The 51,784-nt window shown below is 39.7% G+C and carries 78 protein-coding genes; 5 read left to right on the forward strand and 73 right to left on the reverse strand.

Translation table 11 applies throughout. The features are described 5' to 3' along the window. Positions 1-15 precede the first annotated feature (15 nt). The 16 genes from KFE26_RS17765 to KFE26_RS17840 form a co-directional block, all read right to left on the reverse strand. Complete coding sequence (locus KFE26_RS17765; RefSeq protein ID WP_212601194.1) at positions 16-300, reverse strand: hypothetical protein; 285 nt, start codon at positions 298-300, stop codon at positions 16-18. Positions 301-302: 2 nt separating this feature from the next. After that, positions 303-641 (reverse strand): RAQPRD family integrative conjugative element protein, encoded by a 339-nt coding sequence (locus tag KFE26_RS17770; RefSeq protein ID WP_212601195.1) that lies wholly within the window; start codon positions 639-641, stop codon positions 303-305. A gap of 84 nt (positions 642-725) precedes the next feature. Then, entirely contained in the window at positions 726-1,424 is a 699-nt protein-coding gene (locus KFE26_RS17775; protein WP_212601196.1) for a DUF4400 domain-containing protein, read from the reverse strand. Beyond that, positions 1,424-3,541, reverse strand: coding sequence for a conjugative transfer system coupling protein TraD (gene traD, locus KFE26_RS17780; RefSeq protein ID WP_212601197.1), 2,118 nt, complete (start codon positions 3,539-3,541; stop codon positions 1,424-1,426). Before traD ends, KFE26_RS17775 begins: the two co-directional genes overlap by 1 nt. A gap of 35 nt (positions 3,542-3,576) precedes the next feature. Further along, entirely contained in the window at positions 3,577-4,134 is a 558-nt protein-coding gene (locus KFE26_RS17785; protein WP_212601198.1) for a PFL_4695 family integrating conjugative element protein, read from the reverse strand. After that, a complete protein-coding gene (locus KFE26_RS17790; protein ID WP_212601199.1) occupies positions 4,098-4,640 on the reverse strand; it encodes a hypothetical protein in 543 nt (180 codons plus the stop codon). The genes KFE26_RS17785 and KFE26_RS17790 overlap by 37 nt, the downstream gene beginning before the upstream one ends. Continuing rightward, positions 4,640-5,389 carry a hypothetical protein gene (locus KFE26_RS17795; protein WP_212601200.1) on the reverse strand — a complete coding sequence of 250 codons (750 nt, stop codon included), beginning with the start codon at positions 5,387-5,389 and terminating at the stop codon, positions 4,640-4,642. The genes KFE26_RS17790 and KFE26_RS17795 overlap by 1 nt, the downstream gene beginning before the upstream one ends. Then, complete coding sequence (locus KFE26_RS17800) at positions 5,368-5,694, reverse strand: hypothetical protein (protein WP_212601201.1); 327 nt, start codon at positions 5,692-5,694, stop codon at positions 5,368-5,370. The genes KFE26_RS17795 and KFE26_RS17800 overlap by 22 nt, the downstream gene beginning before the upstream one ends. Continuing rightward, on the reverse strand, positions 5,675-6,574 hold the full coding sequence (locus KFE26_RS17805; RefSeq protein ID WP_212601202.1) for a hypothetical protein: 900 nt from the start codon (positions 6,572-6,574) through the stop codon (positions 5,675-5,677). Before KFE26_RS17805 ends, KFE26_RS17800 begins: the two co-directional genes overlap by 20 nt. 18 nt (positions 6,575-6,592) lie before the next feature. Beyond that, complete coding sequence (locus KFE26_RS17810; protein ID WP_212601203.1) at positions 6,593-7,006, reverse strand: hypothetical protein; 414 nt, start codon at positions 7,004-7,006, stop codon at positions 6,593-6,595. Next, on the reverse strand, positions 7,003-8,817 hold the full coding sequence (locus KFE26_RS17815) for a DNA topoisomerase (protein WP_212601204.1): 1,815 nt from the start codon (positions 8,815-8,817) through the stop codon (positions 7,003-7,005). The genes KFE26_RS17810 and KFE26_RS17815 overlap by 4 nt, the downstream gene beginning before the upstream one ends. 404 nt (positions 8,818-9,221) lie before the next feature. After that, positions 9,222-10,556 carry a hypothetical protein gene (locus KFE26_RS17820; RefSeq protein ID WP_212601205.1) on the reverse strand — a complete coding sequence of 445 codons (1,335 nt, stop codon included), beginning with the start codon at positions 10,554-10,556 and terminating at the stop codon, positions 9,222-9,224. Between the two features lie 97 nt (positions 10,557-10,653). Further along, on the reverse strand, positions 10,654-12,123 hold the full coding sequence (locus KFE26_RS17825; RefSeq protein WP_212601206.1) for a hypothetical protein: 1,470 nt from the start codon (positions 12,121-12,123) through the stop codon (positions 10,654-10,656). Then, positions 12,101-12,535 (reverse strand): hypothetical protein, encoded by a 435-nt coding sequence (locus tag KFE26_RS17830; protein WP_212601207.1) that lies wholly within the window; start codon positions 12,533-12,535, stop codon positions 12,101-12,103. Before KFE26_RS17830 ends, KFE26_RS17825 begins: the two co-directional genes overlap by 23 nt. Next, positions 12,535-13,794, reverse strand: a complete 1,260-nt coding sequence (locus KFE26_RS17835; protein WP_212601208.1) for a ParB/RepB/Spo0J family partition protein — start codon at positions 13,792-13,794, stop codon at positions 12,535-12,537. Before KFE26_RS17835 ends, KFE26_RS17830 begins: the two co-directional genes overlap by 1 nt. Positions 13,795-13,812: 18 nt before the next feature. Continuing rightward, the gene (locus KFE26_RS17840) at positions 13,813-14,727 is read right to left on the reverse strand and encodes a ParA family protein (protein ID WP_212601209.1); all 915 of its coding nucleotides are present in this window, start codon (positions 14,725-14,727) and stop codon (positions 13,813-13,815) included. A gap of 167 nt (positions 14,728-14,894) precedes the next feature. Here KFE26_RS17840 and KFE26_RS17845 point away from each other — a divergent pair, with 167 nt between their 5' ends. After that, complete coding sequence (locus tag KFE26_RS17845; protein WP_212601210.1) at positions 14,895-16,112, forward strand: hypothetical protein; 1,218 nt, start codon at positions 14,895-14,897, stop codon at positions 16,110-16,112. Positions 16,113-16,178: 66 nt separating this feature from the next. Here KFE26_RS17845 and KFE26_RS17850 read toward each other — a convergent pair whose 3' ends face one another. Then, positions 16,179-17,459: an EAL domain-containing protein gene (locus tag KFE26_RS17850; protein WP_212601211.1), complete on the reverse strand. Its 1,281-nt coding sequence runs from the start codon at positions 17,457-17,459 to the stop codon at positions 16,179-16,181. Between the two features lie 151 nt (positions 17,460-17,610). Here KFE26_RS17850 and KFE26_RS17855 point away from each other — a divergent pair, with 151 nt between their 5' ends. Continuing rightward, entirely contained in the window at positions 17,611-18,072 is a 462-nt protein-coding gene (locus KFE26_RS17855) for a hypothetical protein (protein WP_212601212.1), read from the forward strand. 16 nt (positions 18,073-18,088) lie between these two features. Next, entirely contained in the window at positions 18,089-18,829 is a 741-nt protein-coding gene (locus KFE26_RS17860) for a hypothetical protein (protein ID WP_212601213.1), read from the forward strand. Positions 18,830-18,997: 168 nt separating this feature from the next. Here the strand turns inward: KFE26_RS17860 and KFE26_RS17865 are convergent, their stop codons facing one another. From KFE26_RS17865 to KFE26_RS18110, 50 genes are all read right to left on the reverse strand, one after another. Beyond that, on the reverse strand, positions 18,998-20,314 hold the full coding sequence (locus tag KFE26_RS17865; RefSeq protein WP_212601214.1) for a hypothetical protein: 1,317 nt from the start codon (positions 20,312-20,314) through the stop codon (positions 18,998-19,000). Positions 20,315-20,718: 404 nt separating this feature from the next. After that, a complete protein-coding gene (locus tag KFE26_RS17870; RefSeq protein WP_212601215.1) occupies positions 20,719-21,627 on the reverse strand; it encodes a ParB/RepB/Spo0J family partition protein in 909 nt (302 codons plus the stop codon). Beyond that, a complete protein-coding gene (locus tag KFE26_RS17875) occupies positions 21,627-22,820 on the reverse strand; it encodes an AAA family ATPase (protein ID WP_311981285.1) in 1,194 nt (397 codons plus the stop codon). The genes KFE26_RS17870 and KFE26_RS17875 overlap by 1 nt, the downstream gene beginning before the upstream one ends. Before the next feature lie 298 nt (positions 22,821-23,118). Beyond that, a complete protein-coding gene (locus tag KFE26_RS17880; protein ID WP_212601216.1) occupies positions 23,119-24,537 on the reverse strand; it encodes a DNA cytosine methyltransferase in 1,419 nt (472 codons plus the stop codon). Between the two features lie 156 nt (positions 24,538-24,693). Next, complete coding sequence (locus KFE26_RS17885) at positions 24,694-25,659, reverse strand: GIY-YIG nuclease family protein (protein WP_212601217.1); 966 nt, start codon at positions 25,657-25,659, stop codon at positions 24,694-24,696. 324 nt (positions 25,660-25,983) lie between these two features. Further along, complete coding sequence (locus tag KFE26_RS17890; RefSeq protein ID WP_212601218.1) at positions 25,984-26,271, reverse strand: hypothetical protein; 288 nt, start codon at positions 26,269-26,271, stop codon at positions 25,984-25,986. An 825-nt stretch (positions 26,272-27,096) separates the two neighbouring features. Beyond that, positions 27,097-27,369: a hypothetical protein gene (locus tag KFE26_RS17895; protein WP_212601219.1), complete on the reverse strand. Its 273-nt coding sequence runs from the start codon at positions 27,367-27,369 to the stop codon at positions 27,097-27,099. Continuing rightward, on the reverse strand, positions 27,366-27,548 hold the full coding sequence (locus KFE26_RS17900) for a hypothetical protein (RefSeq protein WP_212601220.1): 183 nt from the start codon (positions 27,546-27,548) through the stop codon (positions 27,366-27,368). Before KFE26_RS17900 ends, KFE26_RS17895 begins: the two co-directional genes overlap by 4 nt. A gap of 31 nt (positions 27,549-27,579) precedes the next feature. Next, complete coding sequence (locus KFE26_RS17905; protein WP_212601221.1) at positions 27,580-28,800, reverse strand: hypothetical protein; 1,221 nt, start codon at positions 28,798-28,800, stop codon at positions 27,580-27,582. A gap of 26 nt (positions 28,801-28,826) precedes the next feature. Beyond that, a complete protein-coding gene (locus KFE26_RS17910; RefSeq protein ID WP_212601222.1) occupies positions 28,827-29,249 on the reverse strand; it encodes a hypothetical protein in 423 nt (140 codons plus the stop codon). A gap of 11 nt (positions 29,250-29,260) precedes the next feature. Then, positions 29,261-29,911, reverse strand: a complete 651-nt coding sequence (locus KFE26_RS17915; protein ID WP_212601223.1) for a hypothetical protein — start codon at positions 29,909-29,911, stop codon at positions 29,261-29,263. Between the two features lie 37 nt (positions 29,912-29,948). Further along, complete coding sequence (locus tag KFE26_RS17920; RefSeq protein ID WP_212601224.1) at positions 29,949-30,143, reverse strand: hypothetical protein; 195 nt, start codon at positions 30,141-30,143, stop codon at positions 29,949-29,951. A 52-nt stretch (positions 30,144-30,195) separates the two neighbouring features. Continuing rightward, positions 30,196-31,317 (reverse strand): DNA sulfur modification protein DndB, encoded by a 1,122-nt coding sequence (locus tag KFE26_RS17925; RefSeq protein ID WP_212601225.1) that lies wholly within the window; start codon positions 31,315-31,317, stop codon positions 30,196-30,198. 565 nt (positions 31,318-31,882) lie between these two features. Further along, positions 31,883-32,212 carry a hypothetical protein gene (locus tag KFE26_RS17930; protein ID WP_212601226.1) on the reverse strand — a complete coding sequence of 110 codons (330 nt, stop codon included), beginning with the start codon at positions 32,210-32,212 and terminating at the stop codon, positions 31,883-31,885. A gap of 105 nt (positions 32,213-32,317) precedes the next feature. Further along, positions 32,318-32,620, reverse strand: a complete 303-nt coding sequence (locus KFE26_RS17935) for a hypothetical protein (protein ID WP_212601227.1) — start codon at positions 32,618-32,620, stop codon at positions 32,318-32,320. 42 nt (positions 32,621-32,662) lie between these two features. Then, positions 32,663-34,525, reverse strand: coding sequence for a hypothetical protein (locus KFE26_RS17940; RefSeq protein ID WP_212601228.1), 1,863 nt, complete (start codon positions 34,523-34,525; stop codon positions 32,663-32,665). 185 nt (positions 34,526-34,710) lie between these two features. Continuing rightward, positions 34,711-35,571 (reverse strand): ATP-binding protein, encoded by an 861-nt coding sequence (locus KFE26_RS17945; RefSeq protein ID WP_212601229.1) that lies wholly within the window; start codon positions 35,569-35,571, stop codon positions 34,711-34,713. Positions 35,572-35,794: 223 nt separating this feature from the next. Further along, complete coding sequence (locus tag KFE26_RS17950; RefSeq protein WP_212601230.1) at positions 35,795-36,259, reverse strand: hypothetical protein; 465 nt, start codon at positions 36,257-36,259, stop codon at positions 35,795-35,797. 71 nt (positions 36,260-36,330) lie between these two features. Further along, entirely contained in the window at positions 36,331-36,570 is a 240-nt protein-coding gene (locus tag KFE26_RS17955; RefSeq protein WP_212601231.1) for a hypothetical protein, read from the reverse strand. A gap of 12 nt (positions 36,571-36,582) precedes the next feature. Next, positions 36,583-36,939: a hypothetical protein gene (locus KFE26_RS17960; protein WP_212601232.1), complete on the reverse strand. Its 357-nt coding sequence runs from the start codon at positions 36,937-36,939 to the stop codon at positions 36,583-36,585. A 94-nt stretch (positions 36,940-37,033) separates the two neighbouring features. After that, the gene (locus KFE26_RS17965) at positions 37,034-37,444 is read right to left on the reverse strand and encodes a hypothetical protein (protein WP_212601233.1); all 411 of its coding nucleotides are present in this window, start codon (positions 37,442-37,444) and stop codon (positions 37,034-37,036) included. Continuing rightward, positions 37,434-37,829: a hypothetical protein gene (locus KFE26_RS17970; RefSeq protein WP_212601234.1), complete on the reverse strand. Its 396-nt coding sequence runs from the start codon at positions 37,827-37,829 to the stop codon at positions 37,434-37,436. Before KFE26_RS17970 ends, KFE26_RS17965 begins: the two co-directional genes overlap by 11 nt. Positions 37,830-38,331: 502 nt before the next feature. Next, positions 38,332-38,727 carry a hypothetical protein gene (locus KFE26_RS17975; RefSeq protein ID WP_212601235.1) on the reverse strand — a complete coding sequence of 132 codons (396 nt, stop codon included), beginning with the start codon at positions 38,725-38,727 and terminating at the stop codon, positions 38,332-38,334. An 81-nt stretch (positions 38,728-38,808) separates the two neighbouring features. Then, entirely contained in the window at positions 38,809-39,096 is a 288-nt protein-coding gene (locus KFE26_RS17980) for a hypothetical protein (RefSeq protein WP_212601236.1), read from the reverse strand. A gap of 23 nt (positions 39,097-39,119) precedes the next feature. Then, on the reverse strand, positions 39,120-39,365 hold the full coding sequence (locus tag KFE26_RS17985) for a hypothetical protein (protein ID WP_212601237.1): 246 nt from the start codon (positions 39,363-39,365) through the stop codon (positions 39,120-39,122). 15 nt (positions 39,366-39,380) lie between these two features. Beyond that, the gene (locus KFE26_RS17990) at positions 39,381-39,728 is read right to left on the reverse strand and encodes a hypothetical protein (protein ID WP_212601238.1); all 348 of its coding nucleotides are present in this window, start codon (positions 39,726-39,728) and stop codon (positions 39,381-39,383) included. A 2-nt stretch (positions 39,729-39,730) separates the two neighbouring features. Beyond that, positions 39,731-39,991 carry an antirestriction protein ArdR gene (locus tag KFE26_RS17995; protein ID WP_212601239.1) on the reverse strand — a complete coding sequence of 87 codons (261 nt, stop codon included), beginning with the start codon at positions 39,989-39,991 and terminating at the stop codon, positions 39,731-39,733. A gap of 27 nt (positions 39,992-40,018) precedes the next feature. Next, on the reverse strand, positions 40,019-40,234 hold the full coding sequence (locus KFE26_RS18000; RefSeq protein WP_212601240.1) for a hypothetical protein: 216 nt from the start codon (positions 40,232-40,234) through the stop codon (positions 40,019-40,021). A gap of 21 nt (positions 40,235-40,255) precedes the next feature. After that, entirely contained in the window at positions 40,256-40,477 is a 222-nt protein-coding gene (locus KFE26_RS18005) for a hypothetical protein (RefSeq protein WP_212601241.1), read from the reverse strand. 24 nt (positions 40,478-40,501) lie between these two features. Next, positions 40,502-41,041, reverse strand: coding sequence for a hypothetical protein (locus KFE26_RS18010; RefSeq protein ID WP_212601242.1), 540 nt, complete (start codon positions 41,039-41,041; stop codon positions 40,502-40,504). 28 nt (positions 41,042-41,069) lie between these two features. Beyond that, the gene (locus KFE26_RS18015; protein ID WP_212601243.1) at positions 41,070-41,492 is read right to left on the reverse strand and encodes a hypothetical protein; all 423 of its coding nucleotides are present in this window, start codon (positions 41,490-41,492) and stop codon (positions 41,070-41,072) included. Between the two features lie 12 nt (positions 41,493-41,504). Next, entirely contained in the window at positions 41,505-41,873 is a 369-nt protein-coding gene (locus KFE26_RS18020; RefSeq protein ID WP_212601244.1) for a hypothetical protein, read from the reverse strand. A gap of 19 nt (positions 41,874-41,892) precedes the next feature. Then, entirely contained in the window at positions 41,893-42,114 is a 222-nt protein-coding gene (locus KFE26_RS18025) for a hypothetical protein (RefSeq protein ID WP_212601245.1), read from the reverse strand. A 17-nt stretch (positions 42,115-42,131) separates the two neighbouring features. Then, entirely contained in the window at positions 42,132-42,344 is a 213-nt protein-coding gene (locus tag KFE26_RS18030) for a hypothetical protein (protein ID WP_212601246.1), read from the reverse strand. Between the two features lie 104 nt (positions 42,345-42,448). Continuing rightward, positions 42,449-42,811 carry a hypothetical protein gene (locus KFE26_RS18035; protein ID WP_212601247.1) on the reverse strand — a complete coding sequence of 121 codons (363 nt, stop codon included), beginning with the start codon at positions 42,809-42,811 and terminating at the stop codon, positions 42,449-42,451. 11 nt (positions 42,812-42,822) lie between these two features. After that, positions 42,823-43,068 carry an antirestriction protein ArdR gene (locus KFE26_RS18040; RefSeq protein ID WP_212601248.1) on the reverse strand — a complete coding sequence of 82 codons (246 nt, stop codon included), beginning with the start codon at positions 43,066-43,068 and terminating at the stop codon, positions 42,823-42,825. Positions 43,069-43,097: 29 nt separating this feature from the next. Beyond that, complete coding sequence (locus KFE26_RS18045) at positions 43,098-43,295, reverse strand: hypothetical protein (RefSeq protein ID WP_212601249.1); 198 nt, start codon at positions 43,293-43,295, stop codon at positions 43,098-43,100. Beyond that, positions 43,282-43,818: a hypothetical protein gene (locus KFE26_RS18050; protein ID WP_212601250.1), complete on the reverse strand. Its 537-nt coding sequence runs from the start codon at positions 43,816-43,818 to the stop codon at positions 43,282-43,284. Before KFE26_RS18050 ends, KFE26_RS18045 begins: the two co-directional genes overlap by 14 nt. A gap of 15 nt (positions 43,819-43,833) precedes the next feature. Then, on the reverse strand, positions 43,834-44,061 hold the full coding sequence (locus tag KFE26_RS18055; RefSeq protein ID WP_212601251.1) for a hypothetical protein: 228 nt from the start codon (positions 44,059-44,061) through the stop codon (positions 43,834-43,836). Between the two features lie 30 nt (positions 44,062-44,091). Further along, positions 44,092-44,355, reverse strand: a complete 264-nt coding sequence (locus KFE26_RS18060) for a hypothetical protein (RefSeq protein ID WP_212601252.1) — start codon at positions 44,353-44,355, stop codon at positions 44,092-44,094. Positions 44,356-44,374: 19 nt separating this feature from the next. Next, the gene (locus KFE26_RS18065; protein ID WP_212601253.1) at positions 44,375-44,851 is read right to left on the reverse strand and encodes a hypothetical protein; all 477 of its coding nucleotides are present in this window, start codon (positions 44,849-44,851) and stop codon (positions 44,375-44,377) included. A gap of 20 nt (positions 44,852-44,871) precedes the next feature. Next, the gene (locus KFE26_RS18070; RefSeq protein ID WP_249195814.1) at positions 44,872-45,153 is read right to left on the reverse strand and encodes a DUF6283 family protein; all 282 of its coding nucleotides are present in this window, start codon (positions 45,151-45,153) and stop codon (positions 44,872-44,874) included. A gap of 9 nt (positions 45,154-45,162) precedes the next feature. Then, positions 45,163-45,453: a hypothetical protein gene (locus KFE26_RS18075; protein ID WP_212601255.1), complete on the reverse strand. Its 291-nt coding sequence runs from the start codon at positions 45,451-45,453 to the stop codon at positions 45,163-45,165. Between the two features lie 11 nt (positions 45,454-45,464). Further along, a complete protein-coding gene (locus tag KFE26_RS18080) occupies positions 45,465-45,728 on the reverse strand; it encodes a hypothetical protein (RefSeq protein ID WP_212601256.1) in 264 nt (87 codons plus the stop codon). Further along, positions 45,715-46,020, reverse strand: coding sequence for a hypothetical protein (locus tag KFE26_RS18085; RefSeq protein WP_212601257.1), 306 nt, complete (start codon positions 46,018-46,020; stop codon positions 45,715-45,717). The genes KFE26_RS18080 and KFE26_RS18085 overlap by 14 nt, the downstream gene beginning before the upstream one ends. Positions 46,021-46,149: 129 nt before the next feature. After that, positions 46,150-46,341: a hypothetical protein gene (locus KFE26_RS18090; RefSeq protein WP_212601258.1), complete on the reverse strand. Its 192-nt coding sequence runs from the start codon at positions 46,339-46,341 to the stop codon at positions 46,150-46,152. A 37-nt stretch (positions 46,342-46,378) separates the two neighbouring features. After that, entirely contained in the window at positions 46,379-46,867 is a 489-nt protein-coding gene (locus KFE26_RS18095; protein ID WP_212601259.1) for a hypothetical protein, read from the reverse strand. Between the two features lie 43 nt (positions 46,868-46,910). Beyond that, positions 46,911-47,093, reverse strand: coding sequence for a hypothetical protein (locus tag KFE26_RS18100; RefSeq protein ID WP_212601260.1), 183 nt, complete (start codon positions 47,091-47,093; stop codon positions 46,911-46,913). A gap of 67 nt (positions 47,094-47,160) precedes the next feature. Beyond that, entirely contained in the window at positions 47,161-47,301 is a 141-nt protein-coding gene (locus tag KFE26_RS18105) for a hypothetical protein (protein WP_212601261.1), read from the reverse strand. 84 nt (positions 47,302-47,385) lie between these two features. Further along, positions 47,386-47,574 carry a hypothetical protein gene (locus KFE26_RS18110; protein WP_212601262.1) on the reverse strand — a complete coding sequence of 63 codons (189 nt, stop codon included), beginning with the start codon at positions 47,572-47,574 and terminating at the stop codon, positions 47,386-47,388. 250 nt (positions 47,575-47,824) lie between these two features. Between KFE26_RS18110 and KFE26_RS18115 the strand changes: the two genes are divergently transcribed. Then, positions 47,825-48,031, forward strand: a complete 207-nt coding sequence (locus tag KFE26_RS18115; protein ID WP_212601263.1) for a hypothetical protein — start codon at positions 47,825-47,827, stop codon at positions 48,029-48,031. Between the two features lie 212 nt (positions 48,032-48,243). On the opposite strand, the gene KFE26_RS18120 is transcribed toward KFE26_RS18115, so the two are convergent. From KFE26_RS18120 to KFE26_RS18140, 5 genes are all read right to left on the reverse strand, one after another. Next, on the reverse strand, positions 48,244-48,567 hold the full coding sequence (locus KFE26_RS18120; RefSeq protein ID WP_212601264.1) for a hypothetical protein: 324 nt from the start codon (positions 48,565-48,567) through the stop codon (positions 48,244-48,246). 135 nt (positions 48,568-48,702) lie between these two features. After that, positions 48,703-48,903 (reverse strand): hypothetical protein, encoded by a 201-nt coding sequence (locus KFE26_RS18125; RefSeq protein WP_212601265.1) that lies wholly within the window; start codon positions 48,901-48,903, stop codon positions 48,703-48,705. 1 nt (position 48,904) lies between these two features. Continuing rightward, on the reverse strand, positions 48,905-49,201 hold the full coding sequence (locus KFE26_RS18130; protein WP_037428032.1) for a hypothetical protein: 297 nt from the start codon (positions 49,199-49,201) through the stop codon (positions 48,905-48,907). A 12-nt stretch (positions 49,202-49,213) separates the two neighbouring features. Next, a complete protein-coding gene (locus KFE26_RS18135; protein WP_212601266.1) occupies positions 49,214-49,786 on the reverse strand; it encodes a hypothetical protein in 573 nt (190 codons plus the stop codon). A gap of 33 nt (positions 49,787-49,819) precedes the next feature. Continuing rightward, complete coding sequence (locus KFE26_RS18140) at positions 49,820-50,077, reverse strand: hypothetical protein (protein ID WP_212601267.1); 258 nt, start codon at positions 50,075-50,077, stop codon at positions 49,820-49,822. 302 nt (positions 50,078-50,379) lie between these two features. Between KFE26_RS18140 and KFE26_RS18145 the strand changes: the two genes are divergently transcribed. After that, complete coding sequence (locus tag KFE26_RS18145) at positions 50,380-50,991, forward strand: helix-turn-helix domain-containing protein (protein WP_212601268.1); 612 nt, start codon at positions 50,380-50,382, stop codon at positions 50,989-50,991. A gap of 459 nt (positions 50,992-51,450) precedes the next feature. Here KFE26_RS18145 and KFE26_RS18150 read toward each other — a convergent pair. Then, positions 51,451-51,784: hypothetical protein (locus KFE26_RS18150; RefSeq protein WP_212601269.1), on the reverse strand; the 334-nt coding region annotated here is incomplete at its 5' end.

Genomic DNA, 51,784 nt, shown 5'->3' on the forward strand with positions numbered 1-51,784 from the left:
GAACTGAATTGGACGTTATGGTCTAGCAAATACTAAAAACGCAACAACGAATGCAAATAACATCGGTGGATAGATAATAATGTTATAAAAATCAGACGGTTCAATATTTTTCTTTTGAAAGTCTTTATGCGTTCTGTGTATCCAACTGAGATAAAGCAGCAACATCGTTACAACGATGAGACCCGCGAAGAAATCGTAGAAAAAGCTTGGTCCCCGCCCCATCACACACTCAAAAGCATCGTTTGGGGAAAGCCCCCCTGGTTCAGTAATTCCGCATCCTAATTCCTCCTTCACTTTCATTACTAATACCCCACGGCTTCTGCCTTTAGGACTTCGAATTGATATGCCGGATTATCACGCCGATTAAGCTTTGATTCGATTCCATTTAAAATGGTATTCAAGTCCAGTATCAAATCGTTATATCGAAATTTAACGGCTGGAGCCCCTTGCTCTTGCCTTGACTCAAACTCTCTCGCCGCCTTTTCTAACACTCTCAGTTCCGAAACGAGCCAAGCCAACTGTTCATCATCGGAAGGGGAAGACGGTAAAACAGCAACTCCCCTTCCATCTGACTCATTACTATGGGCCAGTGGTGCGCTAATAAGAAAAACAGCGGTTAGCAAAAATGCTATCGGTTTCATTAGTTATACCTCCTTCCAATCACAATCACGTAGATAGGGCATAGAATATCGCGATTTTCAAAGCCCTTTTCTTTCAGAACAACACTAGAAATATTTTTTATATTGAGCGGTTGTCACAAACACCAACGCCGTCATCAGGAGATAACCTGGCAGGATGAAAGGAATTGGATGTGCCGTAAATGGCCAACTGAGATAGAGCATCATTAACCAGATTAAAGGAACGTGCAGATTATTAAATAACATATGGAATTTTGTAGACGACTCTCGCGCTAAGTTAAAGCGCCTTAAGTCTCTTTCTACTAACCCGACCAAAAACGCTCCCATGATGTTCATTACAGCAAGTGGAAATGAACTCGCTAAAATCAACACTCTTACCATGAACACTCTTCCGGCATAAACTGCGGTATCAGCGTACACATAGGCTTTCTCTGTAAAGAGTGCTGCCATTGCACCAATCGCTTCAGCAACGTAGTCAGGAGCTTTCCATACCCAAGAATCACCCGTTTCAATAATCGTTTTTATAATGTAACTATCGCTTCGCAACTGATTTGCCAAGAATTGTGACTCGTAGATCAATGTTAATCTGTCACGTTCTGAGCCTAGTTCTGGCCATATGAACGTTAGGCAAAAAAGTGAGATTAGAATTGATGTCAGACAAGAAATGCACAGCCATTTTACTGTCGCAAAGCAAAAAATGACGGTATAAGCAACAATTCCTTTTTCTTCTTCTTGCTTCTGAGGCTTAGGAGCCCCGCCTTTAGCGTTATTATCTCGAATAGCCATTAACGGACATACTCCCTTAATTTGCTAGTGCTATATCCCCGCACCGATGCAATTACACGCTCCATTTCTGCCAAATCCTTTGGCATATCTTCATCTTTTAGGAAAATAGGCATTCTGACTTTATACCAACGAGATTGGGCATAGACATACGCTTGGCCTTTAGGCAGATCTCTAAATGCATACTCGGGTATGAGTCTTTCTTCTGCAAATGATGCTGAATCGCTGTTTGAAGACTTAAATTGCCCGTCTGCAGCACTGCCCATGCCATCGGCTGCTTTAGTATCTGGCGTATCAGTCATCACTCGGACCATTTGAGTTAATTCTGATAAATACGTGGATGTATCCTGTCCCCTCACTTTAAACGAAATGATTGTTCCAAAATTACCTAATGCTTGAGCAGCAAGGGCCGGAGATTCCAACTTTACTTCAGCATCTGAAATAGTTTGTGTATAAGCGACCACGGATACACCAGAGCCCCCCGCTTTGTTTAAGATAGGGTTGAACTCCTTGCCAAATATTTCATTCGCCTCATCAATATGTAGCCTTACCATAGGTTTACGGCGCTTTTTATCCTTTTCAATAGGCATACCGTTATCGATACCATAGTTATAAATTTCACCTGATATCGAGAGTATTTCAGTTAAGAAGCCGTTACCCACAGCCGCGCCAGTAACAGGATCTGATTGAAAGTCTAAACCCGCATATAAAATCCCACCTGACGAAATAATTTGTTTTAAATCAATGATCGGCCTTTGATCTTTTACATCGTCATAATTGGGTGATATCAAGTCAGCAACGGCACCTGACGTCAACTTATCTAAATGCGGTTTTGCCGATGCAGTGATCTTATCGTAGTAGCTACGGTCATGTTTCAGACCATCGGCAATCGATCTCAAAACATCATCGTTACGTATCAAATCGACATAATCTTCCGGAGGGTCAGATATCAATTTTGTCAGTGCAATTGATCTTGGATTTTTTGAACGTTCTTGAGGCGATAAGTCTTTCTTATTGTTTTCTATTTTATCTGCAATAGCATGGATGATCCCATCCAACTCATCATCCCTTATCACCCGACTAATGTAATCTTCTGCAAGTAATTCAGGGTCCTTTAAATACTTAGATATGATTTTATATGTCGGAGTTTTCCCCATACGCTTTAAAGCCATTGCAGATATGTTAATAAACTGCCAAGCAAAGTCTTTGAAAACCTTTGAGTTACCTGAATCAGACAATGGATTTGTAGTACGAGTGGCAACTTCCGTTTCACGGGAATATTCTGCAATTGAGTTGTAACGTACTGAAAGATGAGGATAAGCAAGATGGAAAAAATAGAACTTATCGGCTTTACCTGCACGATATGCGGCAATAAACATACGCACCGCCAGTTCTAAATCACCTTTTGGATCAATCATGATGACTGCGCAATCATCTCCAGACTTTGACTTAGAAAAACGCATGATATCTTGTGTTACAACAATCCCTGCATTAATTGTTTTTCCTTGCCGTGTAGTGCCTAAAACCAACGTGTGCGAGTTACTATCAGCAAAAGGAGCAAACAAATCTTGCTCTTCATCCCCGCCGACACCATGTAAATATGGATTACCATAGGTATTGTTAGGGTCAAGCAAATCGATAGGGAAATATGGAAATGGGTTATACCAGCGAGGTTCACGCAACGCCGCTGCAGCCATCGCAAACGGTATACCAATTAAGAAAAATTTAGACAGACTACCAAAAAATGCTTCAGCCTTTCGAAACCAAAAATACATAGCAGGAGGATTCATGTATTTTCGTGTTGTTTCATTATTCAGTTCATAGAGCCTCTGTGTATGAATAGGGGTGATTAGAAACCCTCTGCCTAGATAAATCGTATCATCCGTACCAGGCAAATCATTAGGATGCATATGGAACGGCTTAATACGCCAAAGACCGTTGATGAAGCTAAAGTGACTTCTAGCCTCCTTGAAGTACTTATTACCTAACAAAAACCAAATCACTGCCATCATGTAAGCTATAACTGGAGGTACACCTATCACAGTCGGTGAAACTAGGCATGAAAACATCAGCAAATAACAGACAATAGTCGCATTCCATTCAACCGTAGGACGGATCATGCGCTTATAATTCCAAGAATCCCTTACACCTAACATTATTGATATACACCGTCTTGTGTGATTAAAACTGGATAATGGTCAATTTGATATGACGTCAATAAGTCATCTGATGAAGACATCGGCATAATTTTCCCTTCATACTCTGAAGATAATTGACGAATATCGTGTTCACTACTTGCCTCTATGACTATCAAGGTCGCTGAAATTTCTCTTAGCTTTAGCTTATTTTTTTTCAACCATCGTTTGGATATGTCATCACTACCAATGAGTACTATGGGCGGTGCATACTGCAATGGATGCTCAAAATCCTTAGAAACATGTAGACCTGGTGATGCTTTGGAGGGCTTAAACGGAAATTGCAGAAACTTCCCTATTGCACTGACATTATCGATATCTTTTACGGGTTCAGTACCACTCGGTTCTTCACCCGTCCCGAAAATATCTTTCATTACTTTTTCAATGGGTTGCCCCCCTTTATCTGCAATTTCAATAATGTCTGCCGCTACTGAAAAATTTTGCATTGCAAAAAATATTGATGCTATCGCTAACAAACGACTTAACGTAGTGCATAACGCTGTTGTATTTCTACCCATCTTTTCTTCACCTTAGCTTTGTATGTACTTGCCAACGCTGGATTTCTATTGTGGTAATACCCCACAGCACACCATTCATCTCCCTGACAGATTTTTAGCATCTCTTGATAGTAATCAGCAGCTTTAGCAAGATTGGTTTCGGTATCCAAAGCATTCCATAGGTGTTCAAATTTCTCTCGATGAAAGCGCCATTCAATTTGCCCTGGTCCAATCCCGATAGTTTTTTCACCTGACATGATTGCTGTTATCAAGTATCGATATGCATCCTCCCGATTTTTGGGATAAATACCTTTCCCGCCGATATTCAAAGCCCAAGGATTAATTTTCCAGTTCTCATCAGGATCACCGGATTCATGAGTAATCACTGCAAGAAAAACGGTAGGGTCCACGCCCATATCAATAGCTTTTTTAATGACAAGATTATCTAAATTTGGATCGCTATGAGCTGTATTCGAAATAAAAAAGCTTGATATAAAAAGTATTGCAACAAAAAATTTAGCATTCATTATTCGCCCCTCTCTTGATAAGGGATTGTTTCAGCCATCGATTTGTCACCAAAATTCAACGTAATCAACTTATTTCTGACTTTACTTGGATCAATATTATGCTTGCTTGCCCAATGGCGTATTTTAGTACTGTCATCTTCAGTTTTTTTGTCTGTATCTACGAAGAAAATATCAATCCCTGAGATCAGACCTGCCATCAGCTGATTATTTAACTTTTTAAAATCAATATCACACTGACTACAATCGGCAGCTCTTATATAAAACAAAACACGACTTGTGTTCAATGATGGTGAATTTCCGCTTGTTATTAGATCTTGGGTATGGGAAAGATCCCATACTTTGGGATTTTCACCAAAGCGTTCTAATCTTGCAATTTCATAAGCTTTGATCGCTTTACCAAGTTTCTCGTAATCTTTTTCTTCACCTTGTACCCAAAGTCTTGCAAAGCGCATACGTTCTTTTTCTGTAGTAGCTTCAGCAGCAAGAACATAATAGGGATTCGCTTCTCCCCGTTTATAATAAAAACCTTGTGGTGAATTAATAATCTCATAGTAACGCTTCAAATCCTCCGGTTTAAGTCCTAATGCTTCAGAGTCAACCTTGAGTTTATCTGCGGCAATTTTATCAACGTCTATTGATTCCTTTTGGATTAAAACATCGTGCTTAACAGGATCTGCCGCAATTGCAGTGCCTATGATAGCTAAAGGAAATAGCAAGCAACTTACAATCACTTTTGAGGAATTACGCATTTCACATCTCCAATTCGATAAACACGTTTATTTCTTGTTTGACTTAAATCAGCCTCTATTAATCCTTTTGACGACATTTTCCTTACTAACTGTAGATCACATACATCATATGGATGTTCAACATATGCTGGCACAACGGGTGAAATATCTGACAATACTAACGTCCGGTCTTTTTTATAGCGGCCATCATCGATATGCTGTTGATATGGTATGCTTTTTACGGTTCCAGATTGAAATGCACAACCCGTTATCGTCGAAACCAATACCAACAAAATCGAAGCATATTTAAGGGATTGTAATTTCATTTGTCTTCCCATTGTCATTCAGCCAATATGATTTTTTAGCGTTAAGATCCACTTTCATTAAAGTCCACGCTGCCACTTTCTGACCTACAGTTACTTGTTGCTGAAAATTCTGATCTGTCGAAACGGTTAAATAAACAACCTCCCCCCAAATACTTTTACCTCTTACCGAAAAATTTGGGGAAGATGCCCGTATTAACTTTTCCTGATTTTCTGCCTCTACTGTTTTCACTACGCTTTCGACTTTTACACTTTGTGTTTTTACATGTGATGCAATCGTGTCAACACCTATCAGCAAACCATTTAATTCATTTTTTATATCGTCTAAACTTTTGCGATTTTCTAATTGCGCTTCGAATAATTTAGTATCAATTCTATTTGATAAATTATTAATTTCTGATACAACTTGACTTAAGTTGTTTGTCAGAGTGTTTATTTTATCGTTGAGTTCTTGAATCTCATTGTTTTTTTGATAACCACTTTCCCCCTTATATTCAGCAATAGGGTATGAGTCGACTCTTGTTGGTTCTGGTATAGGAGGCACTATTGGCAGCTCAGGTTGACCAGCTGTTGAATCATCTTCTACTGACTGCAGCCCTTGTACGCCGACACCAATAGGGATCACCTCATCTTTTTCTGTACTAAGAAAATGAATTGCGCCGAATCCTACTAATCCCAAAACAAATATCACTGATAAAAAAATACCCACCAAGAATAAAATAGGGACTTTTTTGGGTGAATCATTACTAGACTCATCAATACTACCCCTTGAATTTAAAGTATCTTCAGGGTCCATATTAAACGTAGGAATTGTTGCTTCTAACTCCGGTGATGGCATACCACCAGAACTATTATCCTGTTCATTTTCATGATTGTTATTCACAGTATTACCCTTAATTACTTAATAAATGGCATCCAATGAGATAGTCCTCTCCAATGGATCTCTCACTACTACATAGTTACTTCCAGCAAGAACTTGTAATATTTCAGAAACGGTTCCCTTAATGCGCCGCTGTGAAATCGGTAAAGCCTTATTCATTAGCCTGACAAAGTTGAGATCTAAATTCTGCTCGCTTGCTAAACTGTAACCCGTAGGCATAAGGAGAAATTCATAAGCATTAGCTAATGAATTTACAGTTTCTGGAAACTCGATAACAACTAACTGTTGCAAAGGGTCCATTTGGGCTGTTGTCATCGATATTTTGACATCATAGTAACGCCCCATTCGTTCATATTCTGCTGCACATAATGGCGCAGATATGGCCAACGTCATGATGAGTAACGTGGCATTTTTTTGCATTGCAAAAATATTCAAACGCGATACCTCTCTACCGAATTGACAATTAGCCTCCTTACATCACCCATCACTTCTTCCTGAGTAATTTCACCCTTCTCAATGCCTTTGAGCATAATTTCGAAAAGCGCCGTCATGTCAGGCAATGCAAGCTCTTCAGGTAAATTACCAATGTAATTTTCCACTTCTTGAGGTACATGTATTTTACCCGACTTAATCAGCAACATTTCTTTCTGAATAGCATTCGAAACGATATCGATCTGAGTCGCTTCAGTACCTAACCCCGCCTCATCACGGATAATCGATTTGTACTCAGGATTTTTTACGTATTTAGCAGCAATTTTCATTTCATCTATAAGGGAAGAAAACGTAAAACGTCGTGGTTTAGATGTTTGTTTTTCTTCTGGAGATGCATCGTTAATAATTACAACTTGCCCTTGTTCAAGCTTTGGTAAAAAGTTACCTTGATCAAGATCCTTAACATCATCCTCATCACCTTCTTCATTATCTACGTTAATAGCTTTCCAACCAGGCTCAACTTCTACTCTACTTGTCGCAGTTAATTGCAATGTGAAATCTTGTGAGCATTCCACTGTGATCTCAACATTCCTTACATCAATCAAACAGGGTCCCATAAATTGCTGTAAAAAGCGTTTTGAGATCAGATGATAAATACTGTGTTCTTTACCCGTGAGTTGTCCTGCAGGCTTTTCAGTCGGTACAATAGCGTGATGTGGGGATACACTGGGGTCGACATCTTTCCAACATTTACCCCTGATTGATTGGTCACAAAGGGGCATTATTGCAGCAAGATCTTCGCGTGTAGCAAGATGACTAAAAATTGCGGGTACTTTATCAAGCATAGATAACGGTATATGCCTGTTATCTGTTCTTGGGTATGTGACTAATTTTGACTCATATAGCTTTTGCAGAATATCCTTAGTCTCTGTCGGTGAAATACCTATTTTTTCAGCATCACTCGATAATATTGATAATACATAGGGTAAGGGCGCATACTTTTTTTCACGGGTCTCAGAAAATGCATCTACTACCCCTTGCATCCCTTTTAGATGATCTGCAATGGCACAGGCTTCTTCATGCGAACTTAAGCCACCATGATCATTGACGAACTCATTGGGCAATTTCACTTTTGCGGTAAACTTGCCAGATGTTGAGTTAATTTGAGTTTTTATATGATAGAAATAAGCAGGTTTATATTCACGGATCGCACGTTCTCTGAGACAAGCTATGCGCAACGTGGGTGTAAGCACTCTCCCGTAAGCAATTTTATTCTTATTAAATCTGAGCCCAAAAAGACGGCTAAAATTCATGCCAAGCAACCAATCTAACCAAGACCTAGCTTGCTGCGCTTTGAACCTAAGAACGCCTTCATTGTCTGGCAATAAATTTCTTAATGCATCGTTAATATCGGAAGCTTCATAAGAAGAACACTTTACACGTTGTATCTCCCCGCGATATCCAGCATATGACAATATGTTACGAGCTATCGCTTCCCCTTCACGATCATAATCTGTAGCAATCAATACACGCCGACAACGCTTTAGCTGGGTTTTAATAACCGCTATCTGTGCCTTTTTACTTGCAGTAGGCTTCATTTTCATTTGGGTAGGTAGGATAGGTAAATCTGCCATCACCCATTTTTTGAACTTGGGATCATATGCTGCTGGCTCATCAAGTTCGTAAACATGGCCAATCCCCCAAGTAATGATGTAGCCAGCGCCTTCGGCATAACCCGTTTTTTTGGTTTTTATGCCAAGGGCATCAATATAAGCAGCACCTTGACTGGGCTTTTCGCATAAAATTAAATCCATCAATTTAGTATCACTCAGTAAAAAAATTTACTAAATGATATCGACTTTTTGGATGTAGTTATCTTTTAGACTTAGCGAAAATTTAAGCGTCGAGGTATAGATAGGAATGAGTCATTCTAAGAACTGAAACAACAGCAAGTCTTGCTTCTACAGATTTAGCAATATTAGGTCCGAGCAAATCACTTAACTCGGAAAAAGGAATGTGGTGTTCTCCTGAACGGAGATAGAATTTCCGTCTGTTTAACACAATACGGACAAGTTCGAATTCTGTACCCGAGAAGTACTTTTTTAGCAATAGCGTTTCATTTGACAGGTATGACTCAAGGGCCGTCTCAAATTCTTGAGTCCGGCCCGTAAGCACTATATTGAGCAAAGCATTAAAGTGGATTATCGCTTCGTTCATTTTAAGATTGTTGAGCTACGATAAAACTCGCCAAAGGCATGATCTCACCGAATTTATTTTGAGTTAATTGCCATGCTTTTATCATAGCATTCTCATCATCACAATCATCACTTTGTTTTACTTGGTCCAGCACTTGACAATAGTAGCCATAAATCCCGTATTCGACCTTGGCACTCAGAGTGTGACCGCTATCAAGCTTTACGCCTGAAAACGCCCTCAATTCTCTAAATCGTAAAATCTCAGCATCCGGCCACCATTTAAAAAATAGGTCATGGCCAATCCCTGCATTTACAGCATTATATTGCTTGGTCAAAGTGAAACTTTGGTCCTGCAGCTGATCAACCTTTCTATTTAAACGCTCACACTCGACAGTGTTTAATGAGAAGTGCAGCGAATAGCGAGTAGAGAGTGATTCAGCATAATGCCTTACGTGAAAGAGGGGTTCATAGTTATGTAAGTGACTAGCGATAGTATGCCAAAACACAAATGATAGACCTTTGTCAGTCGCTGACATGGAGTGTTCATCATCATGTTCTTTCACTGATAGACAAGACATTAAGGGGTCAATCAACTCAGTAAAATAATTAGGACATATGGAGACCAATTTTTCCGCTAACAAAGAAGGTATGATTGTTACATTAGCAAGATCCGAAGGATTCATAATCGACAGCATTTGCAAAATAGACTTAGTAGCCTCTTCCATCGCTACTTGCTCTACAGAAGAGTCACACCCTATTGTTTTGGCTATTTTCCTATAATGGCTAGGACTATATCTAGGCCATCTCTTTACAAATTCTCCAACAGAAGTACCTTTTGAAATAGCGTCCAATTGCGTAGCAACTTCTACTGTTTGACGTTCTGCGTCAGCAAATGACAAGTTCAAATGCAACGAAAACGCCTTATTTAAGTTAAATTTTAAGACATAACCATCTTCCAATAACGAATCAACATCATCAAAAGTCGACGCCAATGGTTCATAGGTATGTTTCATTTTAGAAAGCGTCAAAAAATAGCACCGAACTAACTCTAAATCTTCTTCACCAAGTTCAACTGAATCGTCAATCTGAGTGACTTCAATACATTTAGCTAACGTTCGTAAATATAAATAATGCAGTGAAGGAGCTGTTTTTGTAATAGCTCTGACTACATTATGGGGCAAAATCTGAATGTTGCGCAAACAATGATCAGGCAAAATTGCTATAAGTCGGATCATCTCACTCACAGCTGCACACTGGGCTGCGAGCATATCAGCACAAATCTCAGCATCATTCGATACTAAGTCTCGTCCATGCATACGTACCTCAACTGTTATCTTACTCAGGGCGTCACCATTCACCTTGAGTCACCAATTTCTAACGAAGGTATTATATTGTCGAGCGAATATTAAACAAGCAAAAATTATTCAAAACGTCATTAATACGTCACTATTACTACTATTTGACAACTACATCATCAAACTCAACATTTACAGAATTAGCAATGTTAAATGTATCTTTAGTCAAATATGTTTCCACCTCTTTCACTCTAAATACCATAACAATATCTTTACCATTGTTTAACTCGACATTGTTTCTTTCATTCAGGAAAGTCAATTTTTGTTGTCGTATATAGTTAAGAATTTCATGACGCGAACTTTCTAGACCAAGCTTCCGCAATCTGACTTTATAAGTATTTAGCGTGATCATTATTCCATTTTCAGATGATATTTCCCCAGTCGCTCTTGACACAGGTTTGATGACCTTAAAGAGATCACTATTTTCAGCCACATCACGAATGATGTTAGTAATTGCTTCGCTAAGATTAATTGGCTCTGACTTATTTGATTGAACACTGCTTTGTTCTTCTGTCGGTACTTTCAATTTTAATTTTTGCATTACAGGAGACATAGCAAATAATGAATCTGATTCACCTATTGGGGCGGGAGAATCTTCAGATTTTTTGCATTGCAAATTTTCCTCAACAGAAACCGCAGCTGGCTCAACGGCAGCCTTTTGGCGTGAACCACTGATTTTGCTGAATAAATTGCTAACTTCAGGAGTTACCTTTAATGGTGTTCGATCGGTGGATGCTACAGTATTTGGCTTTTTCGTTTCACTTACGGAAGAGGACTGTGAGGCCACCGCACTTTTATTCAGTGTGGGAATTTTTAATGTTACGGTACTTTCTGAACTCTGTTTTTCGGTCTCACGAACACTCGTTACTGAGCTGTTTTCGTTTGAAAAGTATTCAGTTACAAAGCGATCAACGGTACTACCATAAATACCTTGCACTGCCTCATCTTTATCCTCTAAATGCCGATAGACCAGTTTAAGCATATCCGGAAACATACCGTACCACTGCATCGTCATTGGTGAATTGTAAAATAGATCATTTAAAATATTAAACCTCAAGCCTATTGTTACATCTGACGTTAATACGTATGCCTGATGGTTAACCTTTCCAACAATTTCAAAAGATTTGAATAAATAATCCTGGTATGGTGAAAATGTGTATAGTTCTCCTTGATGTTGAACCTGGACCCCAACCCCAATGCAAGCAGTTGCTACAATGCGTGTCAGATACATGATCATCAATGAACAAGTTGATATTTCTCGATACCGCTGTAATGAATTAGCATCAATTTCTGTTGGTATCGTTAATCCCCTACGATAATTAAACATCATCAACAGATGGTCGAGCATTCGTTCGATATCATCTTCACCCTTTCCCGCATTGACCAAAATATCAACACTACGATTAATTAAATACCCATATATTTTTTTATACAGGTCTTCTGATAATCTGCTGTGATGACGGTTTTTAGCCAGAAAGATTTCAACATTACTCCGTTTAACCTTTAGATTTAACTCCTTAATACCCCCGCTTCCTTTGCCCCCCTTCTCAGTTTTTTTCCGGAAAAACATTTTCGACTCCTTCAAGCATAAATACTTTGATTAATTCCTGTTTTTTAGTATCCCAGTTAGACGGAATGATCCCAATTGCATCATGTAAATTCTTTATAGAAGACCGAGTGAGATACATAGAGGCCACTAACCTCATTTTATTCTCATTTTCTGGTTCATAACCGCTGATCACAAGTGCATCGAGGCAAACTTGAGCTAGGTATGCAGGACACATATGCTTTCTTTGTAGGATCTTATCTATACGTTCAGAATTAAACGGGAATCGCTCAGAAGAGGGAACATGATAACTCATCCCCCCCTTCTCAGTTACCATTGCCCACGCTCGTTCAATGCCGAGGCTCATCGCCACATCAATCACAAACGAAATTCGCTCGTGCAAAGCAAATTGTGCCATCTCAGCATTGATTTTCATTACTCATACCCGACAATTAAAATTTCTTTTTCTGCGAGTGAAACCATAATTATTCCATCATCAAATTCCACGGGAACTAACCCATCGTCATTAGGCTTAATACCTAAATTAATACGCCCGAATTGAGATTTTGATGTCTTTTTATCCTTGACTGAAATATTAACAATAGCTTGAGTTACTGGACGTTTTACAAACCCTTCAATACCAGCACCTTGCGATGAACCAACCCAATCAGTTTGAAGTTCTATGCCGTCAGTATCAGTGCCATCGGTGTCAGTGCCGTCAGTATCAGTGCCATCGGTGTCAGTGCCGTCAGTATCAATGCCGTCAGTATCAATGCCGTCAGTATCAGTGCCGTCAGTATCAGTGCCGACAGTATCAGTGCCGTCAGTATCAGTGCCGTCAGTATCAATGCCGTCAGTATTAATGCCGTCAGTATCAATGCCGTCAGAATTAATGCCGTCAGTATCAATGCCGTCAGTATCAGTGAAATCGGCATCAGGACCTGAATTTGAACTCGGGAACTGATCAAAATGAGTACTGGAATCCAGTTTTTCAACTGCTTTCCCATTACCCTCAAGGGTATCTTTCAATTTTGAAACGAAATCCAACGTTACCATTTCAGCCGTTATGGACTTTAATTTTTCGTCAATAAATACTGGATGTTTTTTGGCTAATCGCGCCAAATCAGATACAGCACGTAAAGACACATCAGCATCTAAATACTGGCCAAATAATTCAACGTGTTTGCTTTCACCGATCACCATATAATATGAAACGATGGCTTGTCCCAACCCCGTCGATTTTGCGATTTGAGTACCACTTAGCTTAAAGTCCGACTTGGCTTTCATGATGGCATTCATTAACTCACGATTTTTAAAACTTTTTCTCGCAGTATTTTCAGCCACTTGGTTTAACCATAGCTCACTCGGTTCAAACTCTTTTACAACCACATCAAGATATTCAATTTGAGCCAACTCAGCTCCGCGCCATCGGCGTTCACCGAACGCAATAATATATTTAACTCCATCAGGCAGTAGTAACGCCTCTTCAATAGTTGGTACTCGTACAGTGATATTTTCCAATATGCCCTGTGAACGAAGTGATTCCGCAAATTCTTCTAGATCATCGAATTCTTTCCGTGGCTGATTTGGATCAGGTGCGCATTCTGTGCGAGCAACCCGCTTTACCACGGTCCCCGTAGCTCCGGCTTTTTCAATTAAACTTTTTAACCCACCAGTTTTTCTCGTCATTTGCATAATCAACCTCTGTATCTGTTATTTCGCATCAATGCCAAATTTAGCCAATGCTTCACTTAATGTTTTACGCACTTTTGAAGCCACAGCAGCATCATTCCCCCCTGGCGGCTTTCGCCAAACTGGGCGGCTTGCATCAATCGCATTAGTGATCGAGCCGGAGTTTGGAATACAATTTTTAGTCATAAAATCACCTAGCTGTTCCCTAAGAGATTCCAGTTTTGACTGAGTAGCTTTGGTTTTAAAATCAATACGATTAGGCACAACAACTAATTCACATTGGGGATTTGAAGATCGAATTGAGTCGTAAGTATCTAGAAACTCAGCTAAACCGATTTCTGAATAAAGCTCTGCGTTTATAGGCGTGATAATGTAATCGGCAGCAAACATGGCCACTAATTGCCGAATGCCCAACTGGGGTGAACAATCTAAGACCACATAATCAGAATCACATTCTAGAGCATATTGCCTGATCCTTTCCGCCACCTTCAGTGATAACTCCAAATCCAAGCTATCAGTTTCGGCTAAAGCATCTTTATGAGCGGGGATGCACTTAATACGCCCGTCATAATAAGTACCGAACACCGGTGGTACATCGATAGCTTTTGGAAACGGGAGAGACATATCCCAGTCAATGTGGCTACCATGTTGGTCTTGGACCATTGTCCAACCAAAAAAGGCCGCACTTGTTTGAGCGGGTTCCCAAGAAAACTCACCAGAGTAATAAGCGTCTTTATTTCTTACCAAAAGAGATAACGTCCCGTTACATTGCGGGTCAAAATCAATGAACGTTACGCTGTGGGATGGACGCTTTACCGTCTGCGATTGGTATGGATAATTGTCTTCAGCAAGAAGATAAGCAACATGCGTTGCAATGAATGTTTTTCCAACACCGCCCTTTTGAATAGCGGTCGCAATAATTTTAGTGTGTTTCATATCTTACCTCGGTATAAACCTAATCAATTAGCATAGAGCTGTGTGCATATTGCACACAAGGATAATACCACTTTCCAAGTGTACGTCAACATTTTGCATTCGTTCTTTTCGGAATGATGTTTGAAAGATAAAAAGGGCCATAAACAAGGTAAATTAGGTGTATTCGCATGAATGCTATGTGCCATGAGGTCAACAATATGCCAATATTTAAACGCTGGTTTTTAGAAAAGTTTAAAACCCCTGAATCGGTTTGCGCTCACTATTTGCGCTCATTGGAAGAAGTTGCAGCTTCAATTGGCGCATCGCTTCCCAGTGATTTCTTAGATAAAATGCAATTAACTACATCAAAAAATGGCAAACACATTTACTTGCCGGATCAAAAAGGACAGAGGATAAAAAAACATTACTACACTGCATTTTTAGGGGAGACAGGGTTACAAGAAAAGGTTGAAATTCCAATTTTAAGCTTCAAATCCTATCGTCTTCCAGGCTATACAACCTGGAGTCCTGCTAAGTTGCTTTGGCAAGACTTCAAGAATGAAAAACGAGTTAATGGCAACAAGACCTCTCAGGCTGAAGTCGACAATCGCTATGAGGAATCTCTAAAGCAAATAAAAGAAAGAAGCAAAATACTTGAAGAACAATATGCAATACTCACTACAGAAGCACAAAAAGCGGCTGCTAAGTTAGCATTGACTCAACTAGGAAAGAATTTTTCAAAGCGTGTAACAGACCCTTCATACTGGTTTGGCATTAATGGTTTAGAACCTAGGCCAGAAGCGGAATATGAATGTTATCGTTCAGCCAGCGGTAGGGTTTACATCAAAGACACTGAATCTTGGGAGACTCGATTTGGGGCTCAGTGTCGAGATATGCTCATTCCGGTATACAACAGCAAAGGAGCGCTCAGTACAATCCAAAAAATCACTCCTTCTCAATTTGGAAGCGCCAAAAAAACATTCATCCCTTTTTCGGAGACTCAAGGATGCTTTACCATTGTGAGTAAAGACATCAATCCTAATCTATTTGTGATTGGAGAAGGGTATAAAACAGTACGAGTTTATGATCACGCTAATACTTTTAGAGATATAAAATTTACGGCTATTTGCGCTTTTTCAGCCAATAATTTACCGTCAGTTGCACAACTGCTTTGTAGCCAATACCCAGATGCCACCATTTTGTTTGCAGAAGACAATGATGAAACTGGCCATTACTACGCTAAAAAAGGCCAGGAAACAATTGACAGTAAATACCCTCCTATCCCCGCGCCAAATCTCTTTAAGGGCTCTGATTGGGCTGATTTATGCAGACACAACTCAATCAACGAAGTAGCGATGAAATTTAACGAGGCATTAGACAGTATTCTATCGTTAGGAAGCAAATAACACATTCAATAATAAAAAGCCCATTTTATGATGGGCTTTTTATTGTTTTACCATTTTATTATTTTTCTAGTGATGCTTTGAAGGTTCGAATAATGAAGCATTAGGGTGTTCATCAAGTCTCTTCAAAAATTGACTATCTTCGATAAACGTATCAATAGGAGCTGGTCTGCCAATCCAAAAACCCTGAACGGCTGTGACGCCTTGATCGATTAAAATGTCATGCTCCATTTTCGATTCGATACCCTCAGCAATCACATCCAAATCGCTTGACGCTAATTTCAAAATTGCTGACAGTACTTCGGTTCCAATGTCTGCAGACACCAGAGCCCCCATTGCTTTACTTTTCACGATACGCTTTGTCAATGAACGATCGAGCTTTAAGGCTGTCACGCCTAAATCCAATAAATTTAACCAGCTATAGCGTCCTCCGAAGCCATCTAGAGAAAAATGGTAGCCTTTCTCACTAAGCTTTCGGAATACAGCTTCAATAGCGCCAAAATCAGCGTCATTGCCATCCGCAAGTTCTATCTCGATTCTAGAGACATCATTAATTTCAGCAAAATTTTCGAAAACTTTTACAATATCTGGACGAATAAACGTCGCGGAATCAATGTTAAAAGTAACAATAATGTTGTCACCAAACTCCCGACTCAACTTTGAGCGAGTTGCAAAAGCTTCGCTCAACAAATATTCAACGAATACTTTTCCTGCCCCTTGTAAATTTAAAGAGTCGATGAACTCTGAGGGCCCCAAGAGCCCATGAGGCGAATGCCATCTCGCTAACAATTCTACACCTCGTAAAATATGCCGCGATTTTAAAGACTTATCGCATTTATATACACCCTGCACATAAGTCACTATCTTTTTATTTTGAATTTCTTCAACAAAATCAATTTGATCATGCTCACCGCCGGAGTGTACTCGCTTTGCGGAAGGCATTAAGTCATCAAGTCGCTTTAAAAGCTCTTCAGAACCTTTAGAGTCATCTGGATATAAAACACAACTCAAGCGAATATTACGGTCGCTGCGAGTAGTAATTGAAGTACGCAAATGCTTGATAATGTTTTCACGTTCCTCTTTTTCTTTAACGGATACCAGCATCTCAAGTGTTGAGACACCCGTTCTAAGAATTATCTTACTGCTTGCAAACCCTCGATCCAGAGCGCCCCTATAAATATTGAAAGCGGCCTCTGCCGCTGTAAAACCCTGCTTATTAAGCAGTTGTGAATATGAATCAAACTCAATTTTGACAATTGCAAATCGTTTACACTGTTCTTTGAAATTATCGACCCATTGCAACGTTGCTGCGGGTTCGTAAATTGGCATAGTTGGATAATCGCCTGTCATTCAAGTTTTTCCTTTGCTTCGCAAGTGATAACGAACAAAGGATACACGGCCCATAAAGTAATGACGCATTCAGACAAACTGTTTTCTGAAAGATCTACTGTCTCGCACAATCGCTACTATAGCAGCATAAAAAAACATGAGGCATTCACTTATGGAAAATTCAAATCATAACAACTGCAAGAAAAAAGCCAAGCACTTGTTAACCCCTGCCGATGCAATCCTTGCGCTGAGGCGGCTACTACTTGAACTGCCTGGCTTGAACCAAGCACATCTTGCATACGCGCTAGGGGTAAGCCCAGGGCAACTCAGTAAAGAACTATATCACTTATCTCAATGCGCTCTCGGAAATGAGGAAGCCTGTAAAAAATACAATTCGAGATCGAAATTTATGCGATTGCTTTACGTGTTGGATATGTGGACACCAACACTGCGCAAGGAGTATATGCGAGATGCATACATTAATGCAGCATCCAACTCACAAAGCAGTTGGACCGTTGGCGTCAGCAAAGAAGACTTATCTAGGTTTTCATCAGAAGTCAGTTTTTTGCTTGATGAAGGAATAGTCTTCCGTGGCCAAGCTTTCAAGCTAAAAACAAACACAGAAGAAGTCTAACAGGAAAGAGGTATTTATGTATCGTTCTGATATTTACAAAATTGCAGCGGGTGCGATATTTAGTGTCGCTATTATACTGGCTCAACAAATACAAATCGAAAAACAGACAACAGTATTATCCGAACAAATGGCAAAAAAAATTGATAATGCTAACAAGACATCTCAGAGTTCAAGTAATGATGGACTGATCGAACTCGCCACTAATTCACGTATGTCTTCCATAGTGGCCTATCAACTAACACAACAGGATAGCTCCATCAATCAACTTCAAAAATCAGGTTATTTAAACGCATTAGCACAAGAACTTCGTCAGGATTATATCGATGACAATATATATGCCCGATTAAATAAACTTAGTGCAAATACAAGCTTTGAGTACAAAGACTTAGGCAGTGGGATTAAACTGATAAGGGACAAATGGTCATCATCAATTGCTATTGGCTCTCACTTTGATAAATCCCCATCCGCATCTTTATTGATAGCAGGGGAAGCTATCCCTGAGCCGAGATGTACTGAAGGGACTCGGCCATACGTTGCTTATGCCTTGGCAGTAAACAGCCGAACTAAACAACTAGAAGGAGCTGACGTTAAAATTGTGACTGAGACAGTCCCATCGACTCAATATCGATTCGAAATACATTCTCAGGATGGGAATATCACCACTGCTATCGACAGTCTACAGTATCGCATTCTAGTCGACATAGGTTGCACAAAAGATAAAAAAGAAGACTTCAGTGACATTACAAACCAACAATAGAATGTTTTGCAATGCAAAACATTGGTCAAATTATAACCCGCCCACTCGCGTAGACGGGGACAGTGCGTTGTTCACCGGACCCACTTCCTAAAGTACATTACCTTACATCGAGATATAAAAAAACCCTCGCCTCATTAGCGGGGGTTTTTATTGATTACGTAACCTTCATCATGCAACTAGCAAATTATTTTGCTGTTTTATTGCGGCGATAAAGCTATCAACCGTTTCACCTGATGGCAAAATATCGATGGTCGGATAGGCATTTTCTAAAGCAATGACTAAACCAGATGAATCATTCGAATGGAAACCAAAACTCAATTCATGGTTCTCACCGCGATAAAAAATCCAATCGCAAGAGCCTGAATCAGTAATCCATTCGAAAGCAACAGCTAATGGATTTTCAATCATCTTTTCTGCGAACCCCACAGCAGCATCATATGCATAATCATCGGTATGCCGATAATTACGTTTTAGTCGATAAAACTGCCCATTAATCAGCAGTCTTATTAACAAATGCCGACTTATTTTACGGGTCCCCATAAAAGCACTTAAATCGGTAATCGGCTTATATCGTTCGATCCGATAGGGCGAGATACAATCAATTGCCTTCTTTTCACTACGATATATAACAAGCTGAGTACCATTTACATTAGCTTTCCAAGTACTACCCAACTGGTTATCATTATAACGTTGGCGTTGAGAAGTAAACTCAATACCAAATATCTTCACAGTAGCAAATAAATCGTTCATGCGGCTATGTTGATTATACTCAGCGCGAGCTCCTTCTATTGCAGCTTGTAGCTGTTTATAAGTTTGAGCCCAACACCATGTACTCTTATCAACACCAGGACACGTTTGGAGTAAAGAGGATAAATGACGAGAATGCTCTTCCCAATCACGCCCCCAACTTTCTACTCTTAATGTGTATTCTACAACTGACTTCCCGCGAGTTCCGGCATCGGTGATGTCACTCACTCGAACATCACTGTCACCCGTATACCAACTTACGACATAATCACTATTATCGAGTTGGAAATATGCAGCGTTGCATTTTTTAGCACGACAACGAGCATTCTTGGAGTACTCACAAGACGGGTCAATACCAGGCAGATCTTCTCCTTCACGCATTGAGAAAAATTCAGCTAGTAACCTAGAACGAGTGGAAAAAGATGGCATTTTTGCTTTGAATAGAGGATGCCCTTCATTCAATTCATATAACCAATCTTTTACTCTTTCTTTAGCCTGATTGGTTGTTTCAGAATGAGCTTCAACAACGCTCTCAAACTGATCCAATCCAAACTTTTCAATCACATTAAAATGTGAGTTGACCAGCTTCATAGTCTCATTATCGCCACCTTTATCAGGATGCGATTCTATTGCTTTCCGGCGATATGCTTTTTTGATTGCAGCCGCTGTAGCATTTTTTACTCCATCAAAGCCAAAAAATGCTAGCGCCAATTTCACACTTGCAGTCATACTTTTCATAATTTATGATCCCTTAATTGTGTATTTTTTGTAGCCAATGGGCTGTTTGTTTACCTAGGAATCATATCGCTGATTAGGTTATTTTCTCAACATTGAAATTGTTCAGAGGAAATTATTGCTTGTTTCACGCGAAACTCGCAGGAGAAAAGAACGCGAAAAGAAAAGCGGCCCAATTGTAAGCCGCTATTCTTAATAGACTATTATTGCACTCGCTGTTTTGCCTCTCTGATTATTCGCATGAAGAGGTCCCAATCACTAAAAGGCATAGCCTGAAACTTTACACTGTGACCCCTTGCAATTTTATCTGCAATTGTTACCATGTTTTGTACTGACATTAGTTTTTCCTCTGTTAGTGCATTTTTAAAACGAACATGATCTTCTTGGCGGTTGACATGTTCGGTTTATCAATTTGATTTAGCCAACAATTCGACAATAAAACTTTCTATTTTGACAACATCTTCTTGTGTAACGCGAGACATCTCAATAAATCGCTTAGTTCCCACTTTTCTTGTCTTTACCCAAGTATCCTTGTTGATATCAACAATCTTGATAGGCTTGTCAGTATTGATTTTTTGTTTAATATCAGACTCTTCGCATATAAACTGAAACACTTCTTCGTTTGTGGTTCCAGCCTTAATATTGAGTTTTGCAATAAATTCAGTTAAAGGCCACTGATTGTTATGCAGTTTTTTCATTATCTTTGAAAGCTGCGAAAACTGTGTATACGTTATTTCACGAGGATTAGGGAATAACTGAATAATCTCTGAAGGAATTTCCCAAGCAGTAATAGCCTTAGAAATAAGCCCTTTGTTATACCCCTCATTTTCAGCAATTTGGTCATACGTTAATGTTGGATCGGTTATGCGTAATTGCTCAAAGTACCGCCCAAGATCACGCAAAGAGAATTTTTCAGCACTTGAAATTTCTTTTATCAATTGCTTCACTTCTGCCTTACTTAATGTCTCCAAGCAATACCACAGATCAAGACCTACATTTGCAAAAATCGCTGACTTTCGACGACGAGATCCATCAACCACGCTATAGCGATCATGAATTTTTTGGGCAATCGCAGGTTGAAATTGATTATGCTTAATCGATTCGATAATTGGAGCAAGTGACTCTCTGGTTAACTCATCTCCAATACGTATATTCAAATCTTCAACATACGTAAGCTCTTCCACATTTTCAGCATCAACATGGACAAAAAAGAACTCTACCGTGCGTCCTGATTTAAATTTAATTTTTTTTGATACTGCCGTATCAACGTCATTAGCCATATGCCTATTACGACCAATCGGAATTCTCGGGGCCATTATTTATTCCTGACAAAATTTATATGGTTAAATAAAGCTATCGCAAAATCTTCAATAGCTTCTTTTGCGGCTTTAAGCGCTTTTATGTCACCAGCATATGCCGCAGGGTTGACACTAATCACTGTGTCAAACGTTTCACCACAACGCTGAAATGCAGAAAGATTTGGAATAACGGCATCGAGCAATTCCGCACGAAAAATTTCTTTCGCAATTGCTTGTGACTCCATATCTTGCGGAGTCCTTGTGAATTTAGACATAAAAGCTACATGATGTTTTGGTAGTTCAGCCACGCCAGCATCCATCAAGCGATTAAATATTGCAGGTAAGCGGCCTACATACTGCAATGTTGAATGTAAATCGACTTGTGCAGGGGGGAGGGGAGTCACCATGATATCTGCAGCGGCTATCGAGTTATTCAGAAAATAGTCTAAGTGAGGACCGCTATCGATAAGAATAAAGTCATAATCACCACATAACTTATTAATTACATGCTCTTTTAAGAGTAAATTTGGGTTTTTATCGGGAAAATGCTCATTGCAATGCGTTAACCAATCAGAAGCTAAAAATCCATCGGCAATGGAAGACACCATCACATCAACATTTGGAATAATGGTAGGCTTTACATAGTGCTCTTTTAATTCTTCCACATCGATGTCATGCAGCATCGCTTGAGCTGCTGTGTAATCAACTGCCCCCATTGAATACTTCGAATTGAGAAACATCGTAGCTGACGATTGAGGATCTAAGTCAATAACCAAAACTCTCAAATCTTCCTTTATTAGATTTGGATGCACACGCAGAGCTTGAGCAATATGGACACAACTGACTGTTTTAGATACTCCACCTTTCAAGGAACTTATAAATAAAACACAAGCTTCAGGATGAGAATCTGACCATGATTTAAATCCTCTATGACGATAAATATCGATCACTTGTTCCACAGTTAAATCATATACTTCAGCGCCACCACTTTGCTTTTTAGCAAAACTGTAGCCAGAACTCTCCATTTCACTTACGGATTTATCTACAATTGCACGACTCATACCTGGCAATCGAGCTACCGCAGCCTTTGTGAAGGTGAGATGGAATTTGGTAAGACCAAATTCTGACTTTTGGTCTTCCACATCGGACGACATTGCCTTTAGTTTTTTTCTGGCGACTAAAGCAGAATTATCGAAAATTGTTGATTTCACTTAGACCTCACATGCAGCATTTTCTGAATAAAGCGATTATGCTGCATGCAAGCGCATTTGTACACATGTTTATCGAAAATAGTTTATTTAGCCCTGTAATGATAAAAATATTAGGCAAACACTTTAATTATCATTCAAGACAAAACGATTAAACCATTGTTTTAAAGGGCATTTATCAGCATTAACATTTGTTGTTTCTCATGAAACTCGCAAGGAAATTTGCAATGCAAAATATGATTGCCTTCGGGGAATAAAAAAACCGCCCCAGTTGGGCGGTTTATAAGCTTTTTAGTAAGGATTAAGCGGCTACTTGCGATTTTTGACTTTGAAGCAAAAATGAAGTCTGAACACGTATAAACTGACCAATGGCTTTAGCCAAAGCAATAAACGCACAATATATGACTGATTGCCCAAGCAACTCATGCTGAGTCGTCCTACAGACGCCTTCAACAAAATTGAATGGGATAGTTTTCAATTTTGCATGCTCTATTGGCAAAAATAACCTCGAATGCTCAATAGAGTAGGGCGATTGTAAATACTGGTCACACGAGCCGCCTTTGTGATAAAGGCGACGAATAGTGGTTACACTACTCTCATTGCCATTATACATAGAACGTTTAAAACCTTTATTATCGGCCTTATCCCGACTCTCCTTCAGAGCCAAATATTCATACAGCTTCCACTCTTCACTTTCTTCCGGTAAAGAAACTAATACTTCAGCAATAGACGCCTCCTTTTGCCGAAGCGGTACAACTAATGAAAAATCGAAAGTCATATCTACATGATCAACATCAGTTATAAACACGACAGATAACCTATCCCGATTTTCAAGAGCCCCCATTTCATTGCCGTTAATACAAGATTGACTCATCCTGTACCCCCAACCAGCCATCACCGACGAAATAACAGCAAAGCTGGCAGTAGAGGCATAATCCATCACATTTTCAAATATGACTAACCACGGTTGAGTTTGCTTCACGAAATTAAGGGTATGAAAAAAACAATCACCCGCAGACTCGTCATCCTCTGCAATTGAAAGCTTCTTTTTTGATTTACCCGCTTTCGACGCAGCAGTGCAGGGGATGCCAGCAACAAACACGTCGAGTTTGCATTCGCCTTTAAAATCAATGTCTCTGTCAGATGAGTTAATGATGATTGAATCATCTCTTAACAACTCTGACTGATTCCTTAAAAAGACATCTACATAAGTAGGCTCTGATTCTACGGCTACTTTAAGATAGCTATCAAATCCAGAAAGTTTGAGTCCTTGATGAATAGCATTATCAAGAATACCCGCACCAGTGTATTGACTACCGCAAACTAATGTTTCACCAGAAGCAAGCTTAGATTGCATTCTTTCAGCACGTTCTTTACGTTGAACTTCGCCACTGTGCAAAGTAACTTCAATACCATGCTTTGATACAATAATTCGCAGCTTACAACCGACCCAAAAGACCTTTAGTAAATCTTCATCCCTTAGTTCTAATAGCGGTTTTGGCTCACCAATAGTGCCCTTGCGAGGATTTCTAACACTAACCCTACCATCTGCATCGGTATCTTCAGTCACTTTAATCAACCGTAAGCGACCATTAGCTATATCGAGGTGCTTTCGATAAAGTTCATTTGGCAAAAAAGCATTAGCCAGTCTTTTTCCCTCTAACCATATTGCAGGTTTTCCACGGCGTTCCTGAATATGAGTATTGATAATAATGTGCATAGATTCTATTCCTTTTTTTGTGGCCAATGGGCCAATTAGCGATTACGTCACCAGGTTAACAGTCGACAAAATCTAGTCAATCCTCAAATTTCCTATAACCATCTGTTAAGAAGGATAGTGGTGTTTAGTTTACTAAAGTGTCAGACTCGTTTTTCCTCATTTGTTCATGGCTGCTTTTACGCGCTTGACGGTTGAACGTCCTTTACCTGTAAATTCTGCGGTTTGGTTGATAGAGCGTCCACGTTCTAAACTGGTAACAATATCAGAGTGCTTTATTAAAAAATCGTCAGTGCTGACGGTTGAGCCTTTAGGACGACCAAACTTAGCGCATTCGCGTTGGGTTAGCTCGATGCCACGTTTAGAAGCTGCTAGGCGTTTTTCTTCATACTTCCAACGGCCTGTAACAATGAATCGTTCTGCTTTGTTGAATGGTTCAGAGTTATTAGTGAGCATGGTAAATTCTGCTTTCAATCGCTTTAATGATTTGGCATCAAGTACTAAGTATTCCGTGTGGGAGCCAATGTTCGCTAACTGATTGTAGTAACGATGAAAAACATACTTTTCAACGTGACCACAATTCGCAACTTTGCGCAAAATAGTGCTTTTTATTACGGTTTTGCCTGTAGCCTTTTCTAGATCGAGTGCTGTTTCTTTCAAGCGTTGATCTGGCGCTCTCGATGTTCTCCCAACTTTATGAATCACGGCATTATCCGCTAGTTGGTACTCAAACAGATAGAGTGAAGCTTTGAGAATAGCTTGCTGACGGTGCGCCTCAATTTCAAGCCATGCTCGATGCTTTGTGCCTTGCTCTATTTCTTCGCGCAAGATGTGGATGCGCATTTGTAAGTTGTTGCGCATCCACTGGCTAAACCCTAGTAGCGGTAAGCTGCCAAGGATAGTTCTCGCGGTATCGGTAAAGATGAGATTATCTGTGTAGTTGTCCCGATTAAACAATTCTGCTTTTGCTGCGCGTGGAAACCGATGCAATCCAGACTTCCAGTGCTGAAATACGTTTGGCGACTTGCTATCCGCTTGATAGCCGTCTTTTAAAGCGTTGATGATTTCTAATGGATAGTTGAGGTGAAAGTGGTGCCATGCAGGGATTTGCGGGATCTCATTCAAAGACTCGTTGCAGGTCTCACCATCGTGGCGAAAGTGAGCCGCCTTAGTTTTGCCCTTCACAGCAATTAACGGGCAGAGACAGAAAGGGCAGGACAAATCACCCTTACCTGATTTCTGCGAGTCGACGTGGTAAAAGTTGCCTTGCGTATCTTTGCCAAGGCTTAAATATACAGACATATAGAACCATACTTTTTTGAACCCATCTTAATTGTAGTTTATGTGGGTTCAAATAAGTATGCAAGTTATAACCTGTGGGAGAGTAATAAAGTCTCTATGACATAACCTTATTAACAGAGCACCTATGCGAACTCTGCCATTCTAGTATCAAACTGCAGCATCGCCATTAATCACTGTATCTAAAAATGGAATAGTAGTAGCAACAAGCTTAATGTAATAGGCATCGTCGTAACTAAGTATCTCAGTAAGGTTTTCTTTTGCGTCAGATTGCGGCATTTCATCAACCAAATGCTTCAATGAATCCTTGCTTTGTATTACTGACAATAAATCATCTACCGAAGGCCAGATTTTTACTTGTTTCAAAGAATTAATAAATTGACCACACTGATGTCTTAACTGAAAAATCACTGAATCATGCTGTTTAATGTTTACCATATATGTTTACTCCAAAAATTTAGATCAAGTCCAAATATTAACAGCAAAAAGCAAGCTGCCTAGTTTCAGAAGTTTTAATTACAAAGTTTTCGACGTTTTTCAGGCATTTCATAAACTTTGAGTTCATATTTGCATTGCAAAAATCTCGGGCTGCCCCCGAACCCGCAAGCCAATGATCTAGCGCAAAAAATTTTGCACTGCGCCCAATGGCTGTCAATTTAGACTAAGTGCATTTTGGCAAAGATCTGTCATTTTATAACAAAGTACCGCTACATCTGCCGATTTTTGAAATTTTAGCTTTGCATTAATGGCAGATTTCACCATTTAGTTTACGTTGTTGCAATTTAAATTGCTGTTACTCGACCAGATTCAACATATCGTAAACCGACTATATGATCAGTGTCTTTCCAATATCTATTCCCGTAAACTTGAACTTTCAAGCGACCATCTGGCATTGCTTTTAAAATATGGCATCGCATTTTATAGAGTTTCCCACCACGACCAATAGCGTGACGGCATTGCAGCAAATGTGTCGCATTGTTGTTGGATGCCAAAATAGATCTAAAATGAATAGCCCTGCATACCGCATATTTGAGGATAGACACCCGAGTAAATGACAAAATAGTTCTAAAATTAAAGCCTTTTGCGCCTTTGCTGGAAAGCTATTAATTTACTGAGAAATCCAAGGTCACTAGGTTTTTCAATTAGTTAGTAAATTATCAAAATCTGCAATTTAGATCTTTTTTGTCCACTTTAGAGCTATTTTGTCCGACCACAATTGTCTGCGGTTAGTACCAGTGTTTCTTCAGCCATAGATTTTCTGTTCTATTCGTTATCGTTGACAAAGAGCAAATGAGACAGAGAGCGAATAAAACATTCACCGTCATGCCATTTTTCTACAATTTCATGTTCGATATTGTTCTCTTTTAACTTTTCGATGAAAGCAGTTGCATCACAATCTTCTTCAAGATAAATAGTCTTGCAATCATCGCTTATATAAGAGAACGCCGAAACCTTGTCAGCTAAAATACTGTCGACTAATTCAGCGGGAACTTCTAACCAAGCATGGGCATGATCTTCGTGCATAATAAATTTCATACATCCCTCGAGTTCGTTTTGAGAAATTCGTTATCTACTTCCTCACCTTGAATTGCGCGGCCAAGACTATGGAAGAAACCCGCATTTTTACCATTACGCTCAACATTGTGCTTAGACATGCTTTCAAATACATTAGGTCTAAGTTCGATAGTGTTTTCTGCGTTATCTGAATTTTTCATGCTGAATTTCCATTCAATAAGTTAGTTAAAATCATTTCACAAGATATGGCTTATTTATCAAAACCGCTACATCCTGACCACGATAGTAAGGCGCAATCCTGATTCGCTTTCTTAAACTCATTTTTTCGCCGTAGGCTTGCAACTTCCAGTGGCCTCTTACAATAAATCTACGGTGCAATTTTCTCTGACTTTTTTGCTCAGTTAAGCTCTCAACTGAGGACTTACTTTTATCTATTGTGATAGGCGATACTGTGCGTCCAACATCAAGATAATCTAGATACGATATACTTGAAACTTCATTTAGTTTTTTCTTGCGCTTTACCCTGGATATAATGTTTTTTGCTCGTTTTTCCGCTTCAGTCCTCACACTAGATACTGGTTCAAGTTCAGCACTCTCAGAATCAAGATAAAGTATTGAGTTAAGAATTATGCGGAAAAATAATAAACCATCTTGGTAAAATACCTCGTCTGATAATTGATCATTTACCAATTGCCCACTAATATTCAGCCCTCCGCAAACATCATCAGGCGTTAGATCCTCCCAGTTTGTACGTAACGAATCTTCCAACGTCCACCCATTGCCAAGATATAACTCCCGCTTGATCATTTGATAAGACTTATTAGGATATCGAGAATGGAAGGCATTAATGACCAACTTCCTACCTCGTAAATTTTTATGATTTACATCGTGCAATGTGATAAATACGGATACAGGGGCTTTATAATCAATGCTGTCGGCGTTCATATCCATTCGCCCATCAACCCCACGGATATTATGTATTGCATTGATAACACTTTCAGCGGTGTAAACAAAAAGGCATGATGGGAATGGTATTTCAATATCTTCAGCCATCATGTTTATATCAGTATTAGCCAAATGTTCAGCTAAATTGTCGTTAAAAAAGAAGGTTTTTTTGCCAGACAGCTCAAAGTTTACGAGACTATGAAATTCATAGTTGATTGTTGCAAATAATGAAATTAATGGTGTTTTGAACTCGACAGGGAAATTGTCAATTTCTTCCTTGACTATTTCCACAGGGAGATTAGAGCTTTCCGAAATAGCTTTAAATATTTCATCTTCCATTTCATCAACACATTGCCCAAAATTTGACCCTTCATAATCATCAACAGAATGAATAGTTTCAATGTCAGGGTTTGTTATTCTTATTAGTTCAACATCGAGCGTGGCATATTTTGAAACAAGAGGTCTAGCTTTTCTTATAAAATCATAATGAGTCGCTATTAAATTCATGGGGGAGCTCATAAGTAAATGTTGGGTTAACGATGAGTAATATCACCAGACATAGAAGAAACATTCCCGTTTACAGATTTGCAATCAACATCACCGGACATCTTGGACGAGTTTTTGATAAACACCTTAGTCTTACAGTTGCTAGCAATGATTTTACCTAGGTATTCATCATCGCCTTTTAAATCTACTAGATCTGCTATTACCTTCAATGCGGTGCTACTCTTCAGATCAAAAACTTCATCTGTTAGTGTGTCTGCAGTCCCATTTATATTTTCTATTGAATCAACGATACGCTCTTGTGCTTTAGTGAATTCTGATAACGAGTCTTGGCAGCATGAACAAACACCTATTCCTAGAACATGATCGACAATTAACCAATGACAAGCTACATCATTTACGACACAGGCATTGTGATCTGAGCATCCACACCCTATGCATTCATTTTCCATAATTGTTTACCTTAGTTTCTGACACATCGTTGTGTACGAAGCTCGTGATACGCCACCCACACTTGTTCTGACGAAAGCCCACGCCGACCTGCATCTGTAGCACACTCCAAATCACTGATGTATGATCCCCCACTATTCATGGCAGAGGGATATTTAGCCAGGATAAATACCATTTCGAGTTCATTATGGTAATCCGACATTTGCAACAGTGGGTCTGTTGTTCCATCATCCCATCGAATATAGGTTTTGTTCTGCAAGGCTTTAAGGTGCAGTGGCACCAATAGCGTAGAAACTATCTCTCCAGCTCTAATATCCTTATACGCGCACCAATGCGACTCAATAGAAAGCACACCACTTAACAAATAAATGTCGCATGCCAGCGTCGCCTTAACACTATCATTGACGTCATAGCGAGCATAAATTTCCACGAACCCAACTTGCTCACTGACAATTTTATCTACAAGGCTCCAGAAATTAGGTGAAGAAGTTTCATTTGAAATAGTCAGCAGCCCCCCATACTCTTGCAGCATTCGGTTAAGTTGCGCAGTAAAAAAAGAATCTGACACTTTTTGAGCAATAACCGTCACATCATTCAATTGAAGAGTGAAACCTCGACCTCTTTTATGCACTTTACCGAAGAAAAAATCTTCTTTTTCTCTCATAAATTTTTTACCTATGTAGTTTGACATTCTACTAATATTAGAGAAGCCACGAATATCCGTTCTCAACAAAAAACCAGAGCCCACCACCACCAAATCCCACCCCAATCAATGCAATAGCAATCCCTCTCCTATCTGCATAATCACCATTTATTATGATTTTTCCCGCGAGAATAAGAGATAGCAACGCCCATATTGACAATGAAAATACAACAAACTGATCAATTACGGCCATTAATATCCTCCATTTTTTTCATGAATTGGCGGCAAGCCGCCAAATCAGTTAATTATGCCGCTAATAGTGCTAAAAAATAGCTATCAGCCTCTTGTTGTTCAGCATCAGTTAACGCTATACCGCAAAGCTCTTTAAGTTTATATAGCGTCAATCGCACCGCCTGAGCATTACTTAGCATTTTTTCGTGCTGACTAACACAACGGTTTAGCCAGTCATCGGAGCTTTTATGCCATATGCTTAGTTCTTTCAGCGCAACTAGCTTGGCTTCCCATTCATCAGGGTAAGCATCAATTAAGGGGCGAGCCAATAAGCCTAATGCTTTTAGCACTACCGCATGGCCAATAATGTAATGTTCTCGGATAGCCTGAGCTGCATTGAAGCCAAATTTAACAAACTGTTTGTTAGTCATTTCAAGGTAAGCAATGTAAGCCGGAATGTTAACCATGCTAAATAGCGCCGCTGTATAGCGTTCTAGCAGCTCTGAATTGTCAGCGGTTAACGTCTTTGAACCAATTACATTAACAGCAAAGTCTTTTAACGACTTAAGTGAGTAAATACAGCTTGAGTCACCAGAAGCCACATTTTTTTCGTACTCAATGAAGCCACGTAGGTTCGATTGGTTGAACGTATCAATAACGGCTTTATCCAAATCGTCCCGCTCGTTATAGGCGATACATAGCGCCGCCGCTGGCGTTTTCTGTGTAAAATTAATATCGTGAAATGCTTGCTGGCGCTGGCTTAACGTCAGCCCATTAAAAAACATAATAGAGACATTTTGATGTGCCAGCTCTGGCGCTAACGCCAAAGCTTCACGAATACCAAAGGCGCGGTGTTGACCATCAAACAGCATAAACCGAGAGTCCAGGGACACTTTCATTCGACCTAACCCGTAAAACCCATCAAGCGGCACTTCTTCAAATTCAAAATCACCTTCAATAAATCCAACTAGCGGTGGGATAACGTAAAACCCATCGACGTTTTTTTGCAAATATTTAGCAACAGCCTTACCGCGAGATTTGTTAACTAACCGCTGAGAGCGTTTAGTCACATCAAAATTATCGTCCAGCTTTAGCATTGAAGATAATACTCGAAACGGCACCGTTGCCTGATAAAAAACACGGTCGTTTTGCAACCCCATTACAGCACCAAATTTGTATGAAAAATCATTATTCATATCGTACCCATTAGTTGGTTTCTTAACTATGGGTAGTATCAGTTAAATATATTTAACTGTCAATGAAATGATTAAATATATTTAACTACTTTTCAGATATGGTAAACCGTGAAGCATATCAATATAAGCCTGTGCTTTCTTATGCCCATCTTCTATTTCAACGGCGATCTGATGTATGCGAGTTTTGCTACACCCCCAGCGTTCAGCTAATGTAATAGGGGTCCACCCCCGTTTTTCATACTCACTCTTAAATTCGTATCTATTCAATTTTCAACCCATCTCATTAGCTATAAGCTCGCAGAATACAATTAAATAGGTTTAACTTCAATTGAAATGAGTTAGCAACTATAGCTCGCAAAAGGGTAAGCGATGAGCACGTTGTTGGAGGTTGGAGGTTTTTGAATAAAAGGACTATTATTCAGAAAACAAAAAAACCGCCTAATGAAGGCGGTTTTTGTCGTGAAAAGGTTTTAATTGTTTGATGAAAAACCTTTATATAAGATCACACCGGATGCGATAACCATACCCAGTGTAACGAACATCACTACTACACTCATTAGTTGGATCATGATATACCTCCATTACGGTTATGCTCTCTAGATTGCTTAATATTAACAATCACAGTACTAAGAATCAATGCCGCCAGCGCAAAAAATGCACCCGCTATGAGTTTCCAGAGCCCCCCTACCTCAATTTTTTCACAATCAGTTACAGCAAAAGGACAATGAGCAAAAACATCACTACCACCGCTGACCCACAGATCGGGAATGAAAGAGATAAGTAACGCCAACCCGATAAACTCAAGATACCAAAGAACATCAATCTTGGGCTTTACTGGATTGTTGGGATTACTATGTACAGGCTTCGATTTAGGACTTCTCCTTTTTATCTTCATACTCTTACTCCATTTATAGCCAATGGGCTGTTACATTTACATCGTCCATTCTACATAAATTAAATATCTAAACTAGCACGTTGTTGTTAATAAGAAATTACATACTCATGTTTGCTCGCACTCTCGCTTGGCCATCACCTCTACACCAATATTTCTCCCATCATTCGTAAGCAAATAAGACAACTCACCATTAACTATGTTCTTGAATTGTCTTACTAACTTGTTTGATGCTAGCGTTTTTAGTGATAATCGAAGAGCAGCGCCAAAAACCTTAGCTTGATCATTCGCCTCTCTATTGGAATTTAAAATCGTTAAGAGCACTGTTGCCGGAACCTTCTCCCTATGGTCCATAGACTCCAGCGCAACCAAAGTAACCAGAATGTCATTTTGTAATTTAGAAATTCTCACTTAACTACCTCAATTAACGCTAAAAGTATGAGAAAGATCGCCTTAGTAATAAACACGGAAAGCGGCGAAATGAAGAGGATAATTGCGACAATGTTGCCAGGGATATTTAATCTCCCCATGATTGGCCCATCGCTGCCAACAACGTAGAAGTTCCGGCAGTTCGTCCACTTTACAGTTCAACAACTCTATAATTTCTTCAGTACTATTTGGGATGACCACATATACTTCACAGCCGTCATCATACCGATTTTCTGTGACTAAACCTTTTACTTCTCGCTGCCTATTTTTCTTATATAAAGCTGGCATAGACGATGATATTGAGGTAAGCATCCGATCATTCACGGTATTGTATTTAAGTGCCAAGCGTCTAATATCCTCATGAATACCTGTAACTAAATATTGGTTAATATTTAGAGTGCTAGCATCTACTGGAATATGGGTTTCATGCCATTGTTGGACCTTCTTTACGATATAGGCTTTTCGCTTATATATCATTGACATAAACCATTCACGTTGATGTTCAAAATCAGAATCCCATAAACAATTCAATTTTGCGTTGATAATTTTCGGCAAATTGTTGAATAGAACAAAATTGATGGCTTCAGATGTGGATTCCTTGGTCCCAAAATGCCCCGCTGGAAAAGGGTAAAGTTTCACGATAGATTTGCTTACATCATGATTATATTTCTGGCTGATATCTAATGATGCAAACCGTTCACCACTTAGTACATCATAGTAATCACATCCATCGCGAGGCAGTAAAACATCCAAGTGAAGTGAATCAACTATCTCCCATAATTGGGCCTTCATAGGGGAACTATCAACCCCAATCTCCCTTGCGATCGTTGCTATATCTTTGTGCTCAAGCGTAAATGGGCGGGTAATTGGTACAGGCAGTGATCTGTTGTCATTCGGGCCGCTTTCGTTTAATAACTCGATAGACATTTGGGGGGCAGAAGTGGATAACTCATCAAGCTTTAAGCTCATCAATTCAGTGAGCATAAACAACCAAATTTTTGAACGATCCGCGCAAGTTTTTAGCGAACCAATGACCTGATACGCTGTTTTAGTCAGAGTCAATTTATTAGACATATCAAGCTTGGGGAAGTGTAATCTTACCTGGTCTAATCCATCATTTTGATAGGAATATGGTGCATGCCCCCCTCTCATTTTTGACCCATGTCGGTCCCAATGCAGTTCGGCCATGATAAAAGCATCGCTAGGGCTAGTGTATACAATCGCATGTAATGCTGTATCAGCGCGATTTACTGTTACATATCTAAATCCATAAGCCAGTTCGTGCTGATGAATACTCAGCTCAAGCTCATGCAGAGATGAAAATTGCAATATGTCATTATGTAATACTTTACATAATGCACCTAACCTACCACCCTCCTGCTTTGCACTATAAATCCAGTGAAGAGGAAGTTTTGTAGCCATTAGGGCATCTCTAGCAAGTAGCGGGATTTCTTTATGAGAAACAAGATTATTCCAACCTTCACGCTGTTCCGGCCTTTGCCTTGCGTGCTCTCTGAAATGAATACGACTATCACATAATCGCTCCATTCCAATTTGAATATTTTCGATAAAAAGATCTAACTTTGGTTTTGCGTAGCTGTCCAGTTCTAATTTTGAATCCCGCAATTCGTTGGCAAAAAAAGTAAATTTGTCATTGAGTATTGCAGTCATTAGAGACACTTTTGAACACTCCAACGCTTTCTCTAAAAGTAGCGATACATAACTAACTGCAATGAATTTCGTAGGCTCAAGTACCGATAATTCAACGAGAATTTTTTCGACGCAGGTCACACTAAACTGTTCTCGGATATCCCAACCAAAGAAATCATTGTGCTGCAGCTTAGCAAATAACGCTTTCCCTTGATCCCATTCGTTAACATTTAGCATACTCACCCTTATTGTTATCACGCAATAATAAGAGGTTATCACCATTATTATTACCACGCAATAATAAGGCGTTTTCTAACTGCTATTAAGATATAGATTTTTTGCATTGCAAAAATATCATGACTGGTTTTTACTAATAGCTAGGAGCAAGTTAGGCAGCACTCACGCACTGCCTCCGGAGAAACTTAAAGCGCGTGATGGTCAGCTAAATTAAACTGAAGCTTTTGGTAAGAGTCTTGTTCAACATAAAGCAACTCAGTGTATTTATTATGCATCTTTACTAATCGTTGAACCTCTTCACCCATGACCTTTCGATCATGTTCAAATGGTAAATTTTTAAATATATCCATAGCATAAGCATTTAAAATAATGAAGCGCGTATTATCTTCAGTGACATTTTTAAGGTTATCAATCACTACTTTACAATCAGCTAAAGTTTGAACCCCTAAAAAAGTATGCATTGAGCTATTTATTAATTTATAAACCTGCTCGATTGCCCCCACCATCTTTTCACCACCTACCATATGATAGAGTTCGTCAACAATTAAAATAGCACCATTAAGCATTACATCATCCAACGTAAAATCTTTAGTCAGTGATGCTAAAGGTATAACTGTAAATTGTGAGTACTTAGAAATTAGGTGCCTGATGGCAATAGCCCCATGTAGTTGTTCAGGTATAACCTCAGCGTTGCAAACATCACCACCAAGATAAACAACTGGTAAGTCCTTTTCTAACCACTGAGCTGCAAATTCAAGCAGTAGTACTGACTTACCAGTACCAGATTGACCTACGATGATATTAAGGGATTTGTTTTCAGGAAAATCTAACGTGACTTTATTAGAAACACTTTGCTTAAGCGTGACTGATAAAGCACTTTGTGTTTTTAGCTGATTCATTAGTGTAGGCCAGTCGGCTCTACCGTGCTTTAACGCAACTTCATTTTGAGCTTGAGAAAGTGAAATTTCGGCTTTGTTCGCCAATCGTTTAGCATCTTTTTTTGCTTGAGCGACGGCAACACCAGTAGGAAGTCTATTAACAGACATACATATTCTCCAAACATGTTTATGACCACGCCTATTACCACAAACATGCGATGCATGAATGCTAATTTATAATATTACTCTTTTCACTTTGTCCTCTAACAGACTTCGCCGAAGTAGGCGTGATTACATGCGCAAGTGAAGCGCGTATAAAAGAATATCAATTCTGGTCGGAAAAACAATAAGGAAATTTGCATTGCGGCCAAGGGATATCAACTTAGATTATTTACAAAATACTAGATGCGTGATCCCAACCAGCGCTCCATGCGGTATGGTTGAAAGTCCCTTGTGCGTGAGGATTTTTGTCTTTCTGGCAGTAACTATATGCAGCAAAACCTTTGTTATAGGCTTCCCAAGCACTATCCTGTTCGCTCTCGGGCTGGCTACTCACCAACCAGTACCACTTTACCCGCCTTCTCCAATTTGGCGCAGTTGCATTTGGCACAAGCTCAAAAAAATACAAAGGACATGAAGTATCACTAGGGCCTTCTGCTTCAGAAATATCTTTTACTCCACCGAACAACCATACAATCTCTCTGCTGCTGACACCTCCGTTGTAAGACTCAAATACTATCCAATAGCTCTGAATACCTCTCAAATCTTCGTTAAACTCCGCAGGAAAGACCACTAACGGACATTTACCAAATTCATCTTCAATACTTTGATAAAGCTCATGCAAAGAGGTACTCATTGTTGTTTCCCTTAAACTTAATTCTACTCAGGCAATTTGCCATAAGCTTTTTGCTCGTTTTGTCTAATTTTTCATCGATGAAATCGACTCAAATAAAGTTGCCAAGCCTGATTATCAAGATGATCTCTCTTTTCGTTATTATCGAATGAAGCAGAACCTTCACTCTGACCCAAAAATGAGTTCCACCCCATCCACTCGCCTGATTTTCTAAAAATAAATTCAGGATGCTTGAATAATCTCAACTCAGGATTGTACTCATGCCCCGTGTTGAGCCAAGATGCTAAAAGAGTTTCGACCTGCTGGTTTTCCATCTTTATTATCCGTTAATTGCCTTCACTGTCGTTAACGATGGCTGCTTTCAGTTTATCCAACAGTTCCACACCCTGATCTACACTCCACTCACACACATGCTTATTCACATCACATGAGCGCTCAATTTGCGGTTTATCATGCAACCACTTGCTTTTAAGAATATCGAGTTCCCGCAAAGCTAGAGCTCGATCATCGTTCGAAATGGCAGATCCAACCCCAACAAAATTATGCAGCATATCAGTAAGCCACATAGCAGCTCGCGGTGTATCAGGGTTATCAATCGAACTCCTGTTGTATGCTGTATTCATTCGTGCTGATACAGCCACGCGGGAAATAAATACAAGTAATTCACCTAACTCTTTTTGCATCTTAGATTCCGTTGGTTAAATTTGCACTGCGGCCAATGGCTGTCTATTTAGATTAAATTCAACTAGGCGCTCTGGACATCAACAAACTACCTTTTCACCGAATAATCAATGGCTCGGGCATTAGATAAACACCTTCATCCATGCCAGAGATGTACTCCGAATCAGATGTGACTTTGTATAGTGGATCTGCCCCGATATAAACATCCTCCGGAGCATCAGACCACTCCTTGCGAAGTACATCAAACTCACCTTCATTCCAAAGTCTAAGAAAATTTAAGCCATCATCGGTTTCCAATGCAAACTGGATTGCAGCAACTGCATGATTTTCATAAACATTTTGCGGTTTTTTCAAACATTTATTTGGATAAGATTCGTATTCATCAGCAAGATCATTGAGTGCAACAGATAGTTTTCTTAACAATTGAACTTGCATAGGTTTATCACCAACTTCATAGGCAATTATTAACGTCCCCGAAGTCGGTTTACCGTCAAGTTCAAAAGTCATTTCGCCTAACAGAATCCCAATGGTGAGGAGGAAGAAAATGGGCTTTAAATAAAATATCATGCGCCTTATCAACTAGATCAGCCCGAGACATCTCTCTCGTGTCAATTCCAGCGCTTAGCAATCGAGGATAATCTGTTAACATATTCCCCCTTATTGCTTCACCCATATCATGCAGAACAAATCCATCATCAACCGTAATATGCGGGATTACCAAACACTTATCTTTAATAATATTCCCAATCGAATGAATAAATTCTCCTACAGAAAAGCATAATTTACGTTCAGATTCAGACATGCCAAAAGATTTTTTTATGACGCTATATCCAGATTTCTCTAAAAGAGAAATCGCACGATTAACCTCATCATACTGCACATTATTACCCATTGCTTATTTACTCCCAATGTTAAATCAATATTCAATGAACCAAAATTATAACCGCCATAATCAGAAAACCTCGTTTCGGAAATTTTAATTTCAAAAATCTTAGGCTGCCCGAACCCGCGAGCCAATGACCTAGTGCAAAAATTTTCACTGCGGCCAAGGGCTGTCAATTCATATGAAACTCTTCTAGGCGCACTAGACATCACTTCTAAAGCGTTATATTCCGTTGTTACGATTCAAAGTGCGGTCACTCGGCTAGATTCAACGTATCGAACATTTACGATGTGATCAGTATCTTTCCAGTAGCGATTACCATAAACGCGAACTTTGAGGCGACCGTCCGGCATAGTTTTTAGTACATGGCAGCGCATCTTGTAATAGGTGTTGCCCCTGCCGAATGAATGGCGGCATTGCAGCAAGTGAGTTGCGTTACTAGCTGATAGGTCTTGTGTCTGTTCGTCCATAGCTATTTTCCGCTCTCTTACTTTGATTCAACTATCAGCTTTTAATTCTGTCGATCACCTAGGTATTTAACTAGCTGGTTTAAGCGATTGTTCATCTGCTCAACATCCAAGACCTTTAGTGCATTTTTTACCGCACCAGTGAATGAGGGAATACTATCAGCGGTAAACTCAAATCTAAGCACTGGCATACTCCTAACACCGTGTTCATCTACTATGATGATTCGAACGCTAACGGCATCACCGGTGATTGACAACTTACTCGTGCATGGGTTTACGAACTCTGATTCATCACAGCGCTCGTCAATATTAATACCGTGGCTTTCCATTGCAGCATAAAGCTCGGACAGGGTTTTGCCCCGCAAAAGTTTCTTGATTAATCCAGCCCCCTTCGGTGGCTGGAACGTCCACCCGAGTGAGGAAGGGCTAACACCCGTCATAGTGTTAATAACCTTATTTGGGTAAACGTAGTACGTTTTTAGTTTCAATTGGCCTCGACCTTAGATTCCGTGTTTAGTTTATTAAGCCGCTTTTTCATTAGCACTGATGGTCATTCCACAACCATTGCAAACATAGTCACAAAGGCGTTCACCATCCTCATTAAAATCATGGTGTCCACAATGAAGGCATTTAAGGAAGCGAAACTTGGTTCCTTCGTGCTCTGGTTCCTTAGTGATTGGTAGCCACTTGCCGATAGCAATGCCTAATTTATCTGTGCTTGGTGAAGATTCATTAATGCGGAATTCTGCCAATCGCATTTTAGTTGGCTCACCATGAGCATTAACGATTTTAAGATATAGCCCTTTCATAATGACCCCGAATTTCCGCTCTGTTATTCTTCTTCGCTTACTGTACTGCCCCCTGATTCTGGTCGTTCCAACCCAAGAAGGGGCATCCAATTAACAATAGCCACATCACTCACATTGTAATTTGTCTCAATGTACGCTGTTATGTCCTTTAAATCAGATTGATACTGAATTGGCATTGCACACAGGATAGTCACTGTGCATTGAACTTGCTGACCTGTCTGATTTGACAAACCAATATAAAATACATGGTAATGATGTTTTTGTTCCATTCGTGAAATTCCACTCTATTGGTTCATTCGAAGCGAAGACCACTTATCAAGCAAAGTCGTGATCTTGTCTTTCACATCAACACCAATCCGCGCCAACCACACAGACGGTTGAAAATCGCCACCCTCAACACCAAGCAAAACGTTATTCGCGTGAGAGCGATTAGTTCCATCGAGATTCACTAGCTCAATAGCACTAAACTTAAACCATTGGTCAGCCTCAAGGCTTAGGATGATTAGCGCCGCAGTTTTAGCGGAGCTAGAACCATGTTCTAACGCCATATCAATAAGTGCCAGTGCCGACATTGCTCTTGGCTTGTGGATTTCGGCCTCGGCCATTTCCTTTCTGTACTGTTCAATGCCCATTCTTAGTAGTTCCTACTTCCGTTAATTTGATTGATCACTGTCCACACAGACGCACCGCTGTCGTCATTGCCACCCTCAGCCAAAAACAAATGCCCTTCATAGTCTACAGCAATAGCACCTGGGCGCTCACAAGATGGGTCGCGGAGTTTGTCTTTCCAACCGTATACCTTTCCTTGCCACACCAGCACAACACCGCCGACCCGTGCTGGATTTTCAGAGCGCCATTTATTAGCCAGAGCTAGGGCTTTACTGTTTGGTGTCATTGTGAACTTTCCGTTCTCTTACTTCGATTAGTGTTTATGTTTATCGCTTTCATCCCACCAAGACTTATCAAAGGGGATTTCACACGTAGGGCAGAAGTCAGACGTCACCAAACCTTTGACCGTTCCCCATGAGTCACATTTCTCACAGTACCGCTCACATACTGAAAATTCATGCGAGCTATATTGGCCTTGGGTACTTTCTACCCTGTGATTTCTCGATTCGCCATGCTTATGAGTAGTCATAGATTTTCCGCTCTATTGATTCTAACTTTGATTTTTTTTCAAATTTAACAACAAATACTCTATCAATCTATATCCTGTGCCGAACATAAGAAGCGTTGATGGCACCAACATTGCAAGACCAAGTATTTTTGTTAAAATGCTCGCTTGGTTATCAACCATCCAAAGAGCTAGAAATGTGAATGCCAAAGTACTTGAGAGCAAAAACCAAATTAAGCGAGTTGCAACACCATTCTGTAAGCGCATATTTCCCCCTATTTTCCGTGAATATTAATCGAGTTCATTTGCGGCTTCTACAGCCTTGCTTAAATCATCCGGCCAATTAAAATTAATTAACGCATGAAGATCTCGTTTTATTTTATTGCTACATTGTTCTTTTGCTTCGTCATACCAGTAAGTTTCACTTTCACTTTCTCGACAGTCATTTACAACATTGTTAAAATCAACATCATAAAATGTCTGCGCTTCACCATCTTTAATATCATGCTCTGCAACTAAGGAAAATTTACGTTTAACACCATTTCGACCATCTTCATCTGTTATTGAGTACAAAGCTTCAAGCTTTGCATTTAATCGCCTCAATGCCTGAGATAATGAATTGCCACTGGCAGCAGGTAATAATTGGTTTGATAGTAAATATTGTGCTTGTGTACCATCAAAATCATCCCCCCCTAATTTATCAAAAATCCACGTCGCCCAGTCCATGTGCATAACAATAGCTGTATAACTACCACCATATCGTTCTTGATCAACAATAAGAGGTACGCCCATTTTGTTTACATAGTCATCTAAAAAGGTGATTTCTGACATATTTGACTTTCCGCTCTCTTACTTTGGCTCAACTGATTCTTGATTCTGCTTGTTTCCGCAAAATTGCTTTAATCGCTTTGTTTCGTATTTCCTCTAACATTTCATTATGTTCCACATCAGAGATTACACCTGCACGCCACCAAGCCCACAACCGACCTTGTTGATTGTTTACTTGGGTTTCCCATTCGAGCAAACGGAGCCCTTCCAGATGTTCATACAAAAAGCGGTTATGCTCTTTGACTTGATCAATGTTAATGGTTTCGTATGTACCAGTAACTGCACCATGTTGGTATTTGCTTTCAAACTCTAGCAACTCTAAATAACACTTAAATTCATACCGTTTGGCCTCGGCCACAGACATCGCGCTACCATTTGGATATGTTAATGGGGAAGGTGTACGGGCATCGACATCTAACAAAAATGCCAAGGCAGCTTTGAACAGAGCTTTCATATATTTTCCGAGTTAAGAGTTGATAATTACAGGGTTCGCATCAGTTAGAGCTTTTTTAACGATACTTTCAGCATCATTAAAATGGCAATCACTATTATTTTCGCGGTTATTTAGGATGTAAGGATTTCTGCTTGCTCTTAGATAGCCTCTTGCCCAATCCAATCGCTGAATGTAATCATCAAAATGACAATCTGTAAAACAACCAAGGAAGTCATTAAAGCCGCTTTTTTCTTCGATACTGCTGAAAATCAATGTACCAAACTCAATTGCATCTATATGAGCCAATAGAGAAGTTTTATCGCCATTAGTTTGAGGATGAACAGCCTCAATACGAGCACGAAGAATTTCAATTGCATTTACAACTTCATTATCATCTTGCATAGTTAATTTTCCGTTTTTCTTAGTTGTGTTTCAAAATCTGCCATACTTCATCTAAAAGCATATGTGGCTTACCTGCTTTTTTACCCTTGAAAAACTGTCCCCGAGGTAACTGATCGTTGCGATTTAACTTGCCCTGCCATTCTTTGAATGCAGCGTTCACACCATTCTTTCTCATGTAATTCAAAATTAAGTCGATGTTACCCATAGGGTCTAGCACAACTAATTCAGGTTTGTTTTTCATTTCTAGATTCCGCTCTATCACCAAACTTGAAGTGCAATACTGTTTTCATCGGCGTCATACGAATGGTCGCTAGGCAACCGTAGCTCGCGCACCAAAATTCCCGCAATATCAACTGGCGGATTACTGTCTATATCTGCTTGAGTGACAGTTAAAACAATCTCCGCAGTATCAGGATATTTGCTTAGCAACTGAATTAATTCAGCTTTTGTTAGCGTTTTTCTATTTGTCATTCAGATATTCCAAAGTTAAATTTGCATTGCAAAAATCTCGGGCTGCCCCCGAACCCGCGAGCCAATGACCTGGTGCAAAAAATTTGCACTGCGGCCAAGGGCTATCACCTTAAATGATCTACATCTAGACCATGCTTGAGCCTGAATTGGTAGCTGATGTCATAAAGGTCTTCTTTGGCTTGATTTATCTTGTTTTGTAAAAAAGCACTGAAAAATTGGTCAAACTGAATGCTTATCACTGTACCCAATTCCATATCTCTTGAGTCACCGCCAATATCACAAAGGAGATCATCCCCTTCTAGACGCTCATTAGCTTGTGCTATGAAGTTGTAACGTTGTTCGCAGTATTCGATTTCAAAAAACCAGTCTAAAAATTCCCGAACTGTACAGTTGACGCCAACTAGCTCATAGCTAGACGAATAATCATCATCACAAATTCCAATAATTTTTACAGATCTAGTGGTCATCTGATTTTCCGTTAGTTTGCTTGATTTATTACTGACCACACAGAAGCGCCTTTCTCGTCATTGCCACCCTCAGCCAAAAACAAATGCCCTTCTTGGTCTACAGCAATAACACCTGGGCGCTCACAAGATGGGTCGCGGAGTTTGTCTTTCCAAGCGTATACCTTTCCTCGCCAAACCAGCACAACACCGCCGACCCGCGCTGGATTTTCAGCTCGCCATTTATTAGCCAGAGCTAGAACTTTACTGTTTGGTGTCATAGCTTAGATTCCGTTAACTATTCATATTATTATTTTGGGAGCCAAGAATATCCGTTCTCAACAAAAAACCAGAGTCCTCCACCACCAAATCCCACTCCAATTAATGCAATAACAATTCCTCGCCTATCTGCATAATCACCATTTATGATGATTTTTACAGCCAGAATAAGAGCCAACAGTAACCATATAGATAAGGAACCAACAGTAAACTGATCAATTACGGCCATAACCCCCTCCAATCTCGGGCTGCCCCCGAACCCGCCGACCGGTGTCAAAATAATGCTTGTACTTGGAACTACGCCTGAACCACAAAAAATCCATTGCTACAATGCGGCTAAAGCTGTTTCCTAGCTCTTGTGCAATCTTGATGTATTCAAGTGTGGGGATCTCGAACAACGAGAAATACTCAACTTCAAAGTCATACGCCCCCCCACGTTCCCTCATTTTTTGGTAAGTGGGGTCTACCAACTTATCGCTATCAAGTCGTACCCACGCATGTTCGATAGGAACTAATGTATCTCCGATATACGTCAGCGCAGCCCCGTAAACCACAGCCTTTGCATCCATAGCCACGGCTGTTAAAAATGCGTTGTCATAACAAAACGATGGAATTACACGGTCATAAACTAACCAAAAATCTTCTGCTGATATTCGACTGATTTCCTGTTTAGACAAGTGCTGCTTATTGAACACGAGCCAGCTTTCAATTAATGCCAACGCGTCTTGCTCTGACTTAGTTAGTTTTGGCATAGAATTTCCGCGATGTTAGTTTTGGGTTAGTTGCTTAGTGATTTCAGATTCGATCTGCCAAACTTCCAGCAGCGTTAATGAATCACTATGTTCTGGTTGTACCGCCTTAACGAGTTCAAGCAGTTCTGCATGTTGCTTTGGATAAATCCACTGTAACCCGCTGCCGCAAACGACCCACGCTACAAAAACGGTAGTAGTAACAACTGCAGGCAACACTATTTCAACTAAATCAAGTAGCTTCATGAGTTTCCGTTAAATCAGTTGAGTACAATGCTAAAATGCCACACTTGATTTAAGCCATTTTAATATTTGCTCGTCGTGATATTCAGTTCCATCGGGAATGACAAGAACAAAGTTAAAATCCATAATTATGCAATTTTCTCGTTTTTCGAGTTCCGCTTCAAGATTCTCTATCGCAGTTATAGCTTCGGCCTTGGAGCCATTTTTTACTAGATATTTGCTTGCCAACCCTGTCTCATACAGATTGTAGCCTCTATCCATATTTCTCAATCCCGCAACTGCATCTGTTTTAGACATACGACTTTCCGTTCTGTTGCTACATAAACCCAAATAAAGTTATTTCACTGGTAGCTTTCTTGACCGCTTCATCTAGCGAGCTAAACATACCTTGAGAGCTTGAACGATCCCACGCACCGCCTGTTAGACAACGAACTTCATAGCGAATACCCGTTGGGTAAGCTTTAAACCACGACTCTTTATTTTTTTGGGTTCGCTCATTGAAATCATGCTCAGATTCAGACTTACAGTCTGAATCGTATCTAGCCATTCTAGCTACAAACTCACAGTAAGTTTCTGAGCTGTATTCATCGGTTTCTATGTATGGCCGACCATACCAGTGCTCAATTTCTAAATCTTCTCTTTCATCATTTGGTGTGCGATTGAAATCACTACGCAAATTCGGATTGATAAAGATACCTTGCACAACTTCGCACGTTTGGTTCTCTGGATAGTGCTCAGGCAGGTAATCCGAAATTTCGATTGATTCACCTATATATTCAATAACTCTTGGCATATTGCCCCCTATTTTCCGTGTTATTCATGGTGTGAAACGCAATCTTCCAGCGTTTCAAAAACCATTTCTTTACCCGATAATTCCAATTCAATACCGAGTCGATTAGCTAACCTAACAAACCCGTTATCGTTACCATTTATCAGCATGTGCCCCGCGCATTCCAAATGCTGTTTTTTATGACAAACGAACGAGTCTTGCGCCAGTATTTCAGACATCCGTTCACCACCCAACCAGCCCTTCAATGTGTCTTTGCGGAAAGGGCACTGAGCACATGGTTTTTTTACATTCGGTAGTGACTGCATATCTGTTCCCTAACTGGCCGAGTTTTTCTGTTCTTCCATTTGACGTTTAGCAATCATCGCCTTGATTTGGTTATTGCTGTAACCACTTAAAAGTTCCATTGCCAACCTGATACGATCAGCACTGTACTCGCGCATGTCATGCGACATGTTGTAGCTGTATGTCGTAGTACAAAACCCCGTATCACCTTTGATTGAATCGTGCTCTAAACGAACGGCACGATTACCGCGCCCATATACAGAGAATCGACCATGTACAACTTGCTCGATTGAATTGATGTCAAATTGCTCGATATAAGCCATAGATTTTTCCGTTAATTTTCTTGACTGGCGCCACTGGACGTTGGTAAGTGCAAAATAAAATCGCCGTTGGCATCTCTCGGCCAATCTTTGAGTCGTTTTGACGCCCTGTTTCTGACTGACTTTTGAAGAGGAGGCGTGAACGGAACAGTGTCTATTTGTCTCAATCCACCCAAATCAAAAGTATCAACTAAAGCACAACGCTCAGCCGCAGCGCGAATAGGGATTGATTCGTACTTTACCTTATCCCATCTGTAAAAAACGCTATCTGGATTCATCTGCTACCTCAGAATGTAATTGATTAGCAGAAATACGCTTGTGTGTTTTACGTTGACCAATAGGTTTAACGGGTTTCATTACCCCCTTTTTTCGAAGTTGATAAACCCTTGTCATGATCGTATGTATAGTACGTTCCAACGTAAAACTCATTTCTTCCGGCCCAATTATTTCATAGTTTTCAATAAGGTATTTTTCATCTACCGTTGTCCAAGGCGTTTTATGTTTAGAATGGTATTCAGGATGGAAATTCATTCGACCGTAACGATCAAATGTAATATCTTGATTTTTCATTTGAACCTCACTTTTTTAGTTTACAATTACCGCGCTGGCAGTTTTGAACCTCACTGATTCTTTCTGCCAGCCCAGAGCGGGAGTCGCCAAACACCGCTCTGGTTTTTATTTTCTGTTAGGTTTAAGCACCTATCTACTACCATTTAATTTTTCAATTTTCTTCAAGCAACTGCCACATGCTTGGCCTTTGGGGTCAACATAGGTTTCACTTGTATTTAAAGACTCTCGACCACATAAACTCATGCCGCCAACGCTTTGACTGTTAAAAAATGCGTGAGCAGCACGTTTATGGAATGTACTTTGCCATTTGATATCATTCATTTAGAAACCCCGTTTATAATTGCTATTTTCCGCTCTGTTAATTCTGTTTTCCTAGCTCGTCAGCTTTGATTCTCTTTAGCGCTTTCTGATGTTCTGGAATGTCACTCTCAATGACAGGCTCACCATTCTCACCTACCCGAATAGTCATTCCTTTGTATTTCATACAACGGACAACCGCTTCAGTTTCAGGCTTGTAAGTTAGCAATTGACTGGTGATACAATTGTAACCATCGCCACGACACTCAACAGTACTATCAATGACCCAATATTTACTATCAGGTGACTTGTTCGCACTAAATTTAATATCAAGAAAAGCCTTGCCATTATCAACGCTGAGAACGTCTGATTTTGATGTTTCAGCCAATTCAATAATAGCCTTATCAGCGCAATTTTCTGGAACGGGAATTACGCTATTTTTGCTAACTGTAACAGCAGTGTTCTCCCACAAAACATCATTCAGTCCTTCCCAAGAGCTTGCTAGTGAAAACGCAGAAAATAGAGAAAGAGGTAATAAAATTTTATTCATATGATTTTCCGTTGTTCTGGGCGACCTATGGCCGCCCTACTCATTATTCAGCGTCTTCTTTTAGCTCTTGTAGAGCTATTGAAATTTGCTCGCGCCATTGTTCCTCTGTTAGATCCCACTCTTTCATATCAGCAGCATCCGCTTGACCTTGCAAAGCCGCTTCAAGTTCTTCAATAGAGTTTTGGTTGTAACATGCTTCTGCGAATGTGTTTTCTTGAATTGACATGGTGAACCCCGTTTAACATTAGCTATATGCCAACATTGGCATCCCCGCAAAACGAGGAACAATTCTATTAACGAGCATCGTACATTTCAGCCAATTCCTCGGCTGATACAGAAAATCTCGAACTAGCTTTCCATTCTGCATCTGGATATTCAAATCCAGTTTCGATCAATGACACCATGTATTTAAATGCTTCTTCCAGAGTATTCATTTTGTAGCCTCTGTATAATTACTTAACTGAGACCATTTTGAGCGAATACCGCCTAAAGGTCAAGCAAAAATGCGCGACTATCGCTCATTTTTTCATTTTCTGACGATACAGAATACCATCAATAATCAAGTCTACAGCGTGGCGGCGAGTATGCCACCAATCGTAAAATGTGCGCCTTGGTACTTGAGCGTAATCAGCAACTGCATTGGCTTTCATGCCTAATTTTGTTTTGCAGTACTCCGAAAACGCATCTTTTTCATCAGTATCACGCATTAATACCTCTACATACTTAAATAAAATCCAATCTTAAAATTGTGCGCTATTCGCTCACAAATGGCAATTAAAAAGCATTGGCCGCTATAGCGCCCATTGATATTGGATCTGTCGTTAGAAGCTTCTGGGTAGTTTCGAGGGTTTTATTGCCCAATAAATAGTGTATGGTCGCTACTTGAAACTCGCCCCAAAAACCCCATTTAAACTATGGGAATAATCCCTAGGCGCTAGTTAATAAAGAGAGCAAATTATGGTAAAAAAAGCAGTTGTCCCCTACGGTAGTGATGTTTCAGCAGGAACTTATGAATGTGCTGATTGTGGGCGTAAATACTCAAATCAATCCAAAACATCATTACCACCATGCCCTGATTTTGATGAAGATGATCACCCCTTAAGAGGCTGGACAATCCTCACTGGGAAAGGTGATGCAGTAGAAGATCCATATCCAAAGAAATAAGCTAAAAAAAAGTGGAGCCCTAGGGACTCCACTTTCTCGTTTCACAACTGCCTTTTCGGCAGGTAAACAACTTTGTTTCTGAGTGATCTCATTGAGATTATTTTCAGCTGCCTATTCGGCAGTAACTAGCCAACTAATTAATACTATTACTAGGGAAAAATTTCAACCCTCTACAGAAATCCATTGTTTCCGTGGCACTCCAGCTATGGACTTTAGTGAAGTTGAGAATGCGAGTTGGTGCGGGTAATTTTTAACTTAAATTTGGCTTGGCACTGATCACAGACAAAGTATTGATCTCCACTTTTTGGTGGATGCAGTTTGCCTTTGCAATCCAGTTTGATACAGGCTGGTAGATGATTAGCTTGGGTTAAACTTTCAACTCTTGTATTCACTTCATTTTGCATCCTAAGTATTGCTGGCTGTATCATTTCAAACACCTCTCTAACTGAACATCCCATCTCTTTTGCGACTTCCTCCGAAGAACCGCACTTTAGATATAACTTCCAAGCCCGTTCACTCTTTTCTAGATCATCCATAAAGAGCCCTTATCACTTTTGAACCCAATAAAAATATTAGCATTGATCTGCCAGCATAGAGGAAGATCTGCTTTTTCCTAACGTCCATCGTTTCCGTGGCGGTTAGCCGATGGCCAGAACATCACGGAATCTAAACTAGCTTAATGCTTGAGTTAAATCGTCAATCATGCACTTGATGTTGTATTCAGTGCCGCCGCCTTTTATTGCTCGATCAATTGCTGATTTACTTGGTGCTGCACCGCGAACTGAATTAATCAGCGTCTCGGCTTTACGAACGCCGCCAGCTTTAGCAACTAAAGCGGCTAGTTGCTCGGTGTTTGAAGCGTTCTCTTTCATGCTAATCCTCAATGCTACATTCGATATAGCTAATTTTTTTATCTAGTGCGTAAAGCTCTCCGCTTCTAGCATCGAACGGCATTCCGAAGATGAATTTATCTGCAAACTTTTCGCGTAAAGCTGAGTTTTTTATTTTCAATTTAGCGCTGTAAGAAGTGTCATTAAAATTATTCATTGCTTCAATTGTTAAATTATAAAGTTCAACAATTTCTTGACGATGTTGTTTAACTCGCTGAGCTGCTTCATCGTCTTCAACAAGAAGATCACATCTATCAAATTTTAAAAGAATCATTTTCATGTCATTTATCGCTTAGAAAAAATCGTTATGATCGATTTGAATGTCACATTCGCGCATTAACTTTGTGCGTCTTGTTTCTTTTATTTCGCCGCCAAGGTAAAAATCTTCATCACAAACTACAAAGCGATCATAAGAAGTGATGCCATTCCCCCACTTTTCTTCGCCGCGCAAGTCTGGGTAGTTGATGTTATCAACTCTTTCAAAAAATTCTGCTGACGCTTTGAGATACTTTGCATTGCATTTGATGAAATGAGTAATTTTATTGATATCAGCGGTTTGAATTTCATCAACAATCTCTTTCGTAAAGAACTCGCTAAAATGATGAGCTGTTGCTACTCCACCGACGACTAAACGGTGGTTATAAGTAATAGTTGAGCTAAAATCTTCTGTTTTATGCTCAGATACACGACACTTAAAGCCTCTGTCATAGATTTCTTCTACAATCAAATTAGCGCACTCGCCGATGATTTTTACGTAACACTCAGAACCATAGTCATCGTAATCTTCACGAATAACTTTAACTTTACTTCCTGTGCAGATTTCAGTAGCAATTTCAGCAATTATTTCTAATGTGATTGTGTTCATAAATTTATCTCCGCTTATTGTTGTTGTGACTTTCTACAGCAATACGCACAACTGCCCAGCGATGTCTTTAATATTTTCTCTTGCTTCAAACATGCTTTGGTATAAAGCGTAATCAGCATCACTCATTTCTGAGGGGGTGACTTCATGCTCATTGCCTACCCAAGACTCGCTATATTTAGATAAAATCGTGTTGATTTTTGAATTGTAAGAATCCCGCATGTTCATAACACTAGCGTGAATTGATTGAATTGAAACTACTGAGTTGTCATGTAACCTAATTGATGTTTTCATCGCATTATCTCCGTTTTGCTTTGGCTCTTTGCCTCAGTTCAGGCCTTAAATATACGTCCCACATCGGGACAGTGTCAACCATTTTTCAAATACCTCTAAAAATAATTAAGCGACATCTTTCATCGTTTCCGAGTTCAGCCAGCCTACGACCATGCGCAACGGAAAACAAAAACGACTATGGTTCCAAGATTCAAGCTGACAAACTCATTTGAAACAACTCAATACAACACATTCACTTGACTTTCTTCACACGAATAAAGACAATTGAGCTTAAGAGTTTAAATGCACACCAAGGAAGCCACATGTCTGATAAAAATTTTGAAACACTCCCAAAAGGTTGGGAAAACTTGTATCCGATTTATAGCCCTATTTTCAAAGAAATACCTCGCTATCATGGCGGAAAACCACTTATAGATAGACTAATCAGTGAGTTCGGATTAAAGGATAGGAATGAATTATCATCCTTAACTGGTTTTTCACTTGGAACCTTGGCTACATGGCAAACCAGAAATACCACTCCATTCGAGCTAATTATCCGAGTTCACTTATTTACAGGAATCCCTATCCCAAGGCTCTTATTTGGCATTGATGAACCTGCAGGTATTGGTTTATCAAATTGTCCTGCTGTAATTTCAATGCCAAAGGATTTAGTGAAGGACGAGTTAGCGTTGATCCATAAAGAGTTTACTTCTAACGGCATAGTAGGGACTCATATCACGCTGTATCCGGTAAAAAACAACTTATCATTAACCCAGGTTAATGAATTAATAGAATTAATTAAAAGCGATAGCTTTTTGAAAAATCAGAATGTATTTCTCTCGAATATGTTAGATGGTCAACAAGGCACTGATTCAATCTCTCTTTTGGATGGAAAATTACACATCAAATTTATACGCCAAATCCAAGCTCAATAAATGAAATAGAGATATTTTTAGCGCGGTTGCTGTTTTCTCAAGAGCCGCGCCATTTGACCGATTTTCATCGTTTCCGAGTTCAACCAACCTACGGCCACGCGCCACGGAAAACAAAAAACGCCCCGAAGGGCGCTAGTTTGGGAGGGCTTATTCAGAAGCCCAGTCGCTCCACTGTGGCTAATAATTCAGCGTAAGTGGCGTTTTTGGCTTTATCATAGAGCGATTTTGCGGCGCAATTTCCCTCGATATAATCATCAGAATCTATGATCTCATGCGCCAAATTATGCATTCTACATAAATTAAATGTCTAAACTAGCATGGAATTGTTGTAAAGAAATTCTATTGAATCTCAATCTTTCCCGTAGGGTTCAGAACAATACATCTAACGCTTAAAACTATTGATTTCAAGTACAAAAAAAGCGCAATTAAGCGCTTTTTATATCCACAAAAACTTAAACTTTAGTCAAGACCTGCACGGGCAATTTTTACATCACCAACACCACTATCAAATCCCCCTTTTAAAAACTGAGGAAGGTTTGAATAAATGGATTTAATGTTAGTAATAACTTCATTCAGAAGAGCTGAACGTGGCATTTCGTCATATTGGTCATATATTTCAAACAAAATAGTTTCAAACCTTAAACCACACTCATTAGCCATGTTTTCCGCATAGCAAGCATCATCCAAATCATCTTCGCAATCACATAAACGAAGCTTTGCTTTGCTAACTAGCAGTGACATTTCAACATCCACTAACGCAGACACATAATTTATTATATTCATATTTAAATTC

This window comes from Shewanella sp. M16 (assembly GCF_018224605.1).
Classification (GTDB): Bacteria; Pseudomonadota; Gammaproteobacteria; order Enterobacterales; family Shewanellaceae; genus Shewanella; species Shewanella oncorhynchi.

Coding starts and splice junctions, on each gene's coding strand:
- KFE26_RS17990 (WP_212601238.1), bottom strand. CDS start 39,728: ATGGGCATTGAACAGTACAGAAAGGAAATGGCCGAGGCCGAAATCCAC.
- KFE26_RS18145 (WP_212601268.1), top strand. CDS start 50,380: ATGTCTGATAAAAATTTTGAAACACTCCCAAAAGGTTGGGAAAACTTG.
- KFE26_RS18130 (WP_037428032.1), bottom strand. CDS start 49,201: ATGAAAATGATTCTTTTAAAATTTGATAGATGTGATCTTCTTGTTGAA.
- KFE26_RS18095 (WP_212601259.1), bottom strand. CDS start 46,867: ATGAATAAAATTTTATTACCTCTTTCTCTATTTTCTGCGTTTTCACTA.
- KFE26_RS18050 (WP_212601250.1), bottom strand. CDS start 43,818: ATGCCAAAACTAACTAAGTCAGAGCAAGACGCGTTGGCATTAATTGAA.
- KFE26_RS18035 (WP_212601247.1), bottom strand. CDS start 42,811: ATGACCACTAGATCTGTAAAAATTATTGGAATTTGTGATGATGATTAT.
- KFE26_RS17840 (WP_212601209.1), bottom strand. CDS start 14,727: ATGAAACACACTAAAATTATTGCGACCGCTATTCAAAAGGGCGGTGTT.
- KFE26_RS17825 (WP_212601206.1), bottom strand. CDS start 12,123: ATGTTTTTCCGGAAAAAAACTGAGAAGGGGGGCAAAGGAAGCGGGGGT.
- KFE26_RS17925 (WP_212601225.1), bottom strand. CDS start 31,317: ATGAATAATGATTTTTCATACAAATTTGGTGCTGTAATGGGGTTGCAA.
- KFE26_RS18135 (WP_212601266.1), bottom strand. CDS start 49,786: ATGAACACAATCACATTAGAAATAATTGCTGAAATTGCTACTGAAATC.
- KFE26_RS18090 (WP_212601258.1), bottom strand. CDS start 46,341: ATGAATGATATCAAATGGCAAAGTACATTCCATAAACGTGCTGCTCAC.
- KFE26_RS17790 (WP_212601199.1), bottom strand. CDS start 4,640: ATGAATGCTAAATTTTTTGTTGCAATACTTTTTATATCAAGCTTTTTT.
- KFE26_RS17960 (WP_212601232.1), bottom strand. CDS start 36,939: ATGCAAAAAGAGTTAGGTGAATTACTTGTATTTATTTCCCGCGTGGCT.
- KFE26_RS17940 (WP_212601228.1), bottom strand. CDS start 34,525: ATGCTAAATGTTAACGAATGGGATCAAGGGAAAGCGTTATTTGCTAAG.
- KFE26_RS17845 (WP_212601210.1), top strand. CDS start 14,895: ATGAATGCTATGTGCCATGAGGTCAACAATATGCCAATATTTAAACGC.
- KFE26_RS17775 (WP_212601196.1), bottom strand. CDS start 1,424: ATGGCTATTCGAGATAATAACGCTAAAGGCGGGGCTCCTAAGCCTCAG.
- KFE26_RS18015 (WP_212601243.1), bottom strand. CDS start 41,492: ATGAAAGCTCTGTTCAAAGCTGCCTTGGCATTTTTGTTAGATGTCGAT.
- KFE26_RS17835 (WP_212601208.1), bottom strand. CDS start 13,794: ATGCAAATGACGAGAAAAACTGGTGGGTTAAAAAGTTTAATTGAAAAA.
- KFE26_RS17975 (WP_212601235.1), bottom strand. CDS start 38,727: ATGACGGGTGTTAGCCCTTCCTCACTCGGGTGGACGTTCCAGCCACCG.
- KFE26_RS17905 (WP_212601221.1), bottom strand. CDS start 28,800: ATGAATTTAATAGCGACTCATTATGATTTTATAAGAAAAGCTAGACCT.
- KFE26_RS17920 (WP_212601224.1), bottom strand. CDS start 30,143: ATGGCCGTAATTGATCAGTTTGTTGTATTTTCATTGTCAATATGGGCG.
- KFE26_RS17970 (WP_212601234.1), bottom strand. CDS start 37,829: ATGGGTAATAATGTGCAGTATGATGAGGTTAATCGTGCGATTTCTCTT.
- KFE26_RS17770 (WP_212601195.1), bottom strand. CDS start 641: ATGAAACCGATAGCATTTTTGCTAACCGCTGTTTTTCTTATTAGCGCA.
- KFE26_RS18055 (WP_212601251.1), bottom strand. CDS start 44,061: ATGAAGCTACTTGATTTAGTTGAAATAGTGTTGCCTGCAGTTGTTACT.
- KFE26_RS18020 (WP_212601244.1), bottom strand. CDS start 41,873: ATGCAAGATGATAATGAAGTTGTAAATGCAATTGAAATTCTTCGTGCT.
- KFE26_RS17850 (WP_212601211.1), bottom strand. CDS start 17,459: ATGACAGGCGATTATCCAACTATGCCAATTTACGAACCCGCAGCAACG.
- KFE26_RS18075 (WP_212601255.1), bottom strand. CDS start 45,453: ATGGCTTATATCGAGCAATTTGACATCAATTCAATCGAGCAAGTTGTA.
- KFE26_RS17890 (WP_212601218.1), bottom strand. CDS start 26,271: ATGGTAAACATTAAACAGCATGATTCAGTGATTTTTCAGTTAAGACAT.
- KFE26_RS17910 (WP_212601222.1), bottom strand. CDS start 29,249: ATGGAAAATGAATGCATAGGGTGTGGATGCTCAGATCACAATGCCTGT.
- KFE26_RS17950 (WP_212601230.1), bottom strand. CDS start 36,259: ATGAGTACCTCTTTGCATGAGCTTTATCAAAGTATTGAAGATGAATTT.
- KFE26_RS17995 (WP_212601239.1), bottom strand. CDS start 39,991: ATGACACCAAACAGTAAAGCCCTAGCTCTGGCTAATAAATGGCGCTCT.
- KFE26_RS18030 (WP_212601246.1), bottom strand. CDS start 42,344: ATGACAAATAGAAAAACGCTAACAAAAGCTGAATTAATTCAGTTGCTA.
- KFE26_RS18110 (WP_212601262.1), bottom strand. CDS start 47,574: ATGCGTGATACTGATGAAAAAGATGCGTTTTCGGAGTACTGCAAAACA.
- KFE26_RS18125 (WP_212601265.1), bottom strand. CDS start 48,903: ATGAAAGAGAACGCTTCAAACACCGAGCAACTAGCCGCTTTAGTTGCT.
- KFE26_RS18080 (WP_212601256.1), bottom strand. CDS start 45,728: ATGAATCCAGATAGCGTTTTTTACAGATGGGATAAGGTAAAGTACGAA.
- KFE26_RS18060 (WP_212601252.1), bottom strand. CDS start 44,355: ATGTCTAAAACAGATGCAGTTGCGGGATTGAGAAATATGGATAGAGGC.
- KFE26_RS18025 (WP_212601245.1), bottom strand. CDS start 42,114: ATGAAAAACAAACCTGAATTAGTTGTGCTAGACCCTATGGGTAACATC.
- KFE26_RS17785 (WP_212601198.1), bottom strand. CDS start 4,134: ATGGGTAGAAATACAACAGCGTTATGCACTACGTTAAGTCGTTTGTTA.
- KFE26_RS17900 (WP_212601220.1), bottom strand. CDS start 27,548: ATGAAAAATTCAGATAACGCAGAAAACACTATCGAACTTAGACCTAAT.
- KFE26_RS18010 (WP_212601242.1), bottom strand. CDS start 41,041: ATGTCAGAAATCACCTTTTTAGATGACTATGTAAACAAAATGGGCGTA.
- KFE26_RS17860 (WP_212601213.1), top strand. CDS start 18,089: ATGTATCGTTCTGATATTTACAAAATTGCAGCGGGTGCGATATTTAGT.
- KFE26_RS17800 (WP_212601201.1), bottom strand. CDS start 5,694: ATGAAATTACAATCCCTTAAATATGCTTCGATTTTGTTGGTATTGGTT.
- KFE26_RS17930 (WP_212601226.1), bottom strand. CDS start 32,212: ATGAAGATAAAAAGGAGAAGTCCTAAATCGAAGCCTGTACATAGTAAT.
- KFE26_RS17895 (WP_212601219.1), bottom strand. CDS start 27,369: ATGAAATTTATTATGCACGAAGATCATGCCCATGCTTGGTTAGAAGTT.
- KFE26_RS17855 (WP_212601212.1), top strand. CDS start 17,611: ATGGAAAATTCAAATCATAACAACTGCAAGAAAAAAGCCAAGCACTTG.
- KFE26_RS18005 (WP_212601241.1), bottom strand. CDS start 40,477: ATGCGCTTACAGAATGGTGTTGCAACTCGCTTAATTTGGTTTTTGCTC.
- KFE26_RS18105 (WP_212601261.1), bottom strand. CDS start 47,301: ATGAATACTCTGGAAGAAGCATTTAAATACATGGTGTCATTGATCGAA.
- KFE26_RS18140 (WP_212601267.1), bottom strand. CDS start 50,077: ATGAAAACATCAATTAGGTTACATGACAACTCAGTAGTTTCAATTCAA.
- KFE26_RS18065 (WP_212601253.1), bottom strand. CDS start 44,851: ATGCCAAGAGTTATTGAATATATAGGTGAATCAATCGAAATTTCGGAT.
- KFE26_RS17870 (WP_212601215.1), bottom strand. CDS start 21,627: ATGGCCCCGAGAATTCCGATTGGTCGTAATAGGCATATGGCTAATGAC.
- KFE26_RS17985 (WP_212601237.1), bottom strand. CDS start 39,365: ATGGAACAAAAACATCATTACCATGTATTTTATATTGGTTTGTCAAAT.
- KFE26_RS17965 (WP_212601233.1), bottom strand. CDS start 37,444: ATGACTTTTGAACTTGACGGTAAACCGACTTCGGGGACGTTAATAATT.
- KFE26_RS17765 (WP_212601194.1), bottom strand. CDS start 300: ATGAAAGTGAAGGAGGAATTAGGATGCGGAATTACTGAACCAGGGGGG.
- KFE26_RS18070 (WP_249195814.1), bottom strand. CDS start 45,153: ATGCAGTCACTACCGAATGTAAAAAAACCATGTGCTCAGTGCCCTTTC.
- traD (WP_212601197.1), bottom strand. CDS start 3,541: ATGATCCGTCCTACGGTTGAATGGAATGCGACTATTGTCTGTTATTTG.
- KFE26_RS17865 (WP_212601214.1), bottom strand. CDS start 20,314: ATGAAAAGTATGACTGCAAGTGTGAAATTGGCGCTAGCATTTTTTGGC.
- KFE26_RS17915 (WP_212601223.1), bottom strand. CDS start 29,911: ATGAGAGAAAAAGAAGATTTTTTCTTCGGTAAAGTGCATAAAAGAGGT.
- KFE26_RS17980 (WP_212601236.1), bottom strand. CDS start 39,096: ATGAAAGGGCTATATCTTAAAATCGTTAATGCTCATGGTGAGCCAACT.
- KFE26_RS17795 (WP_212601200.1), bottom strand. CDS start 5,389: ATGCGTAATTCCTCAAAAGTGATTGTAAGTTGCTTGCTATTTCCTTTA.
- KFE26_RS18120 (WP_212601264.1), bottom strand. CDS start 48,567: ATGGATGATCTAGAAAAGAGTGAACGGGCTTGGAAGTTATATCTAAAG.
- KFE26_RS17945 (WP_212601229.1), bottom strand. CDS start 35,571: ATGTCTGTTAATAGACTTCCTACTGGTGTTGCCGTCGCTCAAGCAAAA.
- KFE26_RS18000 (WP_212601240.1), bottom strand. CDS start 40,234: ATGACTACTCATAAGCATGGCGAATCGAGAAATCACAGGGTAGAAAGT.
- KFE26_RS17880 (WP_212601216.1), bottom strand. CDS start 24,537: ATGCACATTATTATCAATACTCATATTCAGGAACGCCGTGGAAAACCT.
- KFE26_RS18040 (WP_212601248.1), bottom strand. CDS start 43,068: ATGACACCAAACAGTAAAGTTCTAGCTCTGGCTAATAAATGGCGAGCT.
- KFE26_RS17955 (WP_212601231.1), bottom strand. CDS start 36,570: ATGGAAAACCAGCAGGTCGAAACTCTTTTAGCATCTTGGCTCAACACG.
- KFE26_RS18085 (WP_212601257.1), bottom strand. CDS start 46,020: ATGAAAAATCAAGATATTACATTTGATCGTTACGGTCGAATGAATTTC.
- KFE26_RS18100 (WP_212601260.1), bottom strand. CDS start 47,093: ATGTCAATTCAAGAAAACACATTCGCAGAAGCATGTTACAACCAAAAC.
- KFE26_RS18045 (WP_212601249.1), bottom strand. CDS start 43,295: ATGGCCGTAATTGATCAGTTTACTGTTGGTTCCTTATCTATATGGTTA.
- KFE26_RS17815 (WP_212601204.1), bottom strand. CDS start 8,817: ATGGATTTAATTTTATGCGAAAAGCCCAGTCAAGGTGCTGCTTATATT.
- KFE26_RS18115 (WP_212601263.1), top strand. CDS start 47,825: ATGGTAAAAAAAGCAGTTGTCCCCTACGGTAGTGATGTTTCAGCAGGA.
- KFE26_RS17830 (WP_212601207.1), bottom strand. CDS start 12,535: ATGAAAATCAATGCTGAGATGGCACAATTTGCTTTGCACGAGCGAATT.